The 56,510-nt window shown below is 62.1% G+C and carries 55 protein-coding genes and 1 pseudogene (2 of these 56 running past the window's edge); 31 read left to right on the top strand and 25 right to left on the bottom strand.

All coding sequences use genetic code 11. The annotated features are described in order from the left end of the window. The 3 genes and pseudogenes from ABQM86_RS01095 to ABQM86_RS01085 all read left to right on the top strand — a co-directional run. Window positions 1-729, top strand: partial view of a GH1 family beta-glucosidase gene (locus ABQM86_RS01095; RefSeq protein ID WP_369745733.1) — the 3' portion only. Its footprint begins 729 nt before the window's first position; 729 of the gene's 1,458 nt are visible here — the last part of the coding sequence; its start codon lies off the left edge, out of view; it ends in the stop codon at window positions 727-729. Between the two features lie 45 nt (window positions 730-774). Further along, complete coding sequence (locus ABQM86_RS01090) at window positions 775-1,794, top strand: LacI family DNA-binding transcriptional regulator (protein ID WP_369746705.1); 1,020 nt, start codon at window positions 775-777, stop codon at window positions 1,792-1,794. A 30-nt stretch (window positions 1,795-1,824) separates the two neighbouring features. Continuing rightward, window positions 1,825-2,235, top strand: a pseudogene (locus ABQM86_RS01085) (Gfo/Idh/MocA family protein); the annotation flags it as partial. A gap of 547 nt (window positions 2,236-2,782) precedes the next feature. Here the strand turns inward: ABQM86_RS01085 and ABQM86_RS01080 are convergent. Together ABQM86_RS01080 and ABQM86_RS01075 are read right to left on the bottom strand one after the other, a co-directional pair. Next, window positions 2,783-3,070 (bottom strand): helix-turn-helix transcriptional regulator, encoded by a 288-nt coding sequence (locus ABQM86_RS01080; protein WP_337340186.1) that lies wholly within the window; start codon window positions 3,068-3,070, stop codon window positions 2,783-2,785. Continuing rightward, a complete protein-coding gene (locus ABQM86_RS01075) occupies window positions 3,070-3,561 on the bottom strand; it encodes a DUF2975 domain-containing protein (RefSeq protein ID WP_207595671.1) in 492 nt (163 codons plus the stop codon). Before ABQM86_RS01075 ends, ABQM86_RS01080 begins: the two co-directional genes overlap by 1 nt. A gap of 193 nt (window positions 3,562-3,754) precedes the next feature. Between ABQM86_RS01075 and ABQM86_RS01070 the strand changes: the two genes are divergently transcribed. The 4 genes from ABQM86_RS01070 (at window position 3,755) to ABQM86_RS01055 (ending at window position 7,608) form a co-directional block, all read left to right on the top strand. Next, entirely contained in the window at window positions 3,755-4,321 is a 567-nt protein-coding gene (locus ABQM86_RS01070) for a type 1 glutamine amidotransferase domain-containing protein (protein ID WP_280625520.1), read from the top strand. Window positions 4,322-4,471: 150 nt separating this feature from the next. Beyond that, complete coding sequence (locus ABQM86_RS01065; protein WP_242703469.1) at window positions 4,472-5,053, top strand: TetR/AcrR family transcriptional regulator; 582 nt, start codon at window positions 4,472-4,474, stop codon at window positions 5,051-5,053. Continuing rightward, entirely contained in the window at window positions 5,050-6,894 is a 1,845-nt protein-coding gene (locus tag ABQM86_RS01060; protein WP_369745732.1) for an alpha/beta fold hydrolase, read from the top strand. Before ABQM86_RS01065 ends, ABQM86_RS01060 begins: the two co-directional genes overlap by 4 nt. 84 nt (window positions 6,895-6,978) lie before the next feature. After that, window positions 6,979-7,608, top strand: coding sequence for a YitT family protein (locus ABQM86_RS01055; RefSeq protein WP_369745731.1), 630 nt, complete (start codon window positions 6,979-6,981; stop codon window positions 7,606-7,608). Between the two features lie 183 nt (window positions 7,609-7,791). On the opposite strand, the gene ABQM86_RS01050 is transcribed toward ABQM86_RS01055, so the two are convergent. Both ABQM86_RS01050 and ABQM86_RS01045 read right to left on the bottom strand, forming a co-directional pair. After that, complete coding sequence (locus tag ABQM86_RS01050) at window positions 7,792-8,172, bottom strand: hypothetical protein (protein WP_280625508.1); 381 nt, start codon at window positions 8,170-8,172, stop codon at window positions 7,792-7,794. 220 nt (window positions 8,173-8,392) lie between these two features. After that, window positions 8,393-8,974, bottom strand: a complete 582-nt coding sequence (locus ABQM86_RS01045; protein ID WP_280625504.1) for a TetR/AcrR family transcriptional regulator — start codon at window positions 8,972-8,974, stop codon at window positions 8,393-8,395. 91 nt (window positions 8,975-9,065) lie between these two features. Here ABQM86_RS01045 and ABQM86_RS01040 point away from each other — a divergent pair, with 91 nt between their 5' ends. Beyond that, window positions 9,066-10,001, top strand: coding sequence for a proline dehydrogenase family protein (locus tag ABQM86_RS01040; RefSeq protein ID WP_280625499.1), 936 nt, complete (start codon window positions 9,066-9,068; stop codon window positions 9,999-10,001). Window positions 10,002-10,233: 232 nt separating this feature from the next. Continuing rightward, complete coding sequence (locus tag ABQM86_RS01035; RefSeq protein WP_280625494.1) at window positions 10,234-10,416, top strand: GNAT family N-acetyltransferase; 183 nt, start codon at window positions 10,234-10,236, stop codon at window positions 10,414-10,416. Between the two features lie 148 nt (window positions 10,417-10,564). On the opposite strand, the gene ABQM86_RS01030 is transcribed toward ABQM86_RS01035, so the two are convergent. After that, window positions 10,565-11,353, bottom strand: a complete 789-nt coding sequence (locus ABQM86_RS01030) for a hypothetical protein (protein WP_369745730.1) — start codon at window positions 11,351-11,353, stop codon at window positions 10,565-10,567. A 643-nt stretch (window positions 11,354-11,996) separates the two neighbouring features. Beyond that, on the bottom strand, window positions 11,997-12,593 hold the full coding sequence (locus tag ABQM86_RS01025; protein WP_280625488.1) for a TetR/AcrR family transcriptional regulator: 597 nt from the start codon (window positions 12,591-12,593) through the stop codon (window positions 11,997-11,999). A 159-nt stretch (window positions 12,594-12,752) separates the two neighbouring features. Here ABQM86_RS01025 and ABQM86_RS01020 point away from each other — a divergent pair, with 159 nt between their 5' ends. The 11 genes from ABQM86_RS01020 (at window position 12,753) to ABQM86_RS00970 (ending at window position 24,832) form a co-directional block, all read left to right on the top strand. Continuing rightward, on the top strand, window positions 12,753-13,526 hold the full coding sequence (locus ABQM86_RS01020; RefSeq protein WP_280625485.1) for an SDR family oxidoreductase: 774 nt from the start codon (window positions 12,753-12,755) through the stop codon (window positions 13,524-13,526). Window positions 13,527-13,823: 297 nt separating this feature from the next. Beyond that, entirely contained in the window at window positions 13,824-14,525 is a 702-nt protein-coding gene (locus ABQM86_RS01015; RefSeq protein ID WP_369745729.1) for a hypothetical protein, read from the top strand. Then, window positions 14,522-16,126: an FAD-binding protein gene (locus tag ABQM86_RS01010; protein WP_280625478.1), complete on the top strand. Its 1,605-nt coding sequence runs from the start codon at window positions 14,522-14,524 to the stop codon at window positions 16,124-16,126. The genes ABQM86_RS01015 and ABQM86_RS01010 overlap by 4 nt, the downstream gene beginning before the upstream one ends. Beyond that, window positions 16,101-17,270 (top strand): acyltransferase, encoded by a 1,170-nt coding sequence (locus tag ABQM86_RS01005; protein WP_280625475.1) that lies wholly within the window; start codon window positions 16,101-16,103, stop codon window positions 17,268-17,270. Before ABQM86_RS01010 ends, ABQM86_RS01005 begins: the two co-directional genes overlap by 26 nt. A gap of 1 nt (window position 17,271) precedes the next feature. Beyond that, window positions 17,272-18,417 (top strand): sedoheptulose 7-phosphate cyclase, encoded by a 1,146-nt coding sequence (locus ABQM86_RS01000; RefSeq protein ID WP_280625473.1) that lies wholly within the window; start codon window positions 17,272-17,274, stop codon window positions 18,415-18,417. Beyond that, window positions 18,414-19,136: a cupin domain-containing protein gene (locus ABQM86_RS00995; protein ID WP_280625470.1), complete on the top strand. Its 723-nt coding sequence runs from the start codon at window positions 18,414-18,416 to the stop codon at window positions 19,134-19,136. Before ABQM86_RS01000 ends, ABQM86_RS00995 begins: the two co-directional genes overlap by 4 nt. Further along, window positions 19,133-19,483 carry a hypothetical protein gene (locus tag ABQM86_RS00990; RefSeq protein ID WP_280625468.1) on the top strand — a complete coding sequence of 117 codons (351 nt, stop codon included), beginning with the start codon at window positions 19,133-19,135 and terminating at the stop codon, window positions 19,481-19,483. Before ABQM86_RS00995 ends, ABQM86_RS00990 begins: the two co-directional genes overlap by 4 nt. Beyond that, the gene (locus ABQM86_RS00985) at window positions 19,473-20,633 is read left to right on the top strand and encodes an MFS transporter (protein WP_369745728.1); all 1,161 of its coding nucleotides are present in this window, start codon (window positions 19,473-19,475) and stop codon (window positions 20,631-20,633) included. Before ABQM86_RS00990 ends, ABQM86_RS00985 begins: the two co-directional genes overlap by 11 nt. A gap of 198 nt (window positions 20,634-20,831) precedes the next feature. Beyond that, window positions 20,832-21,257, top strand: coding sequence for a GNAT family N-acetyltransferase (locus ABQM86_RS00980; RefSeq protein ID WP_280625464.1), 426 nt, complete (start codon window positions 20,832-20,834; stop codon window positions 21,255-21,257). 2,670 nt (window positions 21,258-23,927) lie between these two features. After that, entirely contained in the window at window positions 23,928-24,239 is a 312-nt protein-coding gene (locus ABQM86_RS00975; RefSeq protein WP_369745727.1) for a hypothetical protein, read from the top strand. A gap of 41 nt (window positions 24,240-24,280) precedes the next feature. After that, window positions 24,281-24,832: a dihydrofolate reductase family protein gene (locus ABQM86_RS00970; protein WP_280625423.1), complete on the top strand. Its 552-nt coding sequence runs from the start codon at window positions 24,281-24,283 to the stop codon at window positions 24,830-24,832. A 48-nt stretch (window positions 24,833-24,880) separates the two neighbouring features. On the opposite strand, the gene ABQM86_RS00965 is transcribed toward ABQM86_RS00970, so the two are convergent. After that, a complete protein-coding gene (locus ABQM86_RS00965) occupies window positions 24,881-25,834 on the bottom strand; it encodes a DUF5937 family protein (protein ID WP_337340158.1) in 954 nt (317 codons plus the stop codon). A gap of 55 nt (window positions 25,835-25,889) precedes the next feature. Between ABQM86_RS00965 and ABQM86_RS00960 the strand changes: the two genes are divergently transcribed. Further along, window positions 25,890-27,149 (top strand): MFS transporter, encoded by a 1,260-nt coding sequence (locus ABQM86_RS00960; RefSeq protein WP_369745726.1) that lies wholly within the window; start codon window positions 25,890-25,892, stop codon window positions 27,147-27,149. Between the two features lie 54 nt (window positions 27,150-27,203). Here the strand turns inward: ABQM86_RS00960 and ABQM86_RS00955 are convergent, their stop codons facing one another. Both ABQM86_RS00955 and ABQM86_RS00950 read right to left on the bottom strand, forming a co-directional pair. Further along, a complete protein-coding gene (locus ABQM86_RS00955; protein ID WP_369745725.1) occupies window positions 27,204-27,647 on the bottom strand; it encodes a hypothetical protein in 444 nt (147 codons plus the stop codon). Between the two features lie 48 nt (window positions 27,648-27,695). Then, window positions 27,696-28,139 carry a YdeI/OmpD-associated family protein gene (locus ABQM86_RS00950; protein WP_337340155.1) on the bottom strand — a complete coding sequence of 148 codons (444 nt, stop codon included), beginning with the start codon at window positions 28,137-28,139 and terminating at the stop codon, window positions 27,696-27,698. 93 nt (window positions 28,140-28,232) lie between these two features. Between ABQM86_RS00950 and ABQM86_RS00945 the strand changes: the two genes are divergently transcribed. Continuing rightward, on the top strand, window positions 28,233-28,463 hold the full coding sequence (locus ABQM86_RS00945) for a DUF2630 family protein (protein WP_354231617.1): 231 nt from the start codon (window positions 28,233-28,235) through the stop codon (window positions 28,461-28,463). Here ABQM86_RS00945 and ABQM86_RS00940 read toward each other — a convergent pair whose 3' ends face one another. From ABQM86_RS00940 to ABQM86_RS00920, 5 genes are all read right to left on the bottom strand, one after another. Continuing rightward, on the bottom strand, window positions 28,464-29,606 hold the full coding sequence (locus ABQM86_RS00940) for a glycerate kinase (RefSeq protein ID WP_207595643.1): 1,143 nt from the start codon (window positions 29,604-29,606) through the stop codon (window positions 28,464-28,466). A 60-nt stretch (window positions 29,607-29,666) separates the two neighbouring features. After that, on the bottom strand, window positions 29,667-30,629 hold the full coding sequence (locus ABQM86_RS00935; protein ID WP_242703466.1) for a D-2-hydroxyacid dehydrogenase family protein: 963 nt from the start codon (window positions 30,627-30,629) through the stop codon (window positions 29,667-29,669). 89 nt (window positions 30,630-30,718) lie between these two features. Beyond that, a complete protein-coding gene (locus ABQM86_RS00930; protein WP_369745724.1) occupies window positions 30,719-31,609 on the bottom strand; it encodes a carbohydrate ABC transporter permease in 891 nt (296 codons plus the stop codon). Between the two features lie 2 nt (window positions 31,610-31,611). Beyond that, on the bottom strand, window positions 31,612-32,373 hold the full coding sequence (locus tag ABQM86_RS00925; protein ID WP_337340153.1) for a sugar ABC transporter permease: 762 nt from the start codon (window positions 32,371-32,373) through the stop codon (window positions 31,612-31,614). 178 nt (window positions 32,374-32,551) lie between these two features. Next, window positions 32,552-33,928, bottom strand: coding sequence for an extracellular solute-binding protein (locus ABQM86_RS00920; RefSeq protein ID WP_369745723.1), 1,377 nt, complete (start codon window positions 33,926-33,928; stop codon window positions 32,552-32,554). Window positions 33,929-34,070: 142 nt separating this feature from the next. On the opposite strand from ABQM86_RS00920, the gene ABQM86_RS00915 reads away from it, so the two are divergent. Together ABQM86_RS00915 and ABQM86_RS00910 are read left to right on the top strand one after the other, a co-directional pair. Further along, the gene (locus tag ABQM86_RS00915) at window positions 34,071-35,126 is read left to right on the top strand and encodes a LacI family DNA-binding transcriptional regulator (RefSeq protein ID WP_369745722.1); all 1,056 of its coding nucleotides are present in this window, start codon (window positions 34,071-34,073) and stop codon (window positions 35,124-35,126) included. 104 nt (window positions 35,127-35,230) lie between these two features. After that, window positions 35,231-37,072, top strand: a complete 1,842-nt coding sequence (locus ABQM86_RS00910) for a glycoside hydrolase family 2 protein (RefSeq protein ID WP_369746704.1) — start codon at window positions 35,231-35,233, stop codon at window positions 37,070-37,072. Between the two features lie 59 nt (window positions 37,073-37,131). Here ABQM86_RS00910 and ABQM86_RS00905 read toward each other — a convergent pair whose 3' ends face one another. After that, a complete protein-coding gene (locus tag ABQM86_RS00905; protein WP_369745721.1) occupies window positions 37,132-37,929 on the bottom strand; it encodes a glycerophosphodiester phosphodiesterase in 798 nt (265 codons plus the stop codon). Window positions 37,930-37,942: 13 nt separating this feature from the next. After that, the gene (locus ABQM86_RS00900) at window positions 37,943-38,215 is read right to left on the bottom strand and encodes a hypothetical protein (protein ID WP_207595640.1); all 273 of its coding nucleotides are present in this window, start codon (window positions 38,213-38,215) and stop codon (window positions 37,943-37,945) included. An 89-nt stretch (window positions 38,216-38,304) separates the two neighbouring features. Between ABQM86_RS00900 and ABQM86_RS00895 the strand changes: the two genes are divergently transcribed. Further along, window positions 38,305-39,219 carry an NAD-dependent epimerase/dehydratase family protein gene (locus tag ABQM86_RS00895; protein WP_369745720.1) on the top strand — a complete coding sequence of 305 codons (915 nt, stop codon included), beginning with the start codon at window positions 38,305-38,307 and terminating at the stop codon, window positions 39,217-39,219. A 28-nt stretch (window positions 39,220-39,247) separates the two neighbouring features. Here the strand turns inward: ABQM86_RS00895 and ABQM86_RS00890 are convergent, their stop codons facing one another. Together ABQM86_RS00890 and ABQM86_RS00885 are read right to left on the bottom strand one after the other, a co-directional pair. Beyond that, window positions 39,248-40,066, bottom strand: a complete 819-nt coding sequence (locus ABQM86_RS00890; protein ID WP_369745719.1) for an isocitrate lyase/phosphoenolpyruvate mutase family protein — start codon at window positions 40,064-40,066, stop codon at window positions 39,248-39,250. A gap of 68 nt (window positions 40,067-40,134) precedes the next feature. Further along, window positions 40,135-40,944, bottom strand: coding sequence for an HAD family hydrolase (locus ABQM86_RS00885; protein WP_207597412.1), 810 nt, complete (start codon window positions 40,942-40,944; stop codon window positions 40,135-40,137). Window positions 40,945-41,015: 71 nt separating this feature from the next. On the opposite strand from ABQM86_RS00885, the gene ABQM86_RS00880 reads away from it, so the two are divergent. After that, the gene (locus tag ABQM86_RS00880) at window positions 41,016-42,077 is read left to right on the top strand and encodes a glutathione S-transferase family protein (protein ID WP_369745718.1); all 1,062 of its coding nucleotides are present in this window, start codon (window positions 41,016-41,018) and stop codon (window positions 42,075-42,077) included. 23 nt (window positions 42,078-42,100) lie between these two features. Here ABQM86_RS00880 and ABQM86_RS00875 read toward each other — a convergent pair whose 3' ends face one another. Both ABQM86_RS00875 and ABQM86_RS00870 read right to left on the bottom strand, forming a co-directional pair. Then, entirely contained in the window at window positions 42,101-43,036 is a 936-nt protein-coding gene (locus ABQM86_RS00875) for a carbohydrate kinase (RefSeq protein WP_369745717.1), read from the bottom strand. Between the two features lie 40 nt (window positions 43,037-43,076). Next, entirely contained in the window at window positions 43,077-43,898 is an 822-nt protein-coding gene (locus tag ABQM86_RS00870) for an alpha/beta hydrolase (RefSeq protein WP_207595636.1), read from the bottom strand. 110 nt (window positions 43,899-44,008) lie between these two features. Here ABQM86_RS00870 and ABQM86_RS00865 point away from each other — a divergent pair, with 110 nt between their 5' ends. From ABQM86_RS00865 to ABQM86_RS00855, 3 genes are all read left to right on the top strand, one after another. Then, complete coding sequence (locus ABQM86_RS00865) at window positions 44,009-45,115, top strand: GTP pyrophosphokinase family protein (RefSeq protein WP_207595635.1); 1,107 nt, start codon at window positions 44,009-44,011, stop codon at window positions 45,113-45,115. A gap of 22 nt (window positions 45,116-45,137) precedes the next feature. After that, window positions 45,138-46,634 (top strand): SulP family inorganic anion transporter, encoded by a 1,497-nt coding sequence (locus tag ABQM86_RS00860; protein WP_369745716.1) that lies wholly within the window; start codon window positions 45,138-45,140, stop codon window positions 46,632-46,634. A gap of 160 nt (window positions 46,635-46,794) precedes the next feature. Beyond that, window positions 46,795-47,790, top strand: a complete 996-nt coding sequence (locus ABQM86_RS00855) for a bile acid:sodium symporter family protein (RefSeq protein ID WP_280625375.1) — start codon at window positions 46,795-46,797, stop codon at window positions 47,788-47,790. Between the two features lie 3 nt (window positions 47,791-47,793). Here ABQM86_RS00855 and ABQM86_RS00850 read toward each other — a convergent pair whose 3' ends face one another. After that, the gene (locus ABQM86_RS00850) at window positions 47,794-48,798 is read right to left on the bottom strand and encodes a LacI family DNA-binding transcriptional regulator (protein ID WP_369745715.1); all 1,005 of its coding nucleotides are present in this window, start codon (window positions 48,796-48,798) and stop codon (window positions 47,794-47,796) included. 129 nt (window positions 48,799-48,927) lie between these two features. On the opposite strand from ABQM86_RS00850, the gene ABQM86_RS00845 reads away from it, so the two are divergent. Continuing rightward, complete coding sequence (locus ABQM86_RS00845; RefSeq protein ID WP_369745714.1) at window positions 48,928-50,181, top strand: D-arabinono-1,4-lactone oxidase; 1,254 nt, start codon at window positions 48,928-48,930, stop codon at window positions 50,179-50,181. Window positions 50,182-50,186: 5 nt separating this feature from the next. Here ABQM86_RS00845 and ABQM86_RS00840 read toward each other — a convergent pair whose 3' ends face one another. From ABQM86_RS00840 to ABQM86_RS00825, 4 genes are read right to left on the bottom strand one after another with little or no spacing between them, the layout of a single operon-like run. Next, entirely contained in the window at window positions 50,187-51,950 is a 1,764-nt protein-coding gene (locus ABQM86_RS00840; RefSeq protein ID WP_369745713.1) for a biotin carboxylase N-terminal domain-containing protein, read from the bottom strand. Between the two features lie 7 nt (window positions 51,951-51,957). Beyond that, entirely contained in the window at window positions 51,958-53,667 is a 1,710-nt protein-coding gene (locus ABQM86_RS00835) for a 5-oxoprolinase/urea amidolyase family protein (RefSeq protein ID WP_369745712.1), read from the bottom strand. 6 nt (window positions 53,668-53,673) lie between these two features. Continuing rightward, window positions 53,674-55,023 (bottom strand): MFS transporter, encoded by a 1,350-nt coding sequence (locus ABQM86_RS00830; protein ID WP_280625360.1) that lies wholly within the window; start codon window positions 55,021-55,023, stop codon window positions 53,674-53,676. A gap of 49 nt (window positions 55,024-55,072) precedes the next feature. Further along, on the bottom strand, window positions 55,073-55,831 hold the full coding sequence (locus ABQM86_RS00825; protein ID WP_280625357.1) for a 5-oxoprolinase subunit PxpA: 759 nt from the start codon (window positions 55,829-55,831) through the stop codon (window positions 55,073-55,075). 109 nt (window positions 55,832-55,940) lie between these two features. Between ABQM86_RS00825 and ABQM86_RS00820 the strand changes: the two genes are divergently transcribed. After that, window positions 55,941-56,510, top strand: partial view of a GntR family transcriptional regulator gene (locus tag ABQM86_RS00820; protein ID WP_207595627.1) — the 5' portion only. Its footprint extends 129 nt past the window's final position; the window shows 570 of its 699 coding nt (coding positions 1-570); it begins with the start codon at window positions 55,941-55,943; its stop codon lies beyond the right edge, outside the window.

Genomic DNA, 56,510 nt, shown 5'->3' with positions numbered 1-56,510 from the left:
CCCGTAGACCTCGACGCCGCGCGCCGGTTCGATTCGCTGCAGAACAGGATCTTCCTTGATCCGATCCTCCGTGGCGTTTACCCGGAGGACACGCTCAACGACCTTGAGCAGTTCGGCATCCGGGACGTCATCAAGCCCGGCGACCTGGAGATCATCGGCGCTCCCATCGATTTCCTGGGCGTCAACCACTACCACGATGACCTCATCAGTGGTCACCCCACTGATGAACACGGCGACGGCCACTCGGGCGGCGCAACCCGCCCGACGTCGTCGTGCTGGATCGGTTCGGAGGACATCGCATTCCCCAGCCGCGGCCTGCCGCGCACTGCCATGAACTGGGAGGTCAACCCGGACGGGCTTCGGATGCTCCTGGTGCGTCTTGGCGAGGAATACCCCACGCTGCCCCCGCTGTACATCACCGAAAACGGTGCCGCTTACGACGACGTCGTCAGTCCTGACGGGGCGGTCCATGATGCCGAGCGGACCCAGTTCGTGCTGGATCACATCACGGCCGTGGGCGAGGCACTGGACCAGGGCGCCGATGTGCGCGGCTACTTTGTGTGGTCACTCCTGGACAACTTTGAGTGGTCCTGGGGTTACGGCAAACGCTTCGGGGTGGTTCGCGTGGATTACGACACCTTTGAGCGCACGGTGAAGGACAGCGGACTGGCTTACTCCCGGGTCATCGCCTCAGCCAAGGCTTCTGCCACGGCCACAGTGAACGCCTAAAGTAGCCTTCAGAGGCATACTTTTTCTTACGTTCCGGAGATGACCATGACGCAGGACACCAGCGGCCCCCGGCCGGTACCCACCCTTGAAATGGTGGCTGCCTTGGCCGGGGTGTCGCGGGCCACCGTGTCCCGCGTGGTCAACGACAGCCCCAGTGTGGACCCGGAAATGGCGCAGTCCGTGAGGAAAGCCATCCTCGCACTCGACTACACGCCCAACCGTGCTGCCCGTTCCTTGGCCAAACGGAGGGCAAACGCGGTCACGCTCATCGTTCCGGAGTCGACATCCAAGGTCTTCGCGGATCCGTTCTTCGCCTCGGTGGTGCAGGGCATCGCCTTGTATCTCACCGACACGGAGTACACCCTGAACATGGTGATCTCCTCGGAGTCGAAGCCGGAGAAAACCCGCAGCTTCTTGCTCGGAGGCAACGTGGACGGCGTCCTGGTGGTGTCGCACCACAGCGGCGACAACTCCTGGACGCATCTCTCGGGGTCCCTTCCCATGGTGTTCGCAGGACGCCCCTTGGTAGGTGGCAAGGAAAGCTATTACGTGGATGTTGCCAACGAACAGGCGGCCTACGAGGTCACCAGGTTGTTGACCCAGAGCGGCCGAAAGAACGTTGCAACTATTGCCGGTCCGCAAGATATGCCCCCGGGCCTGGATCGCCTGGCGGGGTGGAGGACCGCTGTGCGGGAGGCAGGTCTTGGCGAAAGTTTGGTGGAGGAGGGCGACTTCACGTTGGCCTCGGGCGCCAAAGCCATGCATCGATTGTTGGACCGCGGCGTGCCTGTTGACGCCGTTTTTGCAGCGAACGACCAGATGGCTGCCGGCGCCTACACCGCCATCCAAGGCCGGGGTCTTCGCATCCCGGAGGACATCGCCGTCGTGGGTTTTGATGACGATTCCTTTGCCACCTCCGTCACCCCCGCCCTCACCACCGTGCATCACCCGATTGTTGAACTCGGCAAGAAAATGGCCGAGACCCTGGTTCACCTGATCGAGGGCAAGTCGGCGGAACGCGTCAACAGGATGCCAACGTCGATCGTGATCCGCGATTCCGTCTAGCTTTTAGCCCTTGCCTTGAAAGGCTCTTCCATGCTTCCTGCTCCCGTCAGCACCGTCGCGCCTTCCGTCGCGACAGGCCGTCCCATCCGCTGGGGAGTTGTGGCCACGGGCTCCATCGCCTTACGCGTGGTGCAAGACCTCGCGCTCTTGGAGGACGCCGTTCTCCAGGCGGTCAGTTCGCGCTCGGAGGCGTCGGCCCACAGCTTTGCCGGGAAGTTCGGCTTTGCAGCGTCTTATTCGGATGTCGGAGATACGCCGGGCTATGAACGGCTGCTGGCCGATCCCGCCGTCGACGTCGTCTACATCGCCACACCTCATGCGCAGCATCATGCTGTCGCGCTCGCCGCGCTGACGGCGGGGAAGCATGTCCTGTGCGAAAAGCCCATCGCCATGAACGCCGTACAGGCACGGGAGTTGGCGGATCTCGCCCGGGATCGTGGACTATTCCTGATGGAGGCCGTGTGGACCCGGTTCCTGCCCAGTTTCTGCCGCGCGGTCGAAATTTTGCAGTCGGGGGAGATCGGGGAGCCGCGCTGGCTCCAGGCTGACCTCGGTTTCGTGCCCGCCTTCGATCCCACAGCGCGGATCTGGGACCCGGCCGCAGGCGGTGGAGCGTTGCTGGACCTCGCCGTGTATCCACTGACGTGGGCGCTGGGAGTTTTCGGTGAGCCTCGAAACATGGTCGCCACCGGAGTCCTGACTCCTGAGGGGGTGGACCTGCAGAACTCCCTCACCTTGAACTACCAGAGCGGCGCGCAGGCGCAGCTGATCACCTCCATCGGCGCGGAATGCCCCAGTGTAATAACAGTGGGAGGCACGGAAGGTTGGTTGCGGTCCTCTGCTCCGCTTTTCAATCCGGCCGAACTCACTATTCAGTCACGCATCGGCACGCCGCGGACGGAGAAATTCGAGGTGCTCGGACACGGATTCAGTTACGAGCTGCGTGAGGTGACGCGTTGCCTGCAATCCGGGCTGACCGAGAGCCCGTTCATGACTCCAGCGGAGTCGGTTGGGTCGATGGAACTGCTGGATGAGGCCCGCCGGCAGATGGGGTTGCGGTATGCGAGCGATCAGCAGACTCCCACCGCAGCAGGTCCCCCGGCTGGCACTCCAGCACCTCACACAGCGCTTCGAGCGTAGTAAAACGCACGGCTTTGGCACGACCGTTCTTGAGTACGGCCAAGTTCGCCGGGGTGATGCCTACCTTCTCGGCGAGCACCCCGACGGGCATTTTGCGCTTGGCCAGCATGACGTCGATGTCCACGATGATCGGCATCAAATCACCTCGTCGAGCTCGGCCCGCAACCCGGCCGCCTCAACGTCCCGGGCAACGGCCTGCGCAAGGAGGGTCCGCAGCACCAGCACCAACAGCGCCACTCCCCCGATCATCAACGCTGCGCCACAGATCAGCATGACGACTCCCGGTGCGATATCGCCGGGCGCCAGGATCACTGCGATGCCAAACATCAGCACTGCTGCGGCAGCGATGGCACCAAAAATCACGTCCACAAAACGGAACGCTCCGTGCGAAAAGACCGTCCCACGCCGCACCATCGTCAGCAGCCGCCACACACAGACCGCAACCACCTGGACACACAGAATTCCCAGGACCACGATGACCAGCAACGCAATCCGCGGCCCATCAGGCGCACCCGCCTCCACTAGGTCGTTGGAAAGCAGGGGCACCATCCGTACCTGCACGAACAGCGAACCCGCCAGCACCATCGCGATCACTATGCGCAGGGCGAGGATCGTCAGCTTTCCCATGGACAACTCCTTTATCGAACAACAACCTGATTCTATCGATATTCGATACTTAAACAAGCATCGGATGCGACGGCAAATTAGTCAGCTTGCTTAGTAAAGCTGCATTCCCTAGGCTTGAGCAGGTCAGACAAACAACTCTCACAGTGGCGGCCCGCGCTTAAAAAGCACCCCGCCGCGCAATGGAGGAGGAACAATGTCAGAACACAACATCGCAGGCAAGAAGGTCGCATTCCTCTTGACGGACGGCGTGGAGCAGGTGGAACTCACCAGCCCATGGCAGGCGGTCAAGGATGCCGGCGGCGAGCCCACCCTCGTGGCTCCCTCCAAGGGAAAGCTCCAGGGTTTCAACGGCGTGGAGAAGGGTGACACGTTCGACGTCGACCTCGCAGTTGCCGACGCGGATGCCTCCGAATTTGACGCACTGGTTCTTCCGGGCGGCGTCGTGAACGCCGATCATCTCCGCGTTGACAAAGATGCGCAGAACTTCACTCGAGCCTTCTTTGAGCAGCACAAGCCGGTGGCATCCATCTGCCACGGCCCGTGGATTCTCATCGACGCCGGCGTGATCAAGGGCCGCAACGTCACCTCGTATCACACACTCCAGACGGATTTGAAGAATGCCGGCGCCAACTGGACCGACGAGGAAGTGGTGGTGGACCAGGGCTTGGTCACCAGCCGCACCCCGGACGACCTCCCCGCGTTCAACGCCAAGGTGGTCGAGGAGATCTCCGAGGGCCAGCACGCCGGGCAGACCGCTTAGCGGTCACCGACCCCCATACGGCAAGTGCCGCCGTCGTACTTTTACAAGAAGTACGACGGCGGCACTTGGCGTTTCACGAAGACTGGCTTCTTGAGTGTTTGCAAAATATATAGACCAGTCTATTATTTCTTCATGGCCTCAAAAGGAAACATGACAAAAGCACGGCTGGCAGAGTCAATGCTCCAGCTCATCCAGACCAGCGGTTACAGCGGCACGGGGCTGAATGCTGTGATCGAACACGCCGCAGCTCCCAAGGGGTCCATCTATTTCCACTTCCCCGACGGGAAGGAGGGCCTGGGCATCGCAGCGGTCGAGCTCGCCGCGAAACAGTTCGAAACGCTCATTGCGGAGGCAGCAACTTCCGCCGGCAGCGCGGCTGAGGCTGCCCGGGCCGCGATCGAGGCTCTGGCCACCATCGTCAGCGAGAGCAACTTCCGACTGGGTTGCCCGGTTTCCGTGGTCACCCTGGAGATGGGCGCAGAGAGTGAGCGGCTGAGACAGGCGTGTGCCGCTGCCTTCGAGGCGTGGATCGCCCCGACGTCCGCGCTCCTCGAGGCCAGCGGCGTTGACGCCAAGGAAGCCCGGTCTCTGGCAACCGTTGTTGTATCGACGATTGAGGGGGCGGTGATCGTCTCCCGCGCCATGCAAAGCACCCAACCCCTGTTATCGGCCGCTGACGTCGTGGCGGAACTCATCAACCAGCGCTGCAAGACCGTTGGCGGGACACGATGACGCCTCACGAAAACCCCCGTCACGCCCTGGTCTTCGGGGCATCAGGAATGGTCGGCCGACACCTCGTCCTGTCCCTCGCCAAAGCTGGCGCGAACGTCACAGCGGCAGTTCGGACCGCCGAGTCCGGAGCGGGTGTCGAGCGATGGGCCAAGGAGCATGGTCTGACACGGAGCATCAGAACGACCATTGTCGACTTCGATGCTCCCGAGATCATCGCGGGCGGGCCCTCGGCATTCCCGTCCATCACCGAGATCCATAACTGCGCCGGGTCCTACCGATTCGGAATGACCGCCCAAGAGGCACGCAGTGCGAACGTCGGCATCGTCGAGAAGCTGATCGACTTCGCCGGGGACCTCCCCAACTTGCAGCGCGTCGTCCACGTGTCGGGCTACCGTGTCGGCGGACAGGACCCTAAAACCGTTCCATGGTCAGAGGACCACCGCGCAGCGGTCTACAAGGAACTTGGCGCCTACGAAGCCTCCAAGGTGGAATCCGACGCCATCTTCCAGGCCCGGGCCCTGGAGGGTGGGGTCCCTTGGACCATCGTCAATCCCTCCAGCCTGATCGGCGACAGCGTGACCGGGGAGTCCGACCAGCTTATCGGGCTGGCCACCACCATCGAGCAGATTTGGCAAGGCACCGTAGCCGCACTGCCCGGAAACGGCTCGACGTTCCTCCCGGTGGTCACGGTCGACTATCTGGCAGCCTTCATGACGGCAGCAGCGGTCGATCCTGCTGCTGCAGGCAAGGCGTATTGGATTCTCGACGACGCCACCCCGCCGCTGGCAGACCTCCTGACCCATGTCGGCCGGCACCTCGGCGTCAACGTCCCACGGCTAAGGATGCCGATCGGGATCATCAAGCGGCTCCCGCAGCGGATCACCAAAGCGGATCCCGAGACGCTCACCTTCATGTCCGCCGACCGCTATCCGACAGAGTCCGCCGTCGAGTTCGCCCACAAACACGGGATTCAGATGCCGGATGTTCTGGTGTCCGTGGAGCGGTGGGCCGACCATCTGGCCGCTCATCGGTTTGGCGCCGACATGTCTGACGGTCGTCGATTCGTCGACGTCGGCGGTCTGCGCACATTCGAGCTCGGCGTACCCGGGTCCAGCCGTGTTGTCCTTCCCGGCTTGCCGGTCAATGCAGACACGTGGGCAGCCGTGGCGTCGGGCATCGGCGCGCGTGTCGTCGACCTGCCCGGACTCGGCCTCAGCAGTGGAACAGGCGTTCAGGACTGGGAACAGTGGCTGCCAGCTCTACTGGACGGCGGACCCGTTGACCTCATCGGCCACTCCATTGGTGCGGCTGCGGCAGTATTGGCGGCTTACCAGCTCCCGGCACAGGTCAAGTCCCTCACGCTGATCGCACCGTTCTTCCTTCAAGCCCCGAGGGGTATTTCGGCCAAACTATGGCCGCTGGCATCCGCCTACTTGCGACACATTGACGCCGCACGGCTGTCACGCCAGCTGACCGGATCAGAAGCCAGCGCCGCTGCTCTCACGTCCAGCCTCAGTGACCTCAAGCGAAGCAGCGCCAAGAGGGTGGCCAAGCATCTCGCCCTGGCGGGCTCCAAGCAATGGCGTGCTGAACTGCGGGAAGCGCTGGGGCGTTTCAGCGGCCCGGTCCGCATCATCGTGGGAAGCGAGGACCCCATCACCCCAGGAGCAGTTGAGCAGCTCGAGTCACTTCCAAATGTTGAGCTGATCACGGTGACGGGCGCCGGGCACCATCCTCAACTGACGCATGGCGATTCTCTGGTGACCCTGATCAACGGAATGTCCCGTGTGGACACGGCTCCCAAGGTTTCAACCGCTGACAGGCATACGGGTGCCTTATGAGATCCACAGGGGCGTGAATCTGGAGGTAGCCAGAGGTCCAAACTGGCTACATATTTCAGAGCCAGTTTGGGGGAGGCTGGTGTGATGTTGGTACGCAGAATCATTCAATTGCTCGCAGGCCTGTCACTCTTCGGCTTTTCCATCGCCGTCCTCATCAAAGCTGGACTTGGAATCTCCCCTTGGGACATCTTTCATCAAGGTCTGGGCCGGCTGACGGGAATCAGCACCGGAATGGTCATCATCGCGGTCAGCTTTCTCGTGCTCCTCCTATGGATCCCCCTGAGGATGCGCCCTGGTTGGGGCACTCTGGCGAACGCCGTGTTGATCGGCGCCTTCGTCGACTTGTCGATACCTTTGATTCCTCAAGCCAACGGACTACTCTGGCAAGTCGTCTACCTTGCCGGGGGGCTGGTGCTCCTGGCCGTCGGCAGCGCTTGCTACCTTGGGGCCTCCTTCGGCCCAGGTGCACGGGACGGGCTGATGACCGGCCTGGCGCAGCGGACCGGCTGGTCAATCCGCACTTGCCGCACATTGATCGAGGTAACAGTTGCCGCAGCCGGCTGGTTGCTGGGCGGGACCCTGGGGATCGGTACCGTGGCCGAAGCGTTTCTGATCGGACCGTTGATTCAGTGGCTCATGCCCTTGTTCAGTGTTCCTTCAGGCCCTCGAGAACCCTCGCCGGACAACCCACTGAGCAAGTCGACCGCCTCCTGAGCAGCAACGTCCGGGCGCAGCCTGCGGCGGAACCAACAATCCTGAAGCCTCCATGGCGGGACACCATCTCGCTGCGGGGCCGTCGCTTTGGCGGCGACGACTGGTTGACCGTCAAACCGCAGGACGCGCCAGGGCTCCCGTAGTTGCAGGGAACCCTGAAGCGTCGCGTCGTTTACTGCGCGCCTAAGCGGCCGTGGCGACCCAGCCTGAGCAGCCGTAGACGCCGGTGCCGGCGCTTCGGTTGTTGAGGCACGCCCGGACGTAAACGGTCCCTCGGAGTCCGCTGCTCTGAGCTTGGGCCTGCTCGCCGCTTCCCTGACTGTTGGTCAGCGTCGCAATGTAGGTAGTCCCGTTCGAAACGTACCTCAGCTGCGCTACGGATGAGACTCCATCCACGCGGGTGTCCCGGCTCGTTAGGACGTTGGTGGACGAGTTGTAGTAGGCGTAGGACCCGGTCACCGAAGCCGCTGCACTGGCGGAGGCCATCGGGGCCGTGGCCAGCCCTGAGATTGCAATAGCACCCGCGGCTGCAGCGCCGGAAAGAGCCAATCGTGATTTACGCATGTCGTAATTCCTTCCCCAGAATTTTTAGTGAATTACTGGCATCACACCCGCCCCAAGAATGTGTTGGCGATCACACCGCGAAGCCGCTTTGAGTCTCAAGCGGCTGAATTCTTTTGTCAAGTCAAGCGTCCGCCCGACTTTTGTGCACCAGACGCACTAGATAATTTGTCTGGCAAGCAGAGAATGTTCCACTCCCCTGGAAGAGGTACAGCCGAGGAACCTATTTGGTGCGCTCCAAGAGCCTGTCGATGGACCTCTCCTGTCGCTCCGCGGAATAGCTTTGGGTGTCGAGCAATGACACTGCATTAAGTCCCTCACTCAACGCCGAAACGTCCACCGCAAAAGATGTGACATCGTCGTGAGTCCAGTCCGGTCGTGCCGCCTCGGCCAGCCGTTCAATGCGGCGCAGCAGCATTCGATTACCTAGACGGTGATGTTCCGCGATGTCTTCATCGGCAACGGCTGCAGCGAGGAAACTGACCCAGACCCGCGCTTCGTCGGTTGCCCCGTGACGATATGCGGGCAGCGCACGAACGACATCCTGGAGTGCGCTGAGCGGGTCCGATGCTTTGGCCTCCACCTCATCGAGCCGGGCGACAGCGCGTTCAGTCAACGTCCTGCGCGCGTGAACTAGAAGGTCACGCTTCGTGGGGAATGTGTGGAACACAAGTCCGGTGGTGCATCCGGCTTCCTTCGCCACGGCGCTGGCTGTCAGCCCCGTCAGTCCGGCGCGAGTGAGCACAGCCCATGTGGCCTCTGTCAGGGCCCGTTTTTGTTTCTCGACGTCACGTGTTCTCGGCATGCCACTTCCCCTTCAATAAGCAATAAGATATCGTAGCGCACAATACGGTATTAATGACTACGGAATAAACGTGAAGTGGAGAGTTGTGAGCATGACTGATCGTGAGGCGGCAGCGGATGTGCTGCGCGCTTGGGCGTTGGATGAAAACCTCAAAGAAAAGGTGATGTCCTCGCCCTCGTTGGCATCCGTGGCAACGAGGATCGCCCGGCAGTATTCGGCAGGTGACACCGTTGATGATGCTTTGATGGCAGCTGAGCGCACCATGGCACGCGGGCACCTGGTCAGTATTGAATACGCAGGAGAAAGCGTCCGCGATGCTGAGCTGGCGCGTAAGGAAGCGAATGTCTTTTTGGAGCTGATCACCGCACTCAGGGCGGCAAGGATTATCAGCACCGTTTCCTTCGACCTCTCTCACGTGGGACTCCTCGTGGACCCCGGACTTGCAGCAGAGAACGTCCGCGCGATGGCCAAAGCCGTAGCGCCGTTGGGTACTTCGCTCATGATCTCCGCGGAAGGTTCAAACCGCACGGATCTGGTCCTGGACACCTACGACAAGCTGAGCGCTGAGGGGCTACCTGTGGGGATCACCGTCCAGGCACGCCTACACCGGAGTGCAGCCGACCTGGAACGGGTGCTGGAACGACCGGGCGTCATCCGTTTGGTCAAGGGAGCATTCCTTGAACCGGCCGACAGGGCTCACCCTCGCGGCAGCGGCGAACTTCGGGAGGCATACCTCCGTTTAGCGGGACGCATCCTGGAGACCGGACACCCGCTGTCCATCGCCACCCATGACGCAACACTGATCGAAGACCTCATCTCAGAACACCCGGATCTGATCCGCCGACCTGAAGTGGAATTCGAAATGCTACTCGGGCTGGGCACCGCCACCTTAGACCGATTGCGCAAGGACGGCTACGCCACCCGCGAATACTCGATCTTTGGCAACCAATGGTGGTTATACGTCTTGAACCGCATCGCAGAAGAACCCGAACGGGTCTTCACCGCACTCGTAGCCGCTGCCAATTAACTGGGCATCACCCTGGGTGGCCCACTCAAGCTCCACAGGGCAATAGTCCATCGACTATTGTTTCTGATTTAACGTCTTGGCGCTGACGGCTGCATGCCGGTTTGTACCGTTTGACCGTTGCCGTCTTCGATGACGAATTCACCGACGATGTTCTTACCCTCGGAATCGTAGACCGGGATCACAAACCGCTTCCCAGGCAGCTCTGGCCTTCATTGAAAGACAGCACCAACGCTTGGTTGATGGCACCGGGTACTCCTTCGCTATTGCTGATTCCTCTTCTGATCAGGCGGTTGGCCAAATCGGGCTGTGGCTGAAGGACCTCAGCCAAGGCCGGGCGAGCATTGGCTATTGGGTGGCGCCAAGTCATCGGGGGGAATCCGCTCCGTGTCGCCTCGAATCACTCACCCAGGTCTAGTGCGGGGCCAGCAGGCAACGTCCTCCGGCGCCCGCTCGAACTCGCCTCGAAACCCCAGCTTTTCGAGACACAGAGGCTATGAAACACCCCGGTGAGTTCAGAGAAGGAGTCGGAGACCGCGGGCGGGATCGCCTATCGGATCAGCTGATCACTTGAAGGACCTGAACACGATCGAGTCGAAAACGGCGCGCGCCTCTCTCATCAGCTCCGGATTGATCGATTCGTCGATATAGCCCACCGCAACGACAGCCCGCCGGCCCTCCAAGTCGACCACCCGGTAGGTCTCGTGTTCATTCTGAGTCGAGTACCAGTGTGTGCAGTGGTACATCATTTCTGAGTGGATGCAGAACTTGCCGCTGTCGCAGGCCGGGATGTCCACGTCGCCCTCGACGGAGTGGTCGAACTCGAAGCCGGGGTAATCGCCCACCATGATCTTTACGGGAGGAGTGCTTGCCGTTGACGATTGCGCCGCCATAGCCCTAGTGAAGGCCCAGTCCGCAGGACCGACATCGGCAAGGGCACCCCTCCAGTTGCATGCGTCCATCGACACATAGAACGCGGACCCAAGGGTCAGGTGGACGGCCCATTCAGCCGGGTGATCCGGGTCATCCTTGCCCAGGCTGTTGCCGTCGAGAGCAGACCAGCCCCCTGGAACGGTGATCTCGAAAGGCTCCTTGTAGCCGTCGACGGGGACTAGATATGTGCCGGCGTCGATATCGCCACTCTTCGGCAGCGGCGGGACCGTGCGAGGGTCGCGACTTTCAGGCAGCGGTGGGACCGTGCGAGCCTCCGTCATCGGAGAACTGGCAGACGGCAGGGATGCGTCGTCGAACTCATACTCGCACCCGCCGAGACATCCAATCAGTGCGATAGTCAGCAAGGGCAAGAAATGGCGTGACCGCTGAGCGGCCTTTTCGATGGGTGTCATAGAACTCATTGATCCACCAGGCCACTACAAGCTACTGTGAGGCCCCGCAGCCGGGTGGCCTCGCAGGCGGTCCGAGTTGGGATGCCGTCGCCCCAGTCTCCTCCGGTAGAGAACCCGTGACAATGAGAGTTGGATGGAAATGAGTTTCGACTCATGCAACCCCCGCAATGACAGGAGCGCCCTGAAGCAGCGGCGAGGAAACGCCAAAATTGCGGCAGCTTTCACCGCCCGAGTCTAACCAGCCAATGAGACCTGGCTGTAGCTCACTTCTCGTAACCCTTGGGATAAGAGACGTCTCACTGATGTAGCTCTGCTCCCCTGCGCAGCTTGCCATTCTGAACCCCGGCGGGTCTTGCAACTATGCCTCGCAACTAGGTGTTTCGAGATCGGTGATCATCGTTAGTTACAAGACAGGCACGTCACCCGATATTGGCGGTGCGGTCGGATGTGCCACTTCCTTGGAACTGGAACGCCCGAACCGGTGGGACGTCCGTCGAGGAAACGGCCAGCCCGTGTGACCGCCGTCCGCTGCTGCTGAGGAGCCGGACAATCACTGTTGAGTCGCCGACTTCGCGAGCTGGCTTGTTGGTTGCGCCGCCCTGCTGCTCCCGCGACGGCACGTACGGAGACTCGTTCTACGTGCTGTTCGCTGTCATGCCTCTATGGCGGTGATGGCGTAGTGGGCGATGCGGAGGAGGTCCTCTTTGCTTGCGCCGTCGCGGGCCTGCTGGCTCATACCTTGTAGCGTCGCTCCGACGAAGGCTGCCATTGCATGGGTGTCGGTGGATTTGGAGATCCGGCCTGCTTCGCGGTCCCGGGTCAGTGCTTCTGCCATGGCCAGGATGTTGTCGTTGCGCATTTTGGACAGCCGTTCTGCGACGTGGCGGTTCGCGGAGGTGACCGCGACGGCGGAGCTGATCACCAGACAGCCTCCCGGGAACGTTGTTGACGGGTAGTGGTCGGCGGCTTCTATCAGCAGCCGGCGCATGAGTTTCAGTCCGCTCTCTTCTTCTGCGAACGCGGTGGACATGAAGCTTCCGTGGGTTGCGTTGTAGTGGTCCACGACGGAGAAGAAGAGGTCTTCCTTGGAGCCGAAGGCCTTATACAGGCTGGGTGGGTTGATGCCCATGGCTTTTGTGAGCTCCGCCAAGGAGGTGCCCTCGTATCCGCTGTCCCAGAAGACCAAGGTGGCTGCTTCCAGGGCGTCGTCGATATTGAATTTCCGGCCTTGGCCTGCTTTTCCTGACATCGTCGTCCTCTCGTCGTTCCTCTCAAGAAGAGCCCCCAGCAGCCGGCATCTATTCCGGCTGCCTCCACGAGAGTGGTTTTTCATGCTGTGGCCAGCGCCACAATAAGTTTTCGAAATCTTTCTTGTAGTGATCGCTAAACGTATGTAAGTATCTCATTCATGAGCGAAACACACAAAGACCACATCGCCGTTGTGACTGGAGCCAGCCGAGGGATCGGTGCGGCAATCTCCTCCCGCCTTGCCACCGCAGGCTTGACTGTTGCTGTCCACTACGGACACGACGGGAAGGCGGCTGCGGAAGTGGCGGCCTCCATCGAAGCTGCGGGAGGAAAGGCTTTCCCTTTCCAGGCAGACCTTGGAGCCGACACCGCAGCACAGGATTTTTGGGCCGCCTACGACAAGGCCGCTGCCGAAGCAGGCGCCTTGAACCAGCCGATCCACGTCCTCGTGAACAATGCCGGGGTCACCCTGCGCGGGGCCATTGAAGACTTCAGCCGGGAAGATTTCCTAACCCAGCAGGCCATCAACGTCAACGCACCCTACTTCATCGTCAAGGAAGGGCTGACCCGAATCGCTAACGGAGGCCGCATCATCAACATCTCCTCCGGCGTCACCCGCATAGCATTCCCGGAAATCATCGGTTACGCCCTCACCAAGGGAGCTATTGAGGCCTTCACTCTGACCCTCGCCAAACACCTTGGGCCCAGGGAAATCACCGTAAACTCGGTCGCCCCAGGCGTCGTGGACACCGACATCAACGCTGGCTGGCTCCGCGGAAACGAAGAAGCCCAAGCCGGGGTAGCTGCCAGCAGCGCCCTGGGTCGCGTTGGCCAGCCCGACGATATCGCAAGCATCGTAGCTTTCCTTGCCTCCGACGAAGCGCGCTGGATCACCGGGCAGAAGATCGACGCCACCGGCGGCACCAACCTCTAACCCACCAGCACCATCTGGACGCGCACCGCGTCCGCGTTCTAACGCGTCACATCCGCACAGGGCCCAACCTAGGCCTGACTCGCATCACATCCAGGGGGAATCATGAACCGTGCCCGAATTCGTGGAATTGACCATTTCGGTCTCACTATCAGATCACTTCGCCAAGCGACCCACGACCTTAAGAACGCCCTTGGCGCTGAGGTCTGCTACGTAGAAGGACCGATCACTGATCGGGAACCCGGATGGATGGCGGCGAAACTGGGGGCTCGGGGAACCTGCTCATTGACGGTGACCGCAATGAACGTTCGCGGTATCAACCTCGAACTTTTCGAATACGACGGCGCCGAACGCCGCTCCTGGGACACTCCCCCGGGAGCGGCGGGCAGTTTCTTCCTCATCTTCCAGACCCCGGACCCTGACCGCGTGATCGCCAGGCTTTACAACGAAAACGCGACAGTCCGCCCCATCGAACACCCGATCAACGGGTATGAGATAGGACTGCCTTCCGGGATCAATCTGGCAATCCAGCACAGACCAGTGCAGCGCCTCCTCGGAGCAGTTGCGCTGAGCAGATACGACTTCGCAACCGCCCAACACCAACTAACATCCACTCTCGGCTTCAGCCAACAAGAGGCCATCACAGCATTCGGGGCCACTGGCTACCTCTTCAGCAGCGACCAAGGACTTCCGGTAGCAGTACTCCATGGGAGCTCCCCCTCACCCCGGCCAGCCAACAGCGACCTGGGCGGCCATCACGTCGCGTTCCACGCCGACGACGTGGACCAGACGGTCAACTCCTTCCGGACCATCAACGGCTACACCACCTTGGGTGAACCCGAGACCATCACAGATGGACCCATCGCCGGGGACAGGTGGGTGTACCTCAACTCACCATTCGGGCTCCAGCTCGAGATCATCAACATGCCCGACGGTACCCTGCCCTACGAAAAGGACGCCGCTGCGCTCCGGACCCCCATCGCGATCGGAGCGTTCTCTTGAGCCTCACCGCCTCCCGCCGGTCAATGCTCAGCGCCAGTGGTGCACTGCTGGGCGCCATCGCCCTGACCAGTGCGCCCGCACGAGCCCAAGCGACCGAGACCCCAGCCCGAACCGGAGGCTATCAAGTCATCACCTCACTCTCCGAACAGTTCGATGACCTGCAACAAGGCACGAACCTGCGATGGAAAGGACAGGCCCAGCGCATCGCATTCCCCCGGACAGCAGCCGAGGTCGCCGAAGAACTTCGCACCGTCCTGCGATTGGGACTGAAACCATCTGCCCGCAGCGGAGGGCACTGCTACGAAGGATTCGTCGCCAACCCGGCCGTAAAATCCATCATCGATCTCTCCGCCATGGACCAAGTCCGCTGGGACCCCGAGATGAATGCCTTCGAGGTAGGCGCCGGCGCGCAGCTCGGACTGGTCTACCAACTGCTCTACAAGCAATGGGGCGTCTATGTCCCCGCCGGGAACTGCCCCACCGTAGCTGCCGGCGGCCACATCGCCGGCGGCGGCTATGGATCAATGAACCGCCGCGACGGCCTCGTCGTCGACCACCTCCTGGCCGTCGAAGCCGTCCACGTCCGCCAGGACGGTTCTGTCACCACCAGCCGCGGCACCCGGGACCCGCAGGACCGTCACCACGAACTGTGGTGGGCCTACACCGGCGGCGGGGGCGGGAATTTTGGCATCGCGACCCGCTACTGGCTCCGCAGCCCCTCAGCCACGGAAAACCGGCCAGAAAAGGCCTTGCCCTCACCGCCACGTCACGTCTGGCTCAGCACCGTCTCCTGGTCCTGGGATGACATCGATGAAGCATCATTTACTCGCCTATTGAACAACCACGGCCAGTGGCACGAAAACCACGCCGCCCCCGGGACCCCGGAAGCGAACCTTTTCGCCCAACTCAAAACCTGGCACCGCTCCAACGGCTTCATCACCATGGACACCATCGTCGATGCAGCAACCCCTGACGCCGAAGGCGTCCTGAACCGCTATCTGGCAGCGATCTCGGCGGGAATCCCTCCGGCGAAGGTAACCCAGCGACGACTCGTGCCGTGGATGCAGGCTACGCAGTGGACCGGTTTTACCGGACCCGACTCGACCCGTCGGTTCAAAGGCAAGTCAGCGTACCTTCGTCGAACCTACACGCCCGAAGCAATCGCCGCTGCGTACCGGGGCCTGAACGATCCAACGATCACCAACCCAGGCGCGTTGCTGATGATCGCCTCCTACGGAGGGGCCGTGAACACCGTCGCCCCGGACGCGACAGCCGTCCCCCAACGGGACTCCATCATCAAATTCCAGGTCGTCTCCATTTGGGACAACCCCGAAGATGACCAAGCCAACGTCACCTGGACCCGTAACACCTTCCGGGGCATGTTCGCCTCCACCGGAGGAGTCCCTCCGCTGAACTCCACAGCAGATGGCGCTTTTATCAACTACGCAGACACGGACCTGGACGACAGCACTTGGAACACCTCCGGGCTGACTTCGTTCGACCTCTACTACAAGGGCAACCTGCCCCGTCTCAAACGCGCACGCGCCACCTACGACCCGAAGGGAGTGTTCTCCCATGCCCAAAGCATCCCTCTTGCCTGAACCGACCGGAACACTTCCGGTAACTGCCCGCCGCCTTGACGCCCTGACAGGGCTCCGCTTCTACGCTGCGCTGCTTGTTTTTGCCTTCCACATCAGCCTGAGCCGTTTCTACCTCGGCGATTCGGGCCTAGTTGAACCCCTGCAGTTCATCCTCAAAAATGGCGGATGGTTCGGCGTCACGTTTTTCTTCATCCTCTCCGGATTCGTCCTCATGTGGTCAGCCCGCGCCGGTGACACCCCCGGAAGGTTCATCTGGCGACGAATTGCCAAAATCGTCCCGAACCATGCCGTGACCTTTTTCATCGCCCTGGCCATCGGCGGGCTCGGCGCCTCCACGATCGGTGAAGCGGTCGCCAACCTGTTACTGGTCCACGCCTGGATACCTGCCGACACCGCTTTCTTCAGCATCAACCACCCCAGCTGGTCACTCTCAGCCGAACTCTTCTTCTACCTCGCGTTCCCGTTCGTTCTTCCACTGGTGAACCGCATCCCACGCCACCGGCTACTTCTCATCGGCGCTGCACTGATCGGACTGATCACGCTGGCACCGCTGGCCGCCGGGTTGCTCCCAGCAGGGGAACTCTTCGGCCCCAACCACGCCCAATCACCGCTGTTCGGCGCCTCCATCCCGCAAATCTGGGCCGTCTATGCACTGCCACCGGTCAGGCTCCTCGAGTTCGCCCTGGGCATGCTCGCAGCCCGGGCGGTGCGTGAGAGAAACCTGCCGACCATCCCGCTCGGCCCGTCCCTCCTGCTCGCGGCCCTCGGCTACGGGGGGTCCCTCTTTCTCCCCATCACCTGGCAAATGGACGCCGCCTACGTCATACCCGTGCTGCTGCTTGTCATCGCCGCAGCGCAAGATACATCCCCGCCGGGAATCTTCGCCTCCCCCGCAGCGGTCCGCCTGGGCGAACTGTCCTTCGCGTTCTACATGGTCCACGACATCATCCTGACCCTGACCCGCACCATCGTCGGACCGGCCACGCTGCAGCCCTTGCCCGCAGCCATCACCATTCTGGCCGCCTTCGTGCTCAGCCTCGGCTGCGCCCACCTGCTCTGGCGGCTGGTCGAAGTCCCCTCCAACAACGCACTGCGTTCCCGAAACCCCTTCCCCGCACGACCCACCATCTCCCGAGAGGCCTGAAATGACTACCATCAACCGCGCATGGACCGTCTCCGCCCAGCAGGATGTGCAATACAGCGTCGAAACCACCTTTGACATCCTTGACCCAGCCAACCCGACATTGGTCGATGGAGAACACGGCGCACGACGACTCATCGTCACCGACACCACCGTCAACGACCTCTACGGCGAGAAAATCCGCGCCTACGCCGCAGCGAACCTCTCCGAATACAAGATCCTGGTATTGCCCCATGGCGAAACGAATAAACGCTGGAGTGCAGTGGAAACTGTCCTCGAAGCCATCGAAACCTTCAAACTCGACCGTCGGCGTGAACCCGTGATCGCCATCGGCGGCGGAGTCCTCACAGACATCGTTGGTTTCGCCTGCAGCATTTACCGCCGCAACACCCCCTTCGTTAGAGTTCCCACTACCCTGATCGGAATCGTTGACGCGAGCGTCGGAGTCAAGACCGGAGTGAACTTCCAGACCGGCAAAAACAAAATCGGCACCTACTTCGCCGCATCCCGCAACCTCCTCGACACCTCCTTCCTCAGCTCCCTGGACCCGCGCCATGTCTCCAACGGACTCGCGGAGATTCTCAAAATCGCTCTAGTCAAGGACGAAGAACTGTTCGCCCTGCTCGAAGAGCACGGCGCGGCTGCACTGTCCGGACGTTTCCAACAGCACACGGAGGCCGAACAACAGATCATCGACAAAGCCATCACCGGGATGCTCGAAGAGCTGGAACCCAACCTCTGGGAACAGACCCTGGAACGTTTGGTCGACTACGGCCACACCTTCTCCCCCACCGTGGAAATGACCGCCTTACCTGAACTGCTCCACGGCGAAGCCGTCTGCCTGGACATGGCGCTCACCACCGCCATCAGCGTCCACCGGGGCCTGGTAACCGTAGACGAAGCCTCCCGGATCTTTAGCGTCATGCGCGCACTGGGTTTGCCTGTCACCCACCCCTCCATGAACGTCGATGTCCTGGTTACGGCACTCATCGACACCACCCGCCACCGCAATGGACTCCAGCGCCTGCCTCTGCCCACCGGAATCGGCGCGGCAACCTTCATCAACGACCTAACACCCGGTGACATCGAAGCAGCACTGAACATCCTCACCGGCGCCGTGAACCGGGAACTGGAAAGGTCTGCCGCATGAACATCCTCACCAAAGTGCCACCCCGGCCCCGCACCCCCACCGGACACGCCACCGTCCTGGGCGTCCACGGAGCAGCAGGCACCACCGGATGGAAGGCGTTCTACACTCGGCGGGAGCTCGAATCCGCGACAGAAGCCGTGGAATGGGCGACTCTCCCGCCGGGGGGTGTCAGCGGTGAACACCGCCACACGCGCACCGAGGAAATCTATTTGGTTCTGGAGGGAACGGGTGAGTTTTTCCTCAACGGAACAGCGCATCAGGTCAGCCCAGGGACCCTCGCTTTGACGACACCAGGGAACACTCACGGCCTGCGTAACACCGGCTCGACGACGCTGAACTGGTGGGTCATTGAGACCCTCACACCACACACCCAGAGCTACCTCGAAGGCACTCTCCACACAGAAAGGCCGCCCATGCCTGCCCGGATCCATGACCTCCACGCAACCCCCCGAGTCGAGACACAAGGGACCTTTGACGGGCCACTGGCCGCCATCGAACGGCACACCCTCGCCGCAGGACAGAGCCTGAACCTCGGGAAGCCCGGCGCGGAAATCGCAGGTTTCCTCAACACCGGCAGCGCTACCCTTTCATTTGCCGACACCACCGCCACCATCGATGCGCCCACCTCATTCCTGGTGCCCAACGGGTCTCCTGCCTCGCTGGCAGCAACCTCCGACGTGGAATTGTTTGCCGTAGAGCTCAGGACCCCCGGCTCATGATCATCAACACACCGGACCCGGCAGATTACTGGAGCTGCCTGATCCGCCGCGGAATGCTGCACAGCGAAACAGAAGCCATCGAGCACTGGAAGCTGGCACCTCAGCAAAGTATGGCCCTCGGCGACCAAGGCGTGCACGAAGCGTTCATCATTCTTTCCGGTCAGGTCGACATCGAAGGCCGGAAGCTGTCAGCGGGCTCTGTGCTGTTGGCACCAGCCCAAGACCAGGGAACCCTGCGTGCCGAGACGGAAACCATCCTGCTAAGCGTCAGGACGTACCCTCAGACGGTCACCAGTAACCTCCCGCCCAGGGTCCCCGAGCTGCCCGAAAGTGAACGTGCCATCTGAAACGCGAAGGGGAGGGCAGCTCACAGACTGGGCCCTGCCCTTCGCACTCTTTTTCGCCGTCACAGTCGAGATGGCCCCCGCCGGCGCGCTTGAACACATCGCCAAGGCCTTCAGTTCAGACATTGGAACCGCCGCCGCCGGTTCCAGCCTCTACGCACTCAGCACAGCGGTACTTGCGCTTCCGCTTTCAGCCCTGGCCCAACGATTCAATCTCCGAAAAACAGCCGTCCTCACCGCCGGCATCTTCACGGTTCTCGGCCTCGCCACCAGCGCTGCCCCGGACATGTCGACCTATCTGATCCTTCGATCAATCCAAGGAGCCGCCCACGGCGCGTTCTTCCCCCTGGTCCTGGCCCTGGCGGCCGCGGCCTCGCCCAACAACACCGGCAAAGCAACAGCCAGGGTTCTCTTGGGGAACGGCTGCGCCCTCGCCCTCGGCGTACCCGCAGCCGAAGCCCTAAGCTCCCTCGACTGGCGGATCCCCCTTGCCCTGGCATCCTGCGGCGTCCTCGCAGCCATGATCTGCGCACCGCAACCGCAAGCACGGACCACGCCCACTGAGATGACAACCACGGGCGGTTCCAGCGGAAGTTTCGTGCCCATAGCCCTCATCCTTGCCGTGAGCCTGGCCGGACACTTTTCCTACTACACGTTCCTCGCACCCCTGGCCACCCACGCAGGAACCCAGCCGTCCATTGTCTTGGCGGTTTACGGAGGAGCCGTCATCATCGCCACAGCACTCTCCGGACGTCTGGCCGGCAAAAGACGCCTGCAACGTGCGCTTATCGTCTTAATTGCCGAAGCTGTCATCGTCGCTGGCGCCGCCCTGCTCGCAGGACCCTTAGTAGTGTTCGCAACGGCAGCCCTGGCAGGAACCTGCTTCGGCCTGCTACCCACCCTCATGCAAACAGAAATCCTCGACCGATCCCTCGGAAACCAGACCATAGCCTCCGGGGCGGCAGTAGTCGCGTTCAACGCAGGAATCGCGGCAGGATCCGCAGGCGGAGCAACACTCGTGGGAGTCTCGATCCAGACACCCGCACTCATCGGCGCCTGCCTCCTCGGCTTCGCCGCCATCATGCTGGCCTTCGCGGGAAGAAACACCAGCGCACAAGAGCCAGCAATGACAAGCAGCGCTGCAAGTCACTGATCCGATCGCTTGTCCGACTTCCTTAGAACTGGGACACTCCCCCGTTCAAGCCAGATGTCGTTTTCAGAAGCTGACTGCACTGAATGTCAGAAGTCGACTGCACTGGCAATTGTGCGCGTAGGAGGATGCCTCAACGGGACGGACATTGGCATGCTGTCCGTTGTTTCGAGCTTGCCACGTCCCCCTAGGGTGTTGTCCATGACTGAGCGTTATTTCTTCTCCGCCGAAACGGACAGAGTTGATCGTGCCCGCGTGCACCAGTGGCTCAGCGAGCAATCCTATTGGGCCTATTGGGCGCAGGATCGGGCTCGTGAGAAACAGGATGCAGCGATGGACGCCTCTCGGAACTACGGGGTGTACGACATCGGATCTGGAGAGCAGGTGGCTTATGGTCGCGTCGTGACTGACGGTGTGACGTTCGCGTGGCTCTGCGACGTATTCGTCGCAACCGAAGCCCGCGGTCAAGGCATCGGCAAGATGCTAGCCGCTGGCGTAATCGCGGATCTGGAACCTCTAGACCTGAAACGCATTCTGCTTTCAACTGCCGATGCGCACGGTCTCTACGCCCAATACGGCTTCACCGAGCTAAGCGAGCCATCGAAAATGATGGCTCGCGTCCGTTGATCCATCCCCCAGCGGGCAGGATCGTCTGACTAGCAGCAGAGGTAGGGTCGACTGCATGATGTCGAGAGGAGTTTGATTCGAAATGAATACGATTCATCGCAGTAAGAGCCAACAGCGCAACTGGCTGAAGATACTTCTTTACGGCTCGATCGCCAGCGGAGTGTTGGCGCTACTAACGGCAGGATTGACTTTAATTCTGTTCCAGGAAATTGAGAGCAGGGGTGACGTTACCAACGCGCATGATTTCGGGTGGCGCGCAGTCGCGCTTGCCGTGTTGTCCCTCGTGCTCTTCACTCTCTACCTTATCCGTCGCAATGCGCAGCGTAGGAGGTCCCCGCAAACGTAGAAGAATGGCTCCAACCCCGTGACGTGAACATGGTGCCGACACAACGAATAAGTGAGGCACTCTTCTGCAGGATCCACTAGGGAACAGCGGTGTTGCCGGCCTTCCCCGTGATCACCAAGGCGATAAACCCAACGAAGACGAGAGTTGCGATCAATAAGACGACCATTTGCACCCGGTCCATGACAAGTCCTGACGTCAATGTCTCATAGCGTACGAGCATCACAGTACGAGCTACGCACGTCCGTTCGAGGATCCTTCAGCGGACGCCGGGAGTCCGGTGAAGTGTTGGGCCTGACTCCAGCTGGGGGCTTGGATTCCCTGACCAGGTGCGCAGTCCTTCTGACCGGATTCACGAATGCATGTTCGGAATAGCCAGAGGTCTTTACTCTGGCACGTAGGGAAGGGTGTTCATCAGCCGTGCTAGCTCAGCCTGCAGTCGTCGGACTTCCTGGGACCCAAACCCAACACGCGTTTGGAACTCGTGTTCGTCGACAGCCTCCAAGGTCTCACGAAAAGACCCCCAGAATATTTCGAGCTCATCGACAGCTAGCGTCAGCCTGACTTTCCTTACAGGTACCTCAGAGTCAAATTCCAGCTGCATAGTTCACTTCCAAAAATCCGGCTACAGGGACTTGAAGTAATCGTAGCCATCTCATCGTTGCCGAGCTTCGGTCAGCGGCGCGAGCGAAGGCAAGCTGTGGGCGTCCGGGTGAGGGATCCCTTGCGGACATTGCGCCAAGCGGAAGAACGAAGACACTGCTCTACCAGTTCTAGAGCTGGGACTCGCGAGCTGGCGCTTGATCGCTGGAGGGGCCGCATTGTCGGATATATCCGCTGGATGCTGGCATCCATATCAGCACGGAACCGGCAAACGTCAAGATCAGGACCGCTACTGCGAGAGGCGTCAGGACGAGATTGAAAACTCCTCCGAGAGCCAAAACAGCCAAGATAGAAAGAACTACCCTCGCCCAGCGTTGACCTCTGAGGAGTCCCAAAGCTGCCCGGATCTGAACAGCCATAAATAGAAAGAGGAACAGACCGCTAACGAGCATAACAATGACGCTCGCGTCCCACGTGAACATCAAGACGACTGGCTGAATGCAAGCTAGGATTGCGGCTGAAAGCCAGAGGTAACTTGATGTTCGAAGCACCTTGGGGAGGCTGCCTGCTGTCCTTTGTGCGACAGGATGGACCATCTTCGAATCCTCAATCTTCAGCAACATGTTGGGGCGGCTAGACCGCAAGGTTTCCAGACTACAGGCGAGCGAATATTTGTCCGTTATTCGGTAGGTGGGTTAATGAGCCACGCAGCGAGCCGTTCTTCCTCCTCAGTTTGTAGCGGCGACGTCGTCGGTTCTGTCCAAAGGACGGTGCCTCTCCCGCAGATTCGAAGGCCCTCGTACAGTAGTAGTTCCTCGCCTATCCGTATTGTGAACCAGGCGGGTGCTTCCTCGGGCGGAACTATCACGGCGCGGCTGGATTTCCCCGGGCTGATGTTCTGTTTGGAAAATCCGAGCACCGGCGCAGCCGTCAGCTCACCGTCTGCCCAGCCCGGAAGGCCCCAGTTCGGCCGATAGGTGAACCGACTTTCGGGTGAGTGACCGCCTGGAAGGGCACTCTGCCGGCCCCCGCTCTTGAAGAGATGCAGGTTGATTCCAAGCGCCAAGGTACTAGTCGGATTGATGGGCACACTGTAGCGCCCGAGGCTCTCCAGCCAGTCAGTCCGGCGACAAGACACGACCGCCCGTAAGGCGGTCCCCCACCGGCCGCATCTGACGTGCATCTACATCGCCGCCGTTCCAGCGCTACGGGATTCCCGTAAGACCCGCCCGCAAAAATGCCCGGTGAAGGTGCCCTAAACGCTACACGGTTAGCCGTCCCACTTCCTTAGTACTGGAACACTCTCGTTGGGACGGTCCCACTCGGCCGATTTAGGCGGCGACGGCACCCCGACACCGCGCCCCGCCGCAAAACGGACTAAAGGGCATCCACGCCGGGGCATCTTGCAAACGGCTTTAGGCCATTCATCAAGGCACTTTTGAGCACTGGTGGAATGCCGAATCAGCCTCGACGTAACATTTCAGTCCCGTATGTTGTCCCAAAACATCCCCTGCAACCAGCTGTTACAAAGACAACTTCCGGGACAGTTGGGTTGTGACTCGGGAGCCCATATCCATGCGTGGGTATACAGCGGCCTGCCTGACGCCGACGATCTTCAGCCGCAACTGAAATGCCGGCCACCGCCGTCGTAATGTTGCGCAGGTCACACATGGCACATACGCTGGGGGCGCTGCAGCGTGGCAGCAAGGATGTAAGGCAGTGCATTGGCCAGCGAGAAGCTCTCCGTTGTTGTTCGCGTCGACGTAGACGGCGAGCAAATTCAGATCGAAGCGACCGGTCGCGTGACCGCTTTGAGCCTTCAGGGTCTCTACCCAGTGGTCCAACGCACCAAGGGCCTTGGCGGCGGTCTCGGAGTGGAGATGGACCTGTCCCAAGCGACCATTGATGAGGATGCACTGAAACAACTCCAAGTCTACGCCGAACTCCATGAAGTGCCCGTGCGCCTCAACCCGGACCACAACAATGTGACCGCCCTTCCGCCCCGCGGCCTCCAAACCACCAGCCGCGCCGCCTAACACCAACACTCCAAACACCCGCCGCCCAACAGGAGAAACAATTGCGCAAAGTCACCGCCGGCCTGTTCCACTCCGTTGATGGCGTGGTTCAGGACCCATTCAAGTTCCAGTTCGACAGCTTCGACGACGAACTCGGCAGAGGACTGACCAAGATGATCACCACGGTGGACACCGTGGTCCTGGGGCGGGTCAGCTACCAGGAGTGGGCCGGATATTGGCCCACCGCACCTCGGGATGAGGACTTTGCTGCCTTCATCAATCCCGTGGAAAAGTTCGTCGCATCGCGCACCCTCACAGAGCCCCTTGAATGGGAGAACTCGCACCTGATCGAGGGCGATGTGGAGAAGTTCGTCGCCGACCTCAAGTCCCGGGATGGCGGCGAGATTGCCGTCTGCGGCAGCATCTCCCTGGTCCGCCAACTGTTTTTCGCGGGCATCCTGGACGAACTGACCCTCATGACGCATCCCGTGGTGGCCGGCAGCGGGCGGCGGCTCTTTGAGGACGGCGACCCGTTGCACCGGCTCGTGTTGGAGGACCAGTACGCTACCAGCAAGGGCAACGTGATCAGCACCTACAGCCTCCGCAAAGACTAAAACGTACGACGGCGACACTCGCCTGCCGCCGTCGTCCTGCCTGTGAAGTCACCCCAGCAGCAACGCCGCGCCCAGTTCGCTCCGGAAGTAGAGCACACTGCGGCCGTAGCGGGTTGACGTCACGAGTCCTGCGTCCCGGAGTGCCCTGAGGTGCTGGTTCACGGCCGACGTTGTGACGCCAAAGCGCAGGCCCAACTCTGTGGACGAGGCCGGGGCTGCCAAGGCGGTGAGCAGGCTGGTCCGGACCTCACCCAATACGGCCACAATCGCGGCCGGGTTCGTGATCCGTTCCGTTTCCCACATGGCGCCCTGGCCCCTGGCGGGGTACATCAGCAGCGGCGGATCGCCGTGGTTCACGGGAGCAGAGGCCCGGCGCGTGAACATGGTGGGAACAAGTGTCAGCCCCAAGCCGTCCGTCCTCTCGGTCCGCGACGCCGGATTCTTCAGCCGCACGGAGATGACGCGGCCATCGAATTCCACAGCACCGGACAAATCGTTCAGCATCGTGAACAGCCCGGCCTGTGCAATCTGCCGGCCCCGGTAGACAATGTCCGCTTCCAGGATGGTGCGCATGCGCAGCCAGTGCGGCTCGAAGCAGGTTTCCCAGAAGTCCCGGAGGATACCGACCATGCGTCGGATCGCCGGCCCAACGGGCCCGGAAAAAACTGTCGGGACAGCGCCGTGCACCCTGACCAGATCCCCGTGGAACTGCTCGGCTGAAAGCTGCTCCAATGCTGCGAACTCGTCGTCGATTCTGGTCAGTGGTGACTGGGGCCGGGGGTTCAGGAAGTCCGGTGTCCACAGCCGGTCATCCACCAAGGACAGCAATCCATCGAGGTCCAAACGTGAGCGGGCTTCTTCCGTCCGACGCAACCAAGGCAGCTGGAGCGGGTACTGGCTGGGATCGCGAACAGCCCTGAGGGAGAGTCCCAGTTCGCAGAGGGGCGAGATGCCAAAGCGCACGCCGCCCAGATCTGCCTCTGACAACTCGTACTTCAACATGAAGCATTACGCTACATCAATACCGCCCGCCGTCAGGGGGTGACAGAACTGGGGTGTGACTAAATCCCCTGCCAATACCGCCCCCGCTCCGCAGCACAACCTCCGCGTCGCGCTCTCTGATCCCGCCCTCAAGATCCTCGCCTCCGCCATCCTGGTATCCACAGTGGGCCGCGGAATCTTCCTCACCCTGACGGTCCTGTACTTCAGCCGCTTCGTCGGGCTGAGTGCCCTCGAAATCGCTGTGATCCTCACGGTTTCCAGCGGGGTCGGGGTCGCGACGTCGTACATCGGTGGTCGACTCGCCGACCACTTTTCCGCACGTCGACTCCTTGTGGGCATGGTCGCCGTCCAGGGTCTCGCGATCGCAAGCTATACGTTCGCCGGGAACTTCAGCACCGCCGTCGTCATCGCCTGTATAGCAGTCGGCGTGGACCGGGGCGCGAATGCCACGCGGTCCGCGATCATCGCCCGGGCCTTCGACGGCCCGAACCGGGTGAATGCGCGCGCAGTCCTCCGCACCATCACCAACCTCGGCATCGCCGTGGGAGGCATGATCGCCGGGCTCGCGTTGTTGGCCGGTACCGCGGGTGCCTTCCGGGCAATGATGATCGGCGCTGGCGTGGCCTACCTCCTGAGCGCGATGGCCCTCCGCCGCCTCCCCGCCAGGGTGGACGCACCCCGCCACGATCCCGCCAAACCTGCCCCAACGCGGGGCATCTCCCCCTTCAAGGACCGCCGCTACGTACTGCTGACCGTGCTGTCCGGTATCTTCGGCATGCAGTTTGGGCTCGCCGAGATGGGCGTACCGCTGTGGATTTCGCAGGACACCAGTGCCCCAGACGTCCTGATATCGGCAATCCTTGTCATCAACACCCTGTGTGTCGTTCTGCTGCAAGTGCCGTTGTCCCGCGGTACAGAGCACCCCCGGCGTGCGGGAAAGATCGTGATGATTGGCGGCGTGCTCATGGCTGTGGCCTGCGCGCTCTACGCCGCGGCGGGCGGGGTGCCGGTCATCGCCGCCATCAGCCTTCTATCCGGCGCGGCACTTCTTCACTCGTTCGCGGAGATCCTCTCGCAAGCGGGAGCCTGGGGACTCAGCTTCGAACTCGCCAACCCCCATCAAGCAGGCGCTTACCAAGGGATGTTCGGCATGGGATCTGCCCTGGGGGCTATGCTCGCACCGCTCGTGGTGACCGCCACCGTCGTCGAACATGGCACGCTGGGTTGGGCCATCCTGGGTGCCGTCTTCCTTGCCTCGGCGGCGGGAATCGCGCTGATAGCGCGGAAGGCGTCGACGACGGCGGCACTCGCCTGAGGGTGCAACATGACTGCACCCCGGACGACTCCTGGGTGGTGTCCTCGAATCGAGCTACTGACGGCTACCCAGCTCCAGCAGATTTACGTCCACGTTTCCCGTGCCAGGCTTCGGGGATCCCCGTTTCTTGCGTAATTGTGTTGCCCGATACTCATCCTTGGACAAGCTGAACCCGTACCAAGCCAGGAAACCCGCAATGCCCATGGGCCACAGAGCACCCCATGAGGGCCCATCTCCTTGGAACGCAGGCATGATGAACAGCACCACCGTGGCAACGAATCCCACCGCCCCAAAAGCAGCCAATATTGCCATGCCCCACCACGAACTGACCTGCGCCTGCCCCCGTCCCGGCGTAAACCCGATCTCCTCTATGGGATAGCTGTGCAACTCACCGGTGCTGGTCCGTCGAAGGACACGCTTCTCGCCGCGTGCCACAGCTTCCTTATGTTCCGCATAGGCAGCGTCGTCGCGCCGCTCACGCTCCCGGTCGTAGACCACGGGCAGTCCCCCTCCAAGGTCGAAAAAACCAGCCTACGGCCAACTGGGCTACTTCTTCCCCGCCTTCAAATCCGCGACCACTTTCGCTATCCGCCGGGCACGCGTCTCCTCGGTCTTGGCGTCACCGATCGGCTCTACGTATCGCCGCTGAGAGCTGTAGTTCAGGGTCCCGTAGAAGGCCTTTGCCTCAGGTTCGTCATCCAGCGCGGCGGCCAAGTCCTCGGGCACCTCGATCACGCGTGGCTGGGTGTCCACTTCGAGGCCAACCTCAACCGTGTCTCCAGCCGAAGCGCCCGTGAGCTCACGGTTGGCCGAACTGACGCCCACCATGTACTTCCCGCCCATCACCGCGATGCTGCTGCGATAGCTCTGCCCGTTGATGGTCACCACCACCGGCGGCCGTTTGCCGGCGCCAAGCCCGTCAACGATCTCGTCGGGAACTTCGATGCCGGCCTTGTTGCCATCGCCAACGATGGTGGTTGTGAATTTCATGTCCCCAGTATGCCGTTGGCCATTGGTAGACGCACTGCACCAACAGGACTACTTTCGAGATAACCGCGCAACCCACATCGAGGAGTCTTAGACATGGACAACCAGGACCTGCTGGAACGCATCCAATCGCTGGTCGAAGAGGAGCACCGCTTGCGTGACTCCGAAGGGTCGGAAAACGACTCCGCCCGCCTCGCCCAACTGGAGGCGCAACTGGACCAATGCTGGGACCTGCTGCGCCAACGTCGCGCCAAGAAGGATGCAGGCGGGAATCCCGACGACGCCGAGCCGCGGCCCGTCAGCGAAGTCGAAGGCTACCGGCAGTAGTCAGGCTCCCTCAAGCACCTGGCTGGTAGCCCAAGCGAGGTATTTAGCTGCATTGGCTACAGCGTCGGCGACGTCAGGAACGCCATCTTTGCGCTGCGCAACGTCCAACAACTGGGCCGCGGCCACAATGCCGTGCTTCGCCAGGTCTTCGGGCGTTACCGTAATGCGCCCTGCGACTGCGATGACGGGAATTCCGTGCACACTTGCGGCGTCGGCAAGTGCGATCGGCGCCTTGCCTGTGAGCGATTGCTCGTCCATGGACCCTTCGCCGGTGATGACCAGATCGGCCTCGCCCAAATGCTGCGCGAGGCCTGTCAGGCCGGCGACCAGCGCGAAGCCGCCTTCCAGCTCCGCATCAGTGAAAGCCAGGAACGACGCCGGGAACCCACCAGCTGCTCCAGCTCCCGGAACGTTCACGTCGCGGCCAGTAGCTTCCCGAAGGAGCGACGCCCAGTTGCGGAGGCCGGCGTCGAGCCTTTCAACGGCATCCTCATCGGCACCCTTTTGCGGACCGAAAACATGAGCGGCACCTTCGGGGCCGTACAGCGGGTTTTGGACGTCGACGGCGATGCGGAACTTCACGGTAGACAGCCGCGGATCCAGCTCGGAGACATCTATGGCCACGACGTCGGCCAAGGAACCTCCGCCGAGCGGCACCACATTCCCGGCCGCATCGAGGGGCTTTAGCCCCAAAGCACGCAGGGCGCCGCTACCGGCGTCGGACATTGCCGAACCACCCAGGCCGAGCACGATCTCGGTGGCACCAGCGTCGAGGGCAGCGGCGATCAACTGGCCGCAGCCGTAACTGTGGGCACGCAGGGAATTCTCCGGCGTCGGCTCCATGTGGGCCAGGCCGGAAGCCATCGCGGTTTCGATGACAACGCCGGCCCCGCCGAAAGCGTCTTTCCGGATCGCCCAGGAGGCTCCGACAGGCTTGAGGATGGGGCCGACCACCGCGTTGTTTCGTTCTTCGTAGCCTGCGGCGATCGCAGCATCCAGCGTGCCTTCCCCGCCATCGGCCACAGGGAACTGGGTGGTAATGGCATCGGGGTAAACACGGAGAGCGCCTTCGGCCATGGCTGACGCGGCTTCGGCGGCGGTCAGTGATCCCTTGAACTTGTCCGGGGCGATGAGGATACGCATGGGTCCATCTTGCCAGCTTCGCTCGGAAAGCGCTTGCCCGCGCGTAATGCAGCGGCTGATTTAACCGTTGATCACCCGAACTGGTGCCCCGTCGAGCCACCCTTTGACGTCCTCGAAAGCCCCTCCATAGAACTGCCGGTAACTCTCGTGCGTCACGTAACCGATATGTGGGGAAAGCATGGTCCGCGAAGAATGCAACAGCGCGTGCCCGGCCGGCAAGGGCTCCTCATCAAACACGTCCAACGCCGCGCCGCGGATCCACCCCTCCTCCAGTGCTTGGATCAGCGCAGCCTCATCCACCAAAGGACCCCGCGCGGTGTTGACCAGCACGCCTTCGGGGCCGAGAAGACGCAACTCCTTGGAACCGACAATCCCCTCAGTCCGCTCGGACAGCCGGAGGTGCAGCGTTACGACGTCAGACTCACGGAACAACTCCTCTTTGCTGACCTTCCGTGCACCGACGGCCTCGGCAGCGTCCGCAGTGAGGTTCTGGCTCCACGCGAGAACGTCCATCCCAAAAGCCTTCGCGTAGCCCGCGATCCGCTTGCCGATCTTGCCCAGTCCAACGATTCCCAGCGTCTTGCCTTCGAGTTCAAACCCGACGCCGGCCTGCCAGTCGCCTGCCCGCAGGGAGTTCTCCTCCACGGTCAGATTCCGGGCAAAGGCCATGAGCAAAGCCCACGTCAGCTCGGGCGCCGCTGCCGGAGAACCACCCGTTCCGCACACCACGATGCCCCGCTCTGCCGCTGCTTCCAAGTCAATGGCTGCGTTCGCCATGCCGGTGGTCACCAGCAGCTTCAGGTTGGGCAGGGATTCAAGGACATCCTGGGGAAAACGCGTGCGTTCGCGCATCGCCACAATGATGTCGAACGGCGCCAGGGCGGCCACGGCTTGCTCTTCCGACACGAAAGGTGCGCTGAAAACGCTCACTTTAACGCCGTCGTCGAGCAGTGAGTCCCACGGGGCGTAATCGCCGGAGACCTGCTGGTAATCGTCCAGGATGGCTAAACGGAATCGGGTCACGTTCCTTATCCTCGCGTGGCGGCCAGTGGTACTCAACCCCATCTCGCGTTGGGTTTTGATTTCTCCAGGAGATGGTCGGGCTGCCGGCGCTACTGGCCGCCCAAACCGGAGGTCGCGAAGCCCTTCACGATGTGGCGCTGGAACAGCATGAACATGATCAGCAGCGGCAGGGCCGCGAGGATGGCGCTGGCCATGGTCTGCGCGTACTGGACACCGTAGGCGTTCTTGATGGTCGCGAGGCCAACCGGAAGCGTCAGCAGATCCGGGTTGTTGGTGACGATGAAAGGCCACAGGAAGTTATTCCACGCTCCGATGAACACAAAGATGGAGACGGCAATCAGGATGGTGCGGGACAGCGGCATCACAATGGTGAAGAACACGCGAAGGCCGCCGGCGCCGTCGATCCTGGCCGCTTCCTCCAACTCTTTGGGGATGGTGTCGAAGAAGTTCTTGAGAATAAACACCATCATGGGAGCAACCACCTGCGGCAGGACGATGCCCGCCCATGTATCAGCAAGCTGCATGGAGTTCATCTGCTGGTACAACGGCACAATGAGAATTTGGCCGGGGACCATGATGGATGCCACGGTCATCGCGAAAAGCCATCTCCGCCCCCGAAATTCCATGCGGGAGAAGCCGTACGCGGCAAGTGCCGAAATTCCTACGGTCAGGACGGTGACGGCAATCGAGATGCCCAGGCTGTTCAGCATCCATCGCGGCACGTCCCCTTGGCTGAGGACTCGCACGTAGGCATCGAAGTTCCAGCCGGATGCGGGTGCCACAAAAGGTGACGTAGCGGCGTCTTCTTCGCTTTTGAGGGAGGTGGTGACACCCCAAAGGATAGGCAGCAGCCACATGAGGGCGAGGATGACAAGCGCCAGAATCCCGCCGCCCCTGGCAATTGTGCTGCCGTTCTGTGCGCTGTTCCTGAGGGGAGATCGAGTCGGGGCCGCTGGCCGGGTTTGCGTTTCGATGGACATGGTCAGGACGCCTTCCTGTTCATCAGACGCAACTGAACCACTGCGATGACGACGATAAGTGCAAAGAAGAGGTAGGAAATGGCCGAGGCGTAACCCAGCCTGTAACCGCTAAAGCCGATGTCGTAGATGTACTCCAGGACCGATCTGGTACTGCCGCGGGGGCCGCCGGACGTCAGAAGGTAGATCTGCTCGAAGACTTTCAGCGATGCCAGGATCTGGAGCATGACGATCATGACTGTAGTTCGGTTAACCATGGGAATGGTGATCGAGAAAAGACGCCGCCACGGCCCCGCCCCGTCCAGCTGCGCCGCTTCGAAGAGGTGGTCCGGGATGTTCTGAAGGGCTGAAAGGTAGAGCAGGAAGTTGAAGCCCACGGTCCACCAAATAGTCACCAGGACCACCGAGAACATGGCCACACCTTCGGTGTTCAGGAAGCCGATCTGCTTGATTCCCCATGCGTCCAGTGTGGCGTTGACCAGCCCGAAGCCCGGCTGGAACATCCACTGCCACAGCGCGGCCACCACCGAAACGGGCAGGAGGTACGGTGCGAAGAAGCTGAGGCGCCAAAGCCACTGGCCCGGAAGTCCCACGTACACCAAGTGCGCCATCACGAACGACAACACCACCAGGGGTGCTGCGGTGAAGAGGGTGAAGACGGCGGTGTTGCCCAGCGACTGCCAGACGGCCTTGTCTCCCAAGGCTTCCGCGTAGTTACCGAATCCTGTGAACTCGCCCCCGGCACCCGTGAGGCTCTGGTTGGTCATGCTCATCCACAGTCCGGAAATAATGGGCCAAAGAAGGAAAAGGGCGAAGGCTGCAAGGAAAGGGACCACATACCAGAATCCACTGGCCTGCCTGATCTTCCGTCCCGGAATTGGACTAACCAACGCGGTGCCAGGTTTGGTTTCGGAGAGCTCTGTCAGCATTGTTTTCACCTCGGCGTTACGTGGGGTTGGGGGCTGAGAGCATCGTCTGCACGTGCTCCATCATGGAATCCACGGCGTCCTTCACCGTGACGGTGCCCTGTAGCGCGGCGGAAAGCGTCTGTGAGAGCTGATTTTGAAAATCAGTGCCGGCACCCGCGAACCACACAGCAGGATCGAACGCCGGTGTTTCGCCGGCAGCCGCGTAATCCACCTGCGGCACCAACGCGCGGTATTCATCCGTGGCCTGGATCGGAGTGAACGCCGGAATGTGGCCCGCCTGGGCCCAATTGAGTCCCTCCTTGAGAATTCCGGCCACGAACTGATGTGAGGCTTTGTAAGCTTCGGAATCCTTGTGTACCTGCTTCGGCAGTACCCAGACGTGAGAATCGGTGTAGCTGGCCGGTGTGCCAAAGAGGGTCGGCATGGGAACGGCGCCAAGGTTGGGCACTGCCTTGGCGAACGCGGGCAGCTCCCATTCACCGGAGAAGATCATGCCTGTGGCACCGGTAGTGAAGTCGGCAATGGCGCCATGGTACGTCTGGTTGTTGACGGCCATTTTGCCGTCGAGCAGCTCCTTCAGGAAGGTCAACACCTCTGTTGCCTTGGCCTTGTCAATCTGTGCAGGCTGCCCGGCGGTCATCGTGTATCCGCCCCCGGTTTGATTGTAGAAGCCCCAAAACAGTCGCCAGGACTGCGCGGAGTCCAGCACATGGCCAAAGGAGAGACCCTGCTTTCCAGTGGCGACAGCCATTCTGGAGGCTGCCTCCATGAGTGCCTGGGGTGAGGAAATTTCCCAAAGCTTGCCGTCGCTGTCCGCAATGCCGGCCTTGACGGCCAAGTTCTTGTTGTAGAGCAGGATGAAGGGATGGGTGTCCATGGGAACAGCAAAGAGTTTTCCGTTGTAGAAGCACCTCTCCCACACTGCAGGAGCGAAATCCGCCGGCTTTAGCCCATACTCCGCCAATAGCTCCAGGTCATAGGGTTGGAGCAGGCGCTCGGGTGCGAAACCGGCCAAGCGTGAGAGGTGCATGATTGCGGTATTCGGAGCCTTGCCGCTGGAGGCTGCCATGGCCAGCTTGGTGTAGTAGGGCGATCCCCAGGCCAGCGTGACTGGCCGGACATCAATGCCCTTGGCTGTGCTGACGGCCCCTATCATGGCCCGCATTTTCACGCCGTCAGCACCTGAAAACAGATCCCAGGACTGAATGGGCGTCCCGCTTGAGGGGCCGGCGCACCCGGTTAGGGCGCCCGCAGCGAAAATTCCACTGGCTGCAGCTGCCGTGCGCAGCACTGCGCGCCGGCTGATTCCCGAAGAGCCCGCATAGAGACCCTGCTTGGGAGACTGCTCTTGGTTGGGTCGCAGCAGCGACTTTAGACTTCTTGGCTCGTACATCGATGTTTCCTGCCCGACGCGACGCTGGTGAACTTACGTCCTTGATAAAGTTCTAACGTTAGAAACAATGAAGGGGCCGATAGAGTTTGTCAAGGGCATCCTTGCCTTGACCGGTTCACCGACGCCGCTAGGAACGCAACGCATGACTTCTGACGAAATTCATCCTGTACGGCCTGCTGTGCGGAGGACTAGAAGCGGCGAACCGGGGGTCAAAGAGGTTGCCAGCCTGGCCGGCGTGTCATGGAAAACGGTGTCCAACGTTGTCAATAACCGCCCCAACGTCAGGGCTTCTACACGGGACAAAGTTCTAGCCGCCATCGCGGAGCTGGACTACCGCCCCAACCTTGCGGGGCGCCAACTGCGCCAAGGAACTTCCAACACCCTGGTCTTGGCTGTTCCCGAAATTTCTTCACCCTATTTTGGCCGACTTGCAGAGGAAGTCATCTCAGCGGCCAAACGCAGGGGCTACACCGTCCTCACCGAGGTTTTCGGCTTGGATCCCGAGGCAGAGAAGTCCGTGTTGGCAGGCTATCGGGACCGGATGGTGGACGGCGTGATCTACAGTCCATTGACCATGGATTTGTCCCTTTTTCAGACCCGCACCGACACCACCCCCATGGTCCTGCTCGGTGAACGTTTGAGTGGAGCAGGCGTTCCCCACGTGAGCATTGACAACGACGCGTCCGCGCGGAATCTCGTCAGCCATCTTGCAGCCCGGGGGCGACGACGATTGGGCTTCATCGGCGCACGCCCGGGCAGCGGGGAGGGCACGGCCATGCTCAGGCTGGATGGTTTCCGGCGTGGGCTGGAGGAATGCGGCATTCCTTACGAGCCGGATTTGGTGGTGGACGTGCAGCACTACAGCCGCGAAGAAGGCGAGCTTGCAGCCCTGCGACTCCTGAACTCGGGCGCTGACTGCGACGGCGTTGTCTGCGCCAGCGATGTCCTTGCCGTGGGCGCCTTGCGCGCTTTCAGGCGGCGGGGATTACGGGTACCGGAGCAGATGGCAGTGGCCGGCTGGGATGACATCCCCGAGGCCGCATTCATGTCCCCCTCACTGACTAGCATCGCTCCCGACATGCCCGCCCTTGCCGACGAAGCCTGCCGCCTGCTGCTGGCCCGGATCGCCGGAACCGACCTCCCTGCCGAGGAAGTAGTGATCCCGCATGAGCTGAAAGGCCGGGAGTCCACCTACTAACCCTCAGGGCTTCACTTGAGCTCATCCCTTGGAGTTTCTAACGTTGCAAATTCTCTCCCTATGCGCTTCACTGGAAATGACTCCCCCATCCCGCTCTCGAAGGACTGGCCTTGACGTACTCTGATGTGATCCCCTCCCTCCCGAAGCCCGAACACCCCCGCCCGCAGCTGGTCCGCGAGCAGTGGCTGAACCTCAATGGAACCTGGGCATTTGAGATCGACGCCGGTGACTCCGGTTTGGAACGCGGTCTCACCACCCGCGTATTCAACAGCGAAATCCTGGTGCCGTTCGCGCCGGAATCCAAGCTGTCGGGGATTGAGCACGTCGATTTCATGGAAGCAGTCTGGTACCGGCGCACGGTGACCATCCCGCAGGAATGGGTAGGTCAAAACGTCCTGCTTCACTTCGGCGCTGTGGATCACGACGCCACGGTGTGGGTGAACGGCGTCGAAGTGGCCCGCCATCGCGGCGGCTTCACTCCCTTCACTGCAGACCTTGGAGGAGTGGCCGAGCCTGGTACGGACGCAGTAATTGTGGTGCGGGCCAGGGATTCCCGGCACGAAATGCAGGCCCGCGGCAAGCAAGCCACGTGGTACAACAACACCCACTGCCAGTACACCAGGACGACCGGAATCTGGCAGACCGTGTGGATGGAAGCAGTCCCTGAGGTCCATATCAAGCGCCTCCAAATGACCCCCAACCTGGCGGACTCCAGCATCACACTTGAGGTGCCTGTCAGCCAGAACCGGAACGGGCACACCATCACCGCGGTACTCAGCGACAAGGGTGACATGCGGGTTGAAGCTACGGTCAAAGCCGATCTGGACCTTACGCCCTCCCTTCGGCTGGAAATCCCCAGCGAGTCCCTGCGCCCTTGGTCCATTGAAGATCCCTTCCTGTATGACCTTGAGGTCAGCGTGATGGACTCCGCCGGCAATACTGTTGACCACGTCAGCAGCTACGCAGCAGTGCGCTCCGTTGCCTTGGACGGAAAGGTTGTTCGCATCAACGGCAAAGCAGTCTTCCAACGCCTCATTCTGGATCAGGGCTACTGGCCCGAATCGCTGATGACCTCTCCGGATGACGCAGCCTTGATCAAGGACATCGAACTGTCCATGGCAGCTGGTTTCAACGGCGCCCGGCTCCACGAGAAAGTCTTCGAGGAACGCTTCCTCTACCACGCTGACCGGCTCGGCTATCTGGTGTGGGGCGAGTTCGGCGACTGGGGTGTCTCCGGCGGAGGAACTGTGGGGCACAACCAAAAGCCCACAGCGAGCTTCGTGGCGCAATGGCTGGAAGTGCTTAAGCGCGACTTCAATCACCCTTCCATCATTGGTTGGTGCCCGCTGAACGAGACACACCAAGTGATGCATGACCGCCCGACTGTGCTGGATGATGTCACCGAAGCCATGTTCCTGGCTACCAAGCTTGCTGATCCCACACGCCCGGTCATCGACGCCTCCGGCTACTCCCACCGCATCCGGGAAACGGACATCTACGATTCCCACTCCTATGAGCAGGATCCGGACCGCTTCCGCCTGGAACAACAAGGCCTTGCGGACGGCAAACCGTTCATCAACCGCACAGCGGACGGCCAGGACTACTCAGTGCCGTATGCCGGGCAGCCCTACTTCGTCTCGGAATTCGGAGGGATCTGGTGGAACGAAGTTGAGGCCCGACAGGCTGTGGACGGAAGCGACGTCGCCTCCTCGTGGGGCTACGGCCAGCGGGTCGGCTCAGAGGAGGAGTTCTACGCCCGGTTCGACGGTCTGTGCTCAGTCCTGCTGGAGAACCCGGACATGTTCGGGTACTGCTACACCCAACTGACGGACGTCTTCCAGGAGAAAAACGGCATCTTCAACTTCGACCGCAGCAACAAGTTCGACCTCGCCAGGATCCGTGCGAGCCAAATCCGGCCTGCAGCGATCGAAACCCGAGGGAAGTGAAAGAGCGCCCCCACCAAACCCGAGGGAAGTGATAGAGCGTCCCCACCTGGGACGCTCTATCAGACCCATTCGCCCCGGCGCACCAGAACTTTCTTGAGGAGGTCGAGCCGGTCGGACACGATGCCGTCCACGCCAAGGTCCAGCAGACGCTCCATCTCTACGGGATCGTTGACGGTCCACACATGCACCTGCCTGCCAAGTCGATGGGCGCGGCGTACAAATCCGGGCGTCACCACCGGCAACCATCCATAGCGGACAGGAACCTGGAAGACGTCGACGTCGGAGAGCAGCTTGAGTGCCAGAGGCGCCGGAAGTATGGGCCCAAGGAGGACGAAGAGCGCTGTCAGGGAGCTGCCTGCCGAGGACGCCACTCGGCGGGAAAGCTTGGAAAGGACTGCACGGCGTCGCCTATCCGAGAAGCTGGTGACCAGAACCCTGTCATGGATGCGGTGCTTCTCAATGGCCGCAGCCATCGGGCTCACGGAGTTCCAGTCCTTGACGTCCAGGTTCAGCCGGGCACCGGGCAGCGAAGAGACGAGTTCATCGAAGGTTGGCACTGGTTCCACCCCGCCGATCCTCGCCAGAGCTACTTCGGCCGCCGTCAGCTCGGACACTTTCCCTGCGGAATCAGTCACCCTGTCCAAGGACGAGTCATGGAAAACCAACAGCACGCCGTCGGACGTGGTGTGGACGTCTGTCTCGAGGTGCATCGTACCCAGATCCACCGCAGCCCGGAATGCTGCCAGGGAATTCTCCAGACCGTCCAAGGAGAATCCCCGGTGGGCGAAGGCCAGAGGGCCCACTGAACCATCCTTGCGGAGGAAATAGGGCAGCGTCACACCCGTAGCGTAGCCCATCGCCAAGGTGCGGCTAGGACTCCTGCGGGAGTGCCGCCGTCGTCCTTTGCGGAACGATCGCCACGCCGTCGCTGACGTGCACCAGCGTCCGGCCGCGACCGCCGTCGAGCTCCACCCACACCGCGGTGGCATCGCCGGTGACGGCGTCCACCACCCCGGACGATTCGTAACCCGGCGTCAGAGTGACGCTGACCCGATCGCCCTGGCGCAGCGAGCGCCAGTGATGGTCCGGTTCGATCCGCCGCAAAGGCGCAGTATTGACGTTGTTGATCCGACGCTTGGCCATGATTCCCCCTACACATTCAACGAGACGATTTCACCGTGCGAACGGGTCCTTGGCTGGAAGCCTACGGAGCCAAGTTGAACGCCGGTTGTATGGAAGCTGGGAACTGGGTGACACCGCAGGACTGGCAAACTGGGGGCATGACTGTGTTGATAGCCGGATGCGGCGACCTTGGAACCGAAGCCGGACTCCGCTTCGCCGCTGCGGGCCATGAGGTGGTGGGATTGCGCCGGTCCCCCGGGAAGTTGCCTGCCGAAATCCGCGGCGTGTACGCGGACCTCTCCACCGAGCTGCCGGAACTGCCGTCAGACGTGGATATTGCGGTGGTGGCCATCGCTGCCGACGCGTCCACCGAAGAGGCCTACCGCGCTGCCTACGTGAGCGGAGTGAAGAACGTCCTGGACGCCCTGGAACGGCAGTCCATTCAACCGCGGCGCATCCTGTTCGTCTCCTCCACGGCTGTGTACAAAGACTCCGGCGGGGCTGTGGTGGACGAGTCCACCCCCACCGAGCCCACGCGATTCAGCGGCAAAGTCCTGGTGGAGGCAGAGAAGCTCCTGTTCGCCCGGACCCGCGGAACCCTCACCCAGCCCATTTCGCTGCGGCTCGGCGGTATTTACGGACCGGGTCGCACCCGGCTGATCGACCAGGTCCGCAGTGGCAAGGCCGTCATTCCCGCCCTCCCCCGGCACACCAACCGCGTCCACAGGGACGACGCCGCCGCGATGATCGTCCACCTCACCACCATGGAAGCCGCCCCGGATTCCGTCTACGTCGGCGTCGATGATCTCGCGGCGGAAATGGGCGACGTCATGCGGTTCCTCGCCTCGGAGATGGGATGCCCGGAACCCCCGACGGCGGCACCCGGCGACGCCTCCGACGCCGGCCCCGGTGACAAGCGCTGCAGCAACGCACGGCTTCGGGCGACAGGCTTCGAATTCACCTTCCCCACGTTCGAAGAGGGCTATCGCGCGCTGCTGGCCGGCAAGGGCGTGCGACACCCGTGAAGCGCAAGGCTTCTTGCTGGCCTGGGGACTACTTCGAGCTGGCGAACAGCCCGTTGAGGGAACCGTAGTCGATGGCTTCGCCCACTGCGTTGTAAGTGCCCTCGGTGTTCAGCTCTTCCGCGGCACGCTGGGCTACGGCATAGGCGGCTTGGGCTACGCTCGAGCCGAGGCTGACTCGGGAGACGCCAAGCCTTCCGAGTTCGCTGACGCTCAGCGATCCTGCCCCCACCATCACGTTGACGGGGATGGAAATCCCAGCGGTCAACGCGGCAACGGTGTCTGCATCTGATGCTCCGGGAACGAAGATGCCGTCGGCGCCTGCTTCAACATACTTTTCGGCTCTGGCCAGGACCTCGGCAATTTGCTGCTGGACGGTGCCGGCGCCGGCAAGGAACACATCGGTGCGCGCATTGATGAACAAGTCCTTGCCCGCCTGACGTGCGGCATCCCGTGCGGCTGAGATCCTCGCGCAGAATTCTTCCGGGTCCCGGGAACCATCTTCCATGTTGATCCCCACGGCACCGGCCTCAAGAATATCGGCGACCGTCCTCGCGATTCCTTCCAGCGTTTCCGAATAACCACCCTCGATGTCCGCCGTGACGGGCACGTTGACGGCGTCCACGATGCTGGCGATAACTGCCACAGCACGCTCCCTGTCCAGCCGGTCGCCGTCGGGCATACCCAAGGACCAGGCAACTCCGGCGCTGGTGGTCGCTATAGCTGGCGCTCCCGCTGCCTCCGTGATGACGGCGCTGGCGACGTCCCAGGCGTTGCTGAGTGCCAAGGGCTTTTGGCTGGTGTGGAGGGATCTGAAGTGGGCTGCGGTTTTATTCTGTTCCGGATTCATGAGTCCATTCCACCAGCCATCACAGTGGACGTCCGGCGGAAATCGGACATCACCAGGGCACGAACAAACTAGACCCGCTGCTCCGTCAGCTTTGCCTCGAGAATCTGGGCCACGCCGTCGTCGTCGAAGTGCGGTGCCTGCTGTCCGGCGGCGAGGATGGCCTCCGGGTGTCCGCTGGCCATGGCGTAACCGTGACCGGCCCAGCGGAGCATCTCGATGTCATTGGGCATGTCTCCGAACGCCACTACATCAGCAGCTTCTATCCCCAGGGACTCGGCGTACTTGGCGAGCGTGACGGCCTTGTTGATGCCGGGCACTGACATCTCCAGCATCGCGGTTCGAGGTGCCGAGTGGGTGGTGCTCACCAGGTGGGCGACGGCAGGCTGAACTTCGGCGAGGAATTCGTCCGGCGTGCCTTTCCGGGTAATAGCCAGGAACTTCACGACGGCGTCATCCGCCGTGAGCGTCTCAGCCAGCGGTTTCGGGGTGAATTCGGCGAGAAGCTCGCTGGTTTCGTTCTCGATGAAGCCCGGCTCCAGTTGGAAACCTGTGAGGGTCTCAACGGCGAAGAGCGCGTCAGGCCTGAGCGACTTGATGATCCGACGGGCCTCAAAAACGGAGTCGGCGTCCAGGGCACACGAAGAGAGTGCTTTCTCGGTTTCCAGGTCCCACACCACCGCCCCATTGGAACAGATCACGATTCCGCTATGGCCAAGCTGCTCCTGGAGCGGGTACAGCCAGCGTGGCGGACGACCCGTGACGAAGACGAGTTCCACCCCTGCGTCGCGGCACGCCTGGAATGCCTTGATGGTCCGGTCGCTGATTTTGCCGTCGTGACCGAGGATGGTGCCGTCAATATCGCTTGCTACGAGCCGCATCATGCCAGTCTACGTGGGCACAACGGCCCACAAGGTCGCGCGGTTCGGTGAGCCCGGCTTAGGCTGAAGCCATGAGTGAGAAGACCAGCGAAGTCGACGAACACAGCACCCGCGGCGCGTACGTCACTGGCAGTGAGTTCAACCGCGATACCAACTACATCGAGGACCGGATCACCCGTGACGGCGCCACCGGACCCAACGGCGAGCCCGGCTGGCCCGTGGAGCCGGGACGCTACCGGTTGATCGCCGCCCGGGCCTGTCCGTGGGCCAACCGCACCGTGATCGTCCGCAGGCTCTTGGGACTTGAGGACGTCATCAGCCTTGGCCAACCCGGTCCCACGCACGACGCCCGATCCTGGACCTTCGATCTGGATCCGGACGGCAAGGACCCGGTACTCGGCATCGAACGCTTGCAGGAGGCATTCTTCCGGCGCTTTCCGGACTACCCCCGAGGCATCACAGTTCCGGCTTTGGTGGACGTCCCCAGCGGCCAAGTGGTCACCAACAACTTCCCCCAGATCACGCTGGACTTCTCCACGGAGTGGACGGAGTTCCACCGTCCGGGCGCGCCGCAGCTGTATCCGGAGCACCTGCGCGAGGAAATCGACGCCGTCAACAAGAGAGTTTTCACCGAGGTCAACAACGGGGTCTACAGGTGCGGCTTCGCCGGATCACAGGAAGCCTACGATGCGGCGTACACCCGTCTCTGGAACGCTTTGGACTGGCTTGAGGAACGGCTGGCCGGCCAGCGATACCTCGTGGGTGACACTATCACTGAGGCCGACGTCCGGCTGTTCACCACCTTGGCGCGCTTCGATGCCGTCTATCACGGTCATTTCAAGTGCAACCGCAACAAACTCAGCGAAATGCCGGCATTGTGGGGCTACGCCCGGGACCTGTTCCAGACGCCTGGGTTTGGGGACACCATCGACTTCGTGCAGATCAAACAGCACTACTACATCGTCCACGAGGACATTAATCCCACGCAGATCGTTCCTGCTGGACCGGATCTATCCGGTTGGCTGAGTCCGCACGGACGGGAATCCCTGGGAGGAAGTCCGTTCGGGGAAGGCACCCCGCCGGGACCAGTGAAGGCCGGCGAGGAAGTGGCCGCCGGTCACGGGGCCAGCTAGACCCCTACGCTTTCGGCCCGTGGTTACGCCACTCCGTAGTTGAGCTCAGCCCGCGTGGGCGGATTCGCGCCTGCCCGCGACACCGTCACGGCGGCCGCCCGTGTTGCGTGATCCATGATGGCTGCCAAGGTCTCAGCCGGCATGGCCCTTAAGGCGTCACGATTCTGGGCGCCATCCAGCCCATGGTCAACAATGGCGGACAACAACCCCGCCATGAACGAATCCCCCGCGCCCACAGTGTCCACCACGTTCACAGCTGGTGCGGGAATCTGGGTCTCGCCTGCCCTGGTGATGCCCCACGGACCTCGAGAACCACGTGTCACCACAACCAGGGCCGGACCTCCTGCGCCTCCCAACCTCAGCCAGCGGCGCGCGGATTCCGTTGGATCGATGCCGGGGTACAGCCACTCAAGGTCCTCGTCGGAGGCCTTGACGACGTCGGACAGCGCCACGAAGCGTTCGGCTTGCGTCCGCGCGTAATCAACGTCCGTAATGATGCTCGGACGGCAGTTGGGATCGAAGCTGATGGTGCTGCCCGGGTGGGCATGTTCGACGGCGGCAAGCACCTCTGCGGCGCCGGGCTCCAGTGCGGTGGCTATGGAACCTGTGTGCAGCAAGGTGGCGCCCTGCAGCATCAGCGGCAACCTTGCGGCGAGTCCGGGCAATTCCCAGGCGAGGTCAAAGACGTAGGTGGCGGCGCCGTCGTCGTCGATTGTGGCAGTGGCCACGCTGGTGGGCTTCTCGTCCGGCGGAAGCGGCACCATTACGGAGCTTGAGCGGAGGTGGGCCGCCACGGAGTCACCATAGGCGTCCCGGCCATAGCGCCCGATGAACTGCACCGGGTGGTCAAGGCGCGCCAGACCGACGGCTACGTTGAGCGGACTGCCGCCAACGTGCGCCTCGATTCCGGACGAGCGTTGGACCACATCAACAAGAGCTTCACCAATGACTGTCAGCATGGGACAACTCTGCCAGAGGCAAGCCCCTGCGACGTAGAGTTTACGAGAGCAGTCGTTGGACCAGTTCGCGGCACTTCTTGTAGGCGACGGCTTTGGGGTCGATCAGATCGAAGTGGTCACCGGGAACCCGGAGCAACTGGGCGGCGCTTCCTGCCGCCGTGGCTGCAGCAACGTAGGCCTCGGACTGGCTGGCGGGAACGTCCTCATCGTCCGTGGCATGGACGGCATATACCGGAACATCCAGCGGCAGCGAACTCATGGGGTCCGCGTACTTATGCCGTTTGGGGAATCTATGGGAATCCCCGCCCATGAGGTTGCAGACGGCTCCGTTGCTGAGGTTCAGCTTCTCCGCGGCCGCGAGGTTCAGGAGGCCGGACTGGCTGACGACGCCAGTCAGGTGCACGGCATTGTCCTCCGGGCTGCGCTGGAGTTGGCGGTCGGCGTCAGGCGTTCCGATGTCCGAGAGCCGCTGCCGTCCAGCAGCCCAGACCGCCAAATGGCCGCCGGCCGAGTGACCCAACGCGACCACTTTGCCGAGCTGGAGATTGTGATCACCGGCGATGGTGGCCAAGTGGTCGATGCCGGCCAGGATGTCCTCGAAAGTGTGGGGCCAACCACCGCCGTTGCCGGCCCGCCGATACTCGAGGTTCCAGGCGGTGATGCCGTGCGCTGCGAGGTCCCGCGCAAGGGGCTCGCCAAGCTCCGCGCCGTACTGGGACCGCCAGTAACCGCCGTGGATCACAACGGCGATCCCACCGGCCAGCGCAGGCGCGCCGCGATGGTTTCCGTTGGACGGTTCAGGTATGAAGAGTTCGCCCCATTGGCTGGGGTGTTCGCCGTAGCTGTACTTGTGCCGCAACATTGCGCCCTCCTTTGTACTGAGCCTATCGTGACGATTCACTAGTTTGGCTAGAGGCACCCCGACGGCGAGTGGCTCGGTTCAGTGTCGGACCCGCCCCGTAAGCTGGGGGCATGGCAAGCAATTGGGACAGCCTGGACCAGGATCAGCGCGACGCAGTGGAAGCAAACGTGGCGCTCTATGAGCGTGTCCGCCCTGCCCTGAAGCGGGTCACGCGTGATGTCCTGCTCACCTTGAGGGACATGCTGAATGACGCCGAGGTCACTCCGTTGTTTGTCACAGGACGGACTAAAACAGTGGAGTCCTTTCGGGAAAAGATCTCCCGCACCGATGATCCCTTGGAGCCGGGTGGCCCCCGGTTGTTGAAGTTTCCGGATCCCTTCCGCACGTTGAATGACATGGTGGGCATCCGTGTCATCACCAAGCTACCGGCCGAGAACGCCGCCGTGGCCAACATCATCAAGCGGCAGCGGCAGCTCTTCGATTGCCGCGGAGACCGTGAAAAGGACATCGGCTCCATCGAGTCGGGAACCTACGGATACTCCAGCCGCCACCTCATTCTGCGGACCATCCAGAACGAGGCCGTGAAGGAATACCAGCACGTCTTCAATCCGGACATGCCTGCCAACGGCAGCTACTTCTTCGAATGCCAGATCCGCACCGTTTTTGCCCACGCCTGGAGCGAGATCGAGCACGACATCCGGTTCAAGGCCGAAGACCCGCGTGCGTGGACGCCCCACTTTGACCGCCAGTTCACTGCCACAGCTGCCATGTTGGAAACAGTGGAGAGCGCCTTCGCCGATCTTCACGAGCGGTACGAGGAAGTCCGGGGCTACTGGGACCTGGAGGGTGAGGGCGGCTCGCCGCTGACCCCCAACCGGGTCCGGGACGTCTGGCGTACGCTCCTGCCGCACGTTGACCGTAAAGTTGATGACGACTGGGGATGGGCTGCCGAACTGCTCGCCGCCCACGGGCTCACCAAGACCGTGGAGCTGGCCGGGCTTCTCAGTGCCAACCGGATCACCGAGGTCCGCAAGGCCCTGGACCATCGCTATTCACCCGGCCCCGACCGCCTCCTGGATGACCTCTTGTTGTGGCAGTACGGAACTGAACACATTGATCTCACTGCTGAGGCGCCCGACGCCGTTCCGCACCCGCGGCGCGACAGCCTCCAGCGGCGTCTTAAGCAGATTGAGCGCTACCGCCAGACTGCACTGTAAGAAACCTGCCCTGTAAGGACCCATGACTCCGGAGCAACTCATGTCATTGCGGGCGACTTTTCGCTCGCCCCGCCGGCTGCTGACGGAGTCCCTCGCGGGACTTGTGGTGGCTCTGGCCTTAATCCCGGAAGCCATCGCGTTCTCGGTGATCGCCGGTGTGGATCCTCGTATTGGCTTGTTCGCATCGTTCACCATGGGCGTGGTCACCGCGCTGGTGGGCGGCCGTCCTGCCATGATTTCCGCTGCCACTGGCGCGGTGGCATTGGTGATCGCTCCCGTCATGAAGGAACACGGGCTCGACTACCTGATTGCCACCATCATCCTGGCCGGCGTCTTCCAGATCATCCTGGCGGTGCTCGGCGTGACCAAGTTGATGCGGTTCATCCCTCGGTCCGTGATGATCGGCTTCGTGAACGCGCTGGCCATCTTGGTGTTTATGTCCCAGATGCCAGAGCTCTTCAACGTGCCGTGGATGGTCTACCCGATTGTCGTCGTTGGCCTGGTCATTGTGTTCGGACTGCCCCGCCTGACAACTGCCATTCCGGCTCCCTTGGTGGCTATTGTTGCCATCACCTTGGTCACCGTACTGGGTGGCATCGATGTTCCGACTGTCAGCGATAAGGGTGAACTCCCGGACAGCCTGCCCGGCTTCTTCCTCCCCAACGTTCCCCTGAACCTGGAGACGTTCCAGATCATTGCACCCTTCGCGCTGTCCATGGCATTGGTGGGCCTGCTCGAATCGCTGATGACCGCCAAGCTGGTTGACGACATCACGGACACCCGGTCCAACAAAACCCGCGTCTCCTGGGGACAAGGTGCGGCGAACATCGTCACCGGGTTCCTTGGGGGCCTGGGTGGCTGTGCGGTGATCGGGCAGACCATGATCAACGTCAAGGGCTCCGGCGCCCGGAGCCGGCTCTCGACGTTCCTGGCCGGTGTCTTCCTGTTGGTGCTCGTAGTGGTCCTCGGCGACGTCGTGGGCATGATCCCCATGGCCGCGCTGGTTGCCGTAATGATCTTCGTTTCCCTGATCACCTTCGACTGGCACTCCATCCAGCCCTCAACCCTGAAGCGGCTGCCCAAGTCGGAGACCGCCGTCATGCTGATAACTGTTGCCGCTGTCGTGGCGACCCACAACCTCGCGGTGGGTGTCGGCGTCGGCGTTTTGACTGCCATGGTGCTGTTCGCGCGGCGGGTGGCTCATTTCGCAACGGTGGAGCGGACGGAACTCGAGCTCAACGGCGAAGTTGTTGCCACGTACACCGTGGACGGCGAGCTGTTCTTTGCGTCGTCCAATGATCTGTACACGCAGTTCGACTATGCAAAAGATTCCTCAGAAGGCATAGATCGTGTGATCATCGATCTGCACGGCTCCCACATTTGGGATGCGTCCACTGTTGCCGTGCTGGATTCCGTGACCGAAAAGTACCGGAATCACGGGCGCGAGGTGGAGTTTATCGGGCTCAACGAGGCCAGCGTCCGCATGCGCGAAAGATTGGCCGGGAAGCTCAACTCCTGATCCGCCCCTCCCAACTAGGTAACAGCACACGTCCTAATAAGGGCTCAGTTGTGCGTTTACTGTCACCTAGTTGGGTGCGAAACAGCGGTTGTCTGACATATACCCCTGCGTGGATGTAACGAAGTAGTTCGGGTTGGGCGCCGAGTGTGAGCATGGATGAATGCTTGAGGCAACCAATACCCCGTCGACCACCGAACAAGCCGTTGCGCCCGTCAACGCCGCCCTTGCGGCTGAAGCCAAGATTGCGCGCATCGCTGTCACCGTGTTCCCACTCCTGGTGGTTGCAGCGGGAGTCCTCGGCTTCCTGGTTCCGGATCTGTTCAAACCGATGGGCGTCGCGGTTCCCTACCTGCTGGGCGTCATCATGTTCTGCATGGGGCTCACGCTCACCCCGCCGGACTTTGCCTCGGTGGCCCGGCGTCCATGGGCCGTTGCCCTTGGCATTGTGGCGCACTACGTGATCATGCCCGGCGCCGGATGGCTCATCGCCGTCCTTCTGCAGTTGCCGCCGGAACTGGCCGTCGGGCTGATCCTGGTGGGTTGCGCACCTTCGGGTACCGCTTCGAACGTCATGGCGTTCCTGGCCAAGGGCGATGTTGCCCTTTCTGTAGCCGTCGCCTCGGTTTCCACGCTGATCGCGCCCATCGTGACCCCTGCCCTGACACTTTTCCTGGCCGGATCTTTCCTGCACATCGAAGCGGGCGCCATGGTGATGGACATCGTGAAGACGGTGCTGCTGCCGGTCATCGCAGGCCTGTTGGCCCGCCTCTTCCTCTCGAAGCTCGTCGCAAAGGTTCTTCCCGCACTGCCGTGGGCGTCCGCCGTCGTGATTTCGCTGATCGTAGCCATTGTCGTTGCGGGAAGTGCCAGCAAGATCGTGGCTGCAGGCGCGATCGTTTTCCTGGCCGTCGTTCTCCACAACGGTTTCGGTCTGGGCTTGGGTTACCTCGCGGGCAAGGTCGGCAGGCTGGACGACAAGGCACGCCGCGCCCTCGCGTTTGAGGTTGGCATGCAGAACTCCGGCCTGGCCGCCACACTGGCCACAGCGCATTTCAGCCCCTTGGCCGCACTGCCGTCGGCCGTGTTCTCGGTGTGGCACAACATCTCGGGGGCAATTGTGGCTGCCTGGCTGGCGCGCCGCCCACTGAAGGACTAGCTCCTAGGGCTGCGTGGTGCCTCGATGGTGCAACTTCCATGGCGAAGCAATCCGGATTCCCTCCGCTGGCGTCACACCCGCCAAGCGATCAAGTAACATCCTGACCACCTGCTCAAAAATAGGGTCCGGACCAACAGTGGTCAGGGCCGGGTCGTACTCCTGGCCCTCAGTGGAGTTTCCTACGCCAACAATCTGGATATCCTCAGGGACCCGCAGGCCCAGGCGGTACGCGGCACGGATGGCTTGCAGCGCTTCCATGTCGTCCGTGCAGAAGATGGCCGTGGGCCTGTCCGGCAGTTGGAGTAGTTCCACCGCTGACCGATACGCGGTGGCAGGGTGGTGCTGCGACGTCCTGACCAAGGACTCATCCAGGGGTATGCGAGCCTTCTCCAACCCGGCAGCATAGGCGGCAAAGCGGCTCTTGGGCCGTCCAGCTGGGTCTGCCCTGCGGATGCACGCGATTCTGCGGTGGGATCCGGTGAGGAATTCCATGCACTCCGCGAGCCCTTCATCGGATTCGGGGGCCAGGACATCAAACCCGGCGGGCTTCATGGTTCCGGAGATCACTACTTGGGCGACGCCGCGGCGAGCCAGTTCGGTGACGGTTTCGTCGTCTGCCTTGGCCTCGGGGAAGTAGCCGATGATGACACCATCGGCGCCCCCGGACATCATGAACTTCCGCCAATCGTCGCCCAGCAGGATCACCGGTTGGTACCCACGCTCCGGGAGGATCCGGGCCGCCGCCGTGGCGAGAGCGCGGTCCCATGGCCAATCGAGGTTGCCGATAGCCACCGCCACCACGTCCGTCTTCCCCCGACGCATGCCTCGCGCGGCCTGATTGGGCACGTAACCGAGCTCCTTCACGGCCGCCAACACCCGGTCCTGTGTGGGCTGGCTGATCCGCGTTGTCCCGCCGTGACGGCCGGAAAGCACGTAGGACACAGTGGTCAGCGATACGTCAGCCGCCTTCGCAACGTCCCGGATGGTGGGCTTGGATCCCTGGCTCACGTGCAGCTCCTGGTAGACAGCGGGTTTCTTGAACTCTATCGGCAAGGGCTGGACACCCCTTGACTCAATTAGTTGTGAACGTTAACAATTTATGGACGTCCGTATAACGCCAGATGGGAAGATCCTTCAATGAAGAACTGGGCAGGAAACCTCGAATACTCCTCCGCGGAAGTCCACCGCCCCACCTCGGTGGCTGAACTGCAGGAGCTCGTGGCGAACGCAACCAAGATCAAGGCCCTCGGCTCCAGGCACTCCTTCAACACAGTGGCCGACACGGACGGGACCCACATCCTCCTCGACGCCCTCCCCCAGGAAGTTTTGCTGGACGTCGCGAAGGGCACGGTCAAGGTCAGCGGCGGCATCAGCTACGGCGCCCTGGGTCGCGCGCTCGAGGAGCAGGGCTACGCCATCCACAATCTTGCTTCGCTCCCCCACATCTCCGTCGCCGGCGCCATCCAAACCGGCACGCACGGTAGTGGGGTCAACAACCCCTCGCTGGCTGCCGCCGTCGTGGGTGTTGACCTGGTGCGCGCCTCCGGCGAGCTGGTGACACTGACAGCGGACGACGACGAATTCCCCGCCAGTGTGGTGGGCGTGGGAGCCCTTGGCATCGTCACGGGACTTGAGCTGGCAGTCCGCCCGAGCTACGAGGTCCGGCAGCGTGTGCTCACCGGGTTGTCGTGGGATGGTGCCTTGGCGAACTTCCAGGCCATCGCATCCAGCGCCTACAGCGTCAGCTTCTTCACGGATTACACCGGAGACACCATCCCGCAGGTCTGGTTCAAAGCACTCGACTCCGAGGCTCCCCTGCCGGACCTCTTTGGAGCAACAGCGGCGACCGCGGCCATGCACCCCCTGCCGGACATGTCGGCCGAAAACTGCACCGAGCAGCTGGATGTCGCTGGAAAATGGCTGGACCGCTTGCCGCATTTCCGCCACGAATTCACACCGAGCAACGGTGAGGAGCTGCAGAGCGAGTTCCTTCTGCCGCTGGACCAGGCGCCTGCTGCCTTGCAGGCAGTCCGCGCGCTTGCAGGCAAGCTGGCGCCGCTCCTGTTCATCTCGGAAATCCGCACCATTGCCGCTGACGAGTTCTGGCTCAGCCCGTTCTATCAGCAGCAAAGTGTGGCGCTGCACTTCACGTGGAAGCCCCTCCAGTCTGACGTGGAAGCAGTGCTCCCGGAGCTTGAGGAAGCTCTGCGTCCGTTCGGCGCACGCCCGCACTGGGGCAAACTCTTCACACCCGGGCAGTACGACTTTGCCGCGCTCTACCCGCGGTTCGAAGACTTCCGCGCCTTGGTTCAGGCGAACGACCCCACAGGTAAGTTCCGCAACAGCTTGCTGGACAGCGTGCTGGGCATATCAGCGGCGGCACACGCCTAGCGGAGCTACTGGATGTGGGCCAGCACGGCGCCGGCGGTGACAACTCCGCCCGGTGCGGACAGGACCTCGGAGAGCGTTCCAGTCCGGTGGGCGGGAACTTGGGTTTCCATCTTCATGGCTTCTAGGACCACCAAGGGGTCACCCGCGGCGACTTCTTCACCGGGTTCCACCAGCCACTTCACTACTGTGCCGGCCATGCTGGAGACGAGCGCGGATTCGGCTTGAGAGTCCACGGCACCGGCGGCAGAACCCGGCAAACCCGTCACGTCTGGCGCGGCAGGAAGGCCTTGCCCTGATCGGGCCCAGCCGTCCAGCAGGTCCGCCGGTAATCCCACGGCGAGGCGTCTTCCGTCCACATCGATGGTGATGGTTCTGCGCGCACCTTCCGGGGCCACCACGTTGTACTCGGGATCCACCGGGATCTGGTCCGCGAAGTCGGTTTCGATCCATCGGGTGTGGACCCGCATTCCGGCAATGGACGTGAAGTCTTCGGATTCCAGAACCGCGCGGTGGAACGGCAGAACGGTGGGGAGGCCGGTGATGTTGATTTCGGCAAGGGCCCGGCGTGCGCGGCGGAGTGCCTGCTGGCGATCAGCTCCGCTCACGATCAACTTGGCCAGCAGGGAGTCGAACTGGGGCGCCACGAAGGAACCGGACCGGACACCGGTATCCATTCGGATGCCGGGTCCCGTCGGTGCTTCGAACAACGCAACGGTGCCCGGCGAGGGGAGGAACCCGCGCCCGACATCCTCTGCGTTGATGCGGAACTCGAAGGAGTGTCCACGGGCAATGGGGTCCTCCGTGATGCTCAGCGGCAGACCGGCAGCAATGCGGAATTGCTCCTGGACAAGGTCAATCCCCGCAGTCTCTTCCGTAATGGGGTGCTCGACCTGAAGGCGCGTGTTGACCTCCAGGAAAGCCACGGCCCCGTCAGCTGAGACCAGGAATTCCACTGTCCCGGCACCGTAGTAGCCTGCTTCGCGGACAATGGCCTTGGAGCCCTCGTAGATTTGCTTTCGCTGTTCGTCGCTCAGGAAAGGGGCCGGGGCTTCTTCCACGAGTTTCTGGTGGCGTCGCTGCAGGGAGCAGTCGCGGGTTCCCACCACCACCACGTTGCCGTGGATGTCTGCGATGACCTGCGCCTCCACGTGCCGGGGCCGGTCGAGGTACTGCTCCACGAAGCACTCGCCGCGACCGAATGCAGCCACTGCTTCACGCACTGCGGAGTCGAAGGCTTCCTCTACTTCGGCGAGCTCACGAACCACTTTCAGGCCGCGGCCACCGCCGCCGAAGGCCGCCTTGATCGCAAGGGGGAGTCCGTGTTCCTCGGCGAAAGCGCGGGCCTCTGCCGCAGACGACACCGGGCCGTCGCTGCCGGCCACCAAAGGTGCACCGGCGCGGACGGCGATATCGCGCGCCGTGATCTTGTTGCCCAGCTGGCGAATCGACTCCGGCGACGGGCCGATCCACTTGAGTCCGGCGTCGAGCACTGCTTGTGCAAAGTCAGCGTTCTCGGACAGGAAACCGTAACCGGGATGGACGGCGTCAGCGCCGGATTCCTCGGCAACATGCAGTAGCTTCCCAATGTTCAGGTAGGTATCAGCCGGCGAGTTGCCGCGCAGGCTGTAGGCTTCGTCGGCAGCACCAACGTGCATGGCATCTGCGTCGATGTCTGCATAGACGGCGACTGACTGGATGCCGGCGTCGTCGCAGGCTCGGGCGACGCGGACTGCGATTTCGCCGCGGTTCGCGATCAGGACCTTGCGCATCAAATACTCAATTCTCTGGGGTCTTGGTAAACGTCGTGGTGAAGTCCGGCGCATCCGGAACGAGGCGGAACCGGATCCGTCCGCCGATGGGAACCTGCGCAGCGAGGTCGAGGTGTTCGTCACGCACCACGCCAATCACCGGATAGCCGCCTGTGATGGGGTGGTCCGCCAGGAAGAGGACGGGCAGCCCCGCGGGTGGAATCTGCAGGGCGCCGGCCATGGTGCCCTCGCTGGGGAGCTCGCCCTCACGGGTGCGCCGCAACGGGGTTCCGTCCAGGCGCATGCCCACGCGGTTGGACTGCGGCGTGACCAGCCAGTCCTGGCCGCAGAGGGAATCAAGCGCTTCCTGGTCGAACCAGTCGTCACGTGGTCCGGGAACGACGTCAAGTACCGTGACGCCATGGCCGGGGAGGCCGGGGAAATCCGGTTGGAGCTCTGGGCTTCCCACGGCTGTGGATGCGGTGTCTTCACCAGCCGGAAGCTCCTGGCCAACTGCCAAAGGCGCAGGACCAATCCCGGACATCGTGTCAGCGGACCGGCTGCCCAGAACCTCAGGGGCATCAACGCCGCCACGGATCGCCACATAGTTTCGGAATCCCGACTTGGGAGCCCCCACGGTGAGCACTTCGCCGTCGAGCAGTGCGAAGGGCGCGGCCATGGGGACGGTCCGCTGAGAGCCGGGCTGGACGTAGCCGTCGTCATCGGATCCTTCAGAATCAACCCACGACGGCGACTCGATGGTCAGCGTCGTCGGCGCACCCGCCACGGCAATCACTTGGTCGCCGATTGCTTCCACCGTGAGGCCGCCGTTGACGCTTTCAATGGCCGCAGCCGACGAAGCGTTCCCCACCAGCCGGTTGGCGCGGCGCAGCGATGCCCGGTCCAAAGCCCCGGCAGCAGACACTCCCAGCGGACCGAAGCCCCGGCGGCCGAGGTCCTGGACAAGGCTCAGCGCCCCTGGATTCAGTATCCGAAGACCGGACTCAGTGTGGCGCTCCTTGTCGGAGCCGCCGGCCTGGGAGTCTCCGGCTGAGGTATCCCCTGCCGAGTGTGCGCCGGCTGTCACAACCTCGCGGACGGCCTTGTAATGCACACGGTCACCGGGGCGGACCAAGGCAGGCTGTGCACGGTCAAGGTCCCACATCCGCGCCCCGGTCCGGCCTATCAGCTGCCAACCGCCTGGTGAACTGCGGGGATAAACGGCCGAGTATTGGCCACCAAGGGCTACAGATCCAGCGGGGACAGCTGTCCTCGGGGAAGAGCGGCGGGGAACCGTGAGTGCTTCATTCTCGCCCACCATGTAGCCGAAACCTGGTGCGAAGCCTGCGAAGGCAACGGTCCAGATCTGGCCGGTATGGGCGGCTATGACGCCGTCCACGCTCAGGCCGGTGAGCTCCGCGACGTCGGCGAGGTCGTCGCCGTCGTATACGGTCTCGATGACCACCAGCCCGGAGTCGGTGACTTCCGGAGCCGTGATTTCCAGCTCAAGCAACCGGGTGCCGATGGCGCGGGTGGCCGCTGCGGACTCGCCCACCACCATGACAGTCTCGGCGGCGGCAAGAACGTCCACTTGTCCCTGCAGCGGGGACTTGTTGAGCATGTCCTGCAGGGCCAATACGTCCTGCAGCCCATCCAGTTCAGCCAGCACGGCACGGGTACCGACAGGCCTGACAGAACGAACCCTTTTTGCGGTGGCTGTGTGCATCACGGTTTCCATTTTTCGCTACGACGCCGGCTGAGCGTGCGTCCCCTGCATCAAACGGACGTCTTCTTCCGGTTTGGGGTCGCGACCGAGGAGCATGCCAACGATCGTCACAACAGAAGCGACGAGGATGTACACAGCGATCAGGTACCAGCCGCCACCTGCTGCTCCGTAGAGAGCGGTGAAGATGATGGGTGCAACGGCCCCGCCGATCACACCGGCCAAGGTGTACGCCAGCGAGCTGCCGGCGTAACGGAGACGGGCCGGGAACTGTTCGGTGATGAAGGCCGCCTGAGGTCCGTACATGAAGGCGTGCAGGGCCAGGCCGATGACCGTACCGACGGTCAGCATGGCTACTGACTTGCCTTGGATCATCAGGAAGAACAGCGGGATATAGGCTGCGGTCGCAGCTGCAGCGATGCCGTAAACCCAGCGTCGGTTGAAGCGGTCCGTCAACGCGCCGGCCAACGGGATCAGGAAGAGCTGGAAGGCGGAGCCGATCAGGATGGCGGACAGGACGTTGCCCGTTGTCATGCCCAGTTCCTTGGTGGCGTAAACGGCGACGAACACCGTGAACAGCGCGTAAAGGATGTCAGGGCAAACTCGGGACAGGGCTGCGGCTACCAGTGCCTTGGGCTGCGTGGTGAAGACTTCCTTGATAGGAGCCTTGGGACGATCACCGTGGGCTTGGATGGCCTTGAACACCGGAGTTTCTTCGAGCTTGAGTCGGATGACCAGGCCGAACACCACCAGCAACGCGGAGGCAAGGAAGGCTACGCGCCAGCCCCAGGAGAGGAAGGCCTCTTCGCTCAGCGAGGCGGCCAGGATGGCAAGGACACCATTGGCCATGAGGTTACCGGCAGGCGGGCCGATCTGTGCTGCGGAAGACCAGAAACCCCGCTTATTGGGATCGCCGAATTCGCTGGAGAGCAGTACAGCCCCGCCCCATTCGCCGCCAACGCCAATGCCCTGCGCCAGGCGCAGCAGGACGAGAATGGTGGGAGCCGCGACGCCAATCACCGAGTAGTCGGGCAAAGCGCCGATCAGGACAGTTGCGACACCGATCAGGACGAGCGTGAAGACCAGGACATACTTGCGGCCGATCTTGTCGCCCAGTCGGCCGAAGATGACGCCGCCAATGGGTCGGGCCAGGTAGCCAACTGCGAAGGCCGAGAACGAGAGCAGCAACGCGACAAATTCGTCATTGCCGGGGAAGAAGATCTTGGGGAACACGAGGGCCGAAGCCACCGAGTAGATGGCGAAGTCGTAGTACTCAAGCGAGGTGCCGGTGAGGCTGGCGACGTACGCCTTGATGGCGCCGGCCGGTGGCTTCCTTGTCACGGCCTTGGCTGCCTTGTTGGTGCTGGTCATGGTTTCCTCCGGGGGTGAGGGATGTAGTGCTGGGCCTGAATGGAACGGATTAGAGGAACGAGCCGACGGTGACGCCGGCCTCGCCCAAAGCGGACTTCACTGCGGTGGCCATTGCAACGGCCCCCGGCGAGTCACCATGCACGCAAATGCTTTCTGCGCGGATTTTCAGGATGGAACCATCAATGGTCTTGACGGATTGTTCGGTGGCCATGCGAAGGACGTGCTCTGCCACTTCAGCCGGATCATGGAGAACGGCGCCCGCCTGTGAGCGGGAAACCAGTGTTCCATCCGGGTTGTAGGCACGGTCGGCAAAAGCCTCGGCGACGCCTCGAAGGCCTGCTTCTTCGGCGAGACGCAGGACTTCGGAGCCCGGGAGGCCGAGAATCGGGAGGTTGGGGTCCACCGATTTCACAGCTTCGACGACGGCACGGGCCTGGGCCGTGTGCTTCACGATCGCGTTGTAGAGGCCACCATGGGGCTTCACGTACTGGACGCGTGCACCGGCGGTGGCCGCCAGAGCCTGGAGGGCACCAATCTGGTACACCACATCATCCGCCAGTTCCCTGGGGTGGATGTCCATGAAGCGGCGACCGAATCCAGCGAGGTCGCGGTAGCCAACATGGGCGCCGATGACGACGCCGGCCTTCGCCGCCTTTTCGCAGGTGCTGCGGATGACGCTGGGGTCCCCAGCGTGGAATCCACAGGCAACGTTTGCACTGGAGACCGACTCGAACATGGCTGCGTCATCGCCGAGTGTCCAGCGCCCGAAAGACTCTCCGACGTCGCTGTTCATATCGATGATTGCCATGATGTGATCCCTGCCTCGTGATGTGCGTTACATCTAGAATGCCTCAATCTGTTGGATTGTTCAACAATCCAGCGATCCCAGTTTTGGGCAATCGTGTAATTTTGGTGTCATGGCCAGTGCAGATCAGGAAAAAGACGGAACCGCTGGCCTTGTCAGCGCGCGGGCCCGGGTCCGCATGAGAGTTCCTTCCGTTGCCGAAAGAGTCGCCGAAGAGCTGCGCTACCAGCTGGCCGAAGGTTTCCTGGTCCCGGGGGCCAAGCTGACCGAAGCCACCATTGCCGAGGATCTGGGCGTCTCCCGGAACACGGTCCGCGAAGCATTCGCTGAGCTGGCCGGTGAACGGCTGCTCCTCCGCCAGCCCAATAAGGGCGTTTTTGTTGCCACCCTTGAAGCAGGCGACATTCACGACGTTTACACGGTTCGCCGTGCGATTGAGGTCAGTTCCATCCGGGCGGGCGGTTCACCGGAACGCATCGCCGCCGTCAGGGCCGCCGTCGACGAGGGTAAGCGGGCCGCGGCAGCCGGGGACAACGAAGGCTTGGGAAGTGCCAACCAGCATTTCCACGGCGCGATTGTTGCCCTCGCCGAGAGCAACCGGCTGAACACGATCATGGCCCAGATTCTGGCCGAGATGCGCCTTTACTTCCACAAGGCCACCCTGAATGCGCACTTCTACAGC

Source organism: Paenarthrobacter sp. AMU7 (assembly GCF_041200195.1).
GTDB lineage: Bacteria > Actinomycetota > Actinomycetes > Actinomycetales > Micrococcaceae > Arthrobacter.
This window is presented reverse-complemented; position numbering and strand designations above follow the sequence as displayed.

Excerpts from the sequence above, each read along its gene's own strand:
- ABQM86_RS01090 (WP_369746705.1), top strand. The coding sequence starts at position 775 with ATGACGCAGGACACCAGCGGCCCCCGGCCGGTACCCACCCTTGAAATG.
- ABQM86_RS01080 (WP_337340186.1), bottom strand. The coding sequence starts at position 3,070 with ATGCCGATCATCGTGGACATCGACGTCATGCTGGCCAAGCGCAAAATG.
- ABQM86_RS01075 (WP_207595671.1), bottom strand. The coding sequence starts at position 3,561 with ATGGGAAAGCTGACGATCCTCGCCCTGCGCATAGTGATCGCGATGGTG.
- ABQM86_RS01070 (WP_280625520.1), top strand. The coding sequence starts at position 3,755 with ATGTCAGAACACAACATCGCAGGCAAGAAGGTCGCATTCCTCTTGACG.
- ABQM86_RS01065 (WP_242703469.1), top strand. The coding sequence starts at position 4,472 with ATGACAAAAGCACGGCTGGCAGAGTCAATGCTCCAGCTCATCCAGACC.
- ABQM86_RS01060 (WP_369745732.1), top strand. The coding sequence starts at position 5,050 with ATGACGCCTCACGAAAACCCCCGTCACGCCCTGGTCTTCGGGGCATCA.
- ABQM86_RS01055 (WP_369745731.1), top strand. The coding sequence starts at position 6,979 with ATGTTGGTACGCAGAATCATTCAATTGCTCGCAGGCCTGTCACTCTTC.
- ABQM86_RS01050 (WP_280625508.1), bottom strand. The coding sequence starts at position 8,172 with ATGCGTAAATCACGATTGGCTCTTTCCGGCGCTGCAGCCGCGGGTGCT.
- ABQM86_RS01045 (WP_280625504.1), bottom strand. The coding sequence starts at position 8,974 with ATGCCGAGAACACGTGACGTCGAGAAACAAAAACGGGCCCTGACAGAG.
- ABQM86_RS01040 (WP_280625499.1), top strand. The coding sequence starts at position 9,066 with ATGACTGATCGTGAGGCGGCAGCGGATGTGCTGCGCGCTTGGGCGTTG.
- ABQM86_RS01030 (WP_369745730.1), bottom strand. The coding sequence starts at position 11,353 with ATGAGTTCTATGACACCCATCGAAAAGGCCGCTCAGCGGTCACGCCAT.
- ABQM86_RS01025 (WP_280625488.1), bottom strand. The coding sequence starts at position 12,593 with ATGTCAGGAAAAGCAGGCCAAGGCCGGAAATTCAATATCGACGACGCC.
- ABQM86_RS01020 (WP_280625485.1), top strand. The coding sequence starts at position 12,753 with ATGAGCGAAACACACAAAGACCACATCGCCGTTGTGACTGGAGCCAGC.
- ABQM86_RS01015 (WP_369745729.1), top strand. The coding sequence starts at position 13,824 with ATGAACGTTCGCGGTATCAACCTCGAACTTTTCGAATACGACGGCGCC.
- ABQM86_RS01005 (WP_280625475.1), top strand. The coding sequence starts at position 16,101 with ATGCCCAAAGCATCCCTCTTGCCTGAACCGACCGGAACACTTCCGGTA.
- ABQM86_RS01000 (WP_280625473.1), top strand. The coding sequence starts at position 17,272 with ATGACTACCATCAACCGCGCATGGACCGTCTCCGCCCAGCAGGATGTG.
- ABQM86_RS00995 (WP_280625470.1), top strand. The coding sequence starts at position 18,414 with ATGAACATCCTCACCAAAGTGCCACCCCGGCCCCGCACCCCCACCGGA.
- ABQM86_RS00990 (WP_280625468.1), top strand. The coding sequence starts at position 19,133 with ATGATCATCAACACACCGGACCCGGCAGATTACTGGAGCTGCCTGATC.
- ABQM86_RS00980 (WP_280625464.1), top strand. The coding sequence starts at position 20,832 with ATGACTGAGCGTTATTTCTTCTCCGCCGAAACGGACAGAGTTGATCGT.
- ABQM86_RS00965 (WP_337340158.1), bottom strand. The coding sequence starts at position 25,834 with ATGTTGAAGTACGAGTTGTCAGAGGCAGATCTGGGCGGCGTGCGCTTT.
- ABQM86_RS00950 (WP_337340155.1), bottom strand. The coding sequence starts at position 28,139 with ATGAAATTCACAACCACCATCGTTGGCGATGGCAACAAGGCCGGCATC.
- ABQM86_RS00945 (WP_354231617.1), top strand. The coding sequence starts at position 28,233 with ATGGACAACCAGGACCTGCTGGAACGCATCCAATCGCTGGTCGAAGAG.
- ABQM86_RS00940 (WP_207595643.1), bottom strand. The coding sequence starts at position 29,606 with ATGCGTATCCTCATCGCCCCGGACAAGTTCAAGGGATCACTGACCGCC.
- ABQM86_RS00930 (WP_369745724.1), bottom strand. The coding sequence starts at position 31,609 with ATGTCCATCGAAACGCAAACCCGGCCAGCGGCCCCGACTCGATCTCCC.
- ABQM86_RS00925 (WP_337340153.1), bottom strand. The coding sequence starts at position 32,373 with ATGACCAACCAGAGCCTCACGGGTGCCGGGGGCGAGTTCACAGGATTC.
- ABQM86_RS00920 (WP_369745723.1), bottom strand. The coding sequence starts at position 33,928 with ATGTACGAGCCAAGAAGTCTAAAGTCGCTGCTGCGACCCAACCAAGAG.
- ABQM86_RS00915 (WP_369745722.1), top strand. The coding sequence starts at position 34,071 with ATGACTTCTGACGAAATTCATCCTGTACGGCCTGCTGTGCGGAGGACT.
- ABQM86_RS00905 (WP_369745721.1), bottom strand. The coding sequence starts at position 37,929 with ATGGGCTACGCTACGGGTGTGACGCTGCCCTATTTCCTCCGCAAGGAT.
- ABQM86_RS00900 (WP_207595640.1), bottom strand. The coding sequence starts at position 38,215 with ATGGCCAAGCGTCGGATCAACAACGTCAATACTGCGCCTTTGCGGCGG.
- ABQM86_RS00895 (WP_369745720.1), top strand. The coding sequence starts at position 38,305 with ATGGAAGCTGGGAACTGGGTGACACCGCAGGACTGGCAAACTGGGGGC.
- ABQM86_RS00890 (WP_369745719.1), bottom strand. The coding sequence starts at position 40,066 with ATGAATCCGGAACAGAATAAAACCGCAGCCCACTTCAGATCCCTCCAC.
- ABQM86_RS00885 (WP_207597412.1), bottom strand. The coding sequence starts at position 40,944 with ATGCGGCTCGTAGCAAGCGATATTGACGGCACCATCCTCGGTCACGAC.
- ABQM86_RS00880 (WP_369745718.1), top strand. The coding sequence starts at position 41,016 with ATGAGTGAGAAGACCAGCGAAGTCGACGAACACAGCACCCGCGGCGCG.
- ABQM86_RS00875 (WP_369745717.1), bottom strand. The coding sequence starts at position 43,036 with ATGCTGACAGTCATTGGTGAAGCTCTTGTTGATGTGGTCCAACGCTCG.
- ABQM86_RS00870 (WP_207595636.1), bottom strand. The coding sequence starts at position 43,898 with ATGTTGCGGCACAAGTACAGCTACGGCGAACACCCCAGCCAATGGGGC.
- ABQM86_RS00865 (WP_207595635.1), top strand. The coding sequence starts at position 44,009 with ATGGCAAGCAATTGGGACAGCCTGGACCAGGATCAGCGCGACGCAGTG.
- ABQM86_RS00860 (WP_369745716.1), top strand. The coding sequence starts at position 45,138 with ATGACTCCGGAGCAACTCATGTCATTGCGGGCGACTTTTCGCTCGCCC.
- ABQM86_RS00855 (WP_280625375.1), top strand. The coding sequence starts at position 46,795 with ATGCTTGAGGCAACCAATACCCCGTCGACCACCGAACAAGCCGTTGCG.
- ABQM86_RS00845 (WP_369745714.1), top strand. The coding sequence starts at position 48,928 with ATGAAGAACTGGGCAGGAAACCTCGAATACTCCTCCGCGGAAGTCCAC.
- ABQM86_RS00840 (WP_369745713.1), bottom strand. The coding sequence starts at position 51,950 with ATGCGCAAGGTCCTGATCGCGAACCGCGGCGAAATCGCAGTCCGCGTC.
- ABQM86_RS00835 (WP_369745712.1), bottom strand. The coding sequence starts at position 53,667 with ATGGAAACCGTGATGCACACAGCCACCGCAAAAAGGGTTCGTTCTGTC.
- ABQM86_RS00830 (WP_280625360.1), bottom strand. The coding sequence starts at position 55,023 with ATGACCAGCACCAACAAGGCAGCCAAGGCCGTGACAAGGAAGCCACCG.
- ABQM86_RS00825 (WP_280625357.1), bottom strand. The coding sequence starts at position 55,831 with ATGGCAATCATCGATATGAACAGCGACGTCGGAGAGTCTTTCGGGCGC.